This is a genomic window from Rhizobium sp. AC44/96 (genome assembly GCF_001692185.1).
GTDB lineage: Bacteria > Pseudomonadota > Alphaproteobacteria > Rhizobiales > Rhizobiaceae > Rhizobium.
The window spans coordinates 345715-402320 of record NZ_LXKO01000030.1; the positions used below are offsets into that span (position 1 = coordinate 345715).

54 protein-coding genes and 1 pseudogene (2 of these 55 only partly in view) are annotated in these 56606 nt (G+C 60.0%); 22 read left to right on the forward strand and 33 right to left on the reverse strand.

Annotation, left to right across the window (positions count from 1 at the left end; all coding sequences use genetic code 11):
* On the reverse strand, positions 1–571 hold the 5' portion of the coding sequence (locus A6U87_RS21355; protein ID WP_369327663.1) for an ABC transporter ATP-binding protein. The gene continues 1091 nt to the left of window position 1, outside the view; only the first 571 of its 1662 coding nucleotides appear in the window; it begins with the start codon at positions 569–571; its stop codon lies off the left edge, out of view.
* On the opposite strand from A6U87_RS21355, the pseudogene A6U87_RS30725 reads away from it, so the two are divergent.
* Positions 476–670, forward strand: a pseudogene (locus A6U87_RS30725) (hypothetical protein); the annotation flags it as partial. The gene A6U87_RS21355 and the pseudogene A6U87_RS30725 overlap by 96 nt on opposite strands.
* A gap of 157 nt (positions 671–827) precedes the next feature.
* Here A6U87_RS30725 and A6U87_RS29955 read toward each other — a convergent pair.
* Both A6U87_RS29955 and A6U87_RS30210 read right to left on the reverse strand, forming a co-directional pair.
* Positions 828–986, reverse strand: a complete 159-nt coding sequence (locus A6U87_RS29955; RefSeq protein ID WP_158007291.1) for a hypothetical protein — start codon at positions 984–986, stop codon at positions 828–830.
* Positions 987–1024: 38 nt separating this feature from the next.
* Complete coding sequence (locus A6U87_RS30210) at positions 1025–1198, reverse strand: hypothetical protein (protein WP_198928737.1); 174 nt, start codon at positions 1196–1198, stop codon at positions 1025–1027.
* A gap of 345 nt (positions 1199–1543) precedes the next feature.
* Between A6U87_RS30210 and A6U87_RS21370 the strand changes: the two genes are divergently transcribed.
* A complete protein-coding gene (locus A6U87_RS21370) occupies positions 1544–2761 on the forward strand; it encodes an SfnB family sulfur acquisition oxidoreductase (RefSeq protein ID WP_065693305.1) in 1218 nt (405 codons plus the stop codon).
* A gap of 76 nt (positions 2762–2837) precedes the next feature.
* Here A6U87_RS21370 and A6U87_RS21375 read toward each other — a convergent pair whose 3' ends face one another.
* Entirely contained in the window at positions 2838–4046 is a 1209-nt protein-coding gene (locus tag A6U87_RS21375) for an acyl-CoA dehydrogenase family protein (RefSeq protein WP_065693306.1), read from the reverse strand.
* A 76-nt stretch (positions 4047–4122) separates the two neighbouring features.
* Positions 4123–5169 carry a substrate-binding domain-containing protein gene (locus tag A6U87_RS21380; protein ID WP_065693307.1) on the reverse strand — a complete coding sequence of 349 codons (1047 nt, stop codon included), beginning with the start codon at positions 5167–5169 and terminating at the stop codon, positions 4123–4125.
* Positions 5170–5405: 236 nt separating this feature from the next.
* Between A6U87_RS21380 and A6U87_RS21385 the strand changes: the two genes are divergently transcribed.
* From A6U87_RS21385 to A6U87_RS21395, 3 genes are read left to right on the forward strand one after another with little or no spacing between them, the layout of a single operon-like run.
* Positions 5406–6890 carry a sugar ABC transporter ATP-binding protein gene (locus tag A6U87_RS21385; RefSeq protein WP_065693392.1) on the forward strand — a complete coding sequence of 495 codons (1485 nt, stop codon included), beginning with the start codon at positions 5406–5408 and terminating at the stop codon, positions 6888–6890.
* Positions 6887–7942, forward strand: a complete 1056-nt coding sequence (locus tag A6U87_RS21390; protein WP_065693308.1) for an ABC transporter permease — start codon at positions 6887–6889, stop codon at positions 7940–7942. The genes A6U87_RS21385 and A6U87_RS21390 overlap by 4 nt, the downstream gene beginning before the upstream one ends.
* A 17-nt stretch (positions 7943–7959) precedes the next feature.
* A complete protein-coding gene (locus A6U87_RS21395) occupies positions 7960–9351 on the forward strand; it encodes an LLM class flavin-dependent oxidoreductase (RefSeq protein ID WP_065693309.1) in 1392 nt (463 codons plus the stop codon).
* 74 nt (positions 9352–9425) lie between these two features.
* Here the strand turns inward: A6U87_RS21395 and A6U87_RS21400 are convergent, their stop codons facing one another.
* Positions 9426–9965: a Pycsar system effector family protein gene (locus A6U87_RS21400; RefSeq protein WP_065693310.1), complete on the reverse strand. Its 540-nt coding sequence runs from the start codon at positions 9963–9965 to the stop codon at positions 9426–9428.
* Positions 9966–10075: 110 nt separating this feature from the next.
* Between A6U87_RS21400 and A6U87_RS21405 the strand changes: the two genes are divergently transcribed.
* Together A6U87_RS21405 and A6U87_RS21410 are read left to right on the forward strand one after the other, a co-directional pair.
* The gene (locus A6U87_RS21405) at positions 10076–13708 is read left to right on the forward strand and encodes a FecR domain-containing protein (RefSeq protein ID WP_065693311.1); all 3633 of its coding nucleotides are present in this window, start codon (positions 10076–10078) and stop codon (positions 13706–13708) included.
* Entirely contained in the window at positions 13708–15693 is a 1986-nt protein-coding gene (locus A6U87_RS21410) for an adenylate/guanylate cyclase domain-containing protein (RefSeq protein ID WP_065693312.1), read from the forward strand. Before A6U87_RS21405 ends, A6U87_RS21410 begins: the two co-directional genes overlap by 1 nt.
* 42 nt (positions 15694–15735) lie before the next feature.
* Here the strand turns inward: A6U87_RS21410 and A6U87_RS21415 are convergent, their stop codons facing one another.
* Positions 15736–16671 carry a GlxA family transcriptional regulator gene (locus tag A6U87_RS21415; RefSeq protein WP_065693313.1) on the reverse strand — a complete coding sequence of 312 codons (936 nt, stop codon included), beginning with the start codon at positions 16669–16671 and terminating at the stop codon, positions 15736–15738.
* A gap of 94 nt (positions 16672–16765) precedes the next feature.
* Here A6U87_RS21415 and A6U87_RS21420 point away from each other — a divergent pair, with 94 nt between their 5' ends.
* The 6 genes from A6U87_RS21420 (at position 16766) to A6U87_RS21435 (ending at position 19539) form a co-directional block, all read left to right on the forward strand.
* Positions 16766–17269 (forward strand): cysteine hydrolase family protein, encoded by a 504-nt coding sequence (locus tag A6U87_RS21420; protein ID WP_065693314.1) that lies wholly within the window; start codon positions 16766–16768, stop codon positions 17267–17269.
* 200 nt (positions 17270–17469) lie between these two features.
* Positions 17470–17637, forward strand: a complete 168-nt coding sequence (locus A6U87_RS29395) for a LysR family transcriptional regulator (protein ID WP_083199626.1) — start codon at positions 17470–17472, stop codon at positions 17635–17637.
* Between the two features lie 20 nt (positions 17638–17657).
* On the forward strand, positions 17658–17891 hold the full coding sequence (locus A6U87_RS21425; protein ID WP_065693315.1) for a hypothetical protein: 234 nt from the start codon (positions 17658–17660) through the stop codon (positions 17889–17891).
* 17 nt (positions 17892–17908) lie between these two features.
* Complete coding sequence (locus A6U87_RS30730; protein WP_369327643.1) at positions 17909–18097, forward strand: zinc-binding dehydrogenase; 189 nt, start codon at positions 17909–17911, stop codon at positions 18095–18097.
* Positions 18098–18854: 757 nt separating this feature from the next.
* A complete protein-coding gene (locus A6U87_RS29795) occupies positions 18855–19133 on the forward strand; it encodes a hypothetical protein (protein ID WP_141684021.1) in 279 nt (92 codons plus the stop codon).
* Positions 19134–19320: 187 nt separating this feature from the next.
* Positions 19321–19539, forward strand: coding sequence for a hypothetical protein (locus A6U87_RS21435; RefSeq protein WP_065693317.1), 219 nt, complete (start codon positions 19321–19323; stop codon positions 19537–19539).
* 89 nt (positions 19540–19628) lie between these two features.
* Here the strand turns inward: A6U87_RS21435 and repB (A6U87_RS21440) are convergent, their stop codons facing one another.
* From repB (A6U87_RS21440) to A6U87_RS30215, 3 genes are all read right to left on the reverse strand, one after another.
* Positions 19629–20630, reverse strand: a complete 1002-nt coding sequence (gene repB / locus A6U87_RS21440; RefSeq protein ID WP_065693318.1) for a plasmid partitioning protein RepB — start codon at positions 20628–20630, stop codon at positions 19629–19631.
* Between the two features lie 208 nt (positions 20631–20838).
* Positions 20839–22068, reverse strand: coding sequence for a plasmid partitioning protein RepA (gene repA / locus A6U87_RS21445; RefSeq protein WP_065693393.1), 1230 nt, complete (start codon positions 22066–22068; stop codon positions 20839–20841).
* Positions 22069–22363: 295 nt separating this feature from the next.
* Entirely contained in the window at positions 22364–22510 is a 147-nt protein-coding gene (locus tag A6U87_RS30215) for a hypothetical protein (protein WP_198928738.1), read from the reverse strand.
* Between the two features lie 621 nt (positions 22511–23131).
* On the opposite strand from A6U87_RS30215, the gene msrB (A6U87_RS21450) reads away from it, so the two are divergent.
* Genes msrB (A6U87_RS21450) through msrA (A6U87_RS21465) form a run of 4 tightly spaced genes read left to right on the forward strand, consistent with a single transcriptional unit; the run spans position 23132 to position 25369 of the window.
* The gene (gene msrB / locus A6U87_RS21450; RefSeq protein WP_065693319.1) at positions 23132–23626 is read left to right on the forward strand and encodes a peptide-methionine (R)-S-oxide reductase MsrB; all 495 of its coding nucleotides are present in this window, start codon (positions 23132–23134) and stop codon (positions 23624–23626) included.
* Between the two features lie 46 nt (positions 23627–23672).
* Complete coding sequence (msrA, locus tag A6U87_RS21455; RefSeq protein WP_065693320.1) at positions 23673–24386, forward strand: peptide-methionine (S)-S-oxide reductase MsrA; 714 nt, start codon at positions 23673–23675, stop codon at positions 24384–24386.
* 27 nt (positions 24387–24413) lie between these two features.
* The gene (gene msrB, locus A6U87_RS21460; RefSeq protein WP_065693321.1) at positions 24414–24863 is read left to right on the forward strand and encodes a peptide-methionine (R)-S-oxide reductase MsrB; all 450 of its coding nucleotides are present in this window, start codon (positions 24414–24416) and stop codon (positions 24861–24863) included.
* Complete coding sequence (gene msrA, locus A6U87_RS21465) at positions 24860–25369, forward strand: peptide-methionine (S)-S-oxide reductase MsrA (protein WP_065693322.1); 510 nt, start codon at positions 24860–24862, stop codon at positions 25367–25369. Before msrB (A6U87_RS21460) ends, msrA (A6U87_RS21465) begins: the two co-directional genes overlap by 4 nt.
* Positions 25370–25862: 493 nt before the next feature.
* On the opposite strand, the gene A6U87_RS21470 is transcribed toward msrA (A6U87_RS21465), so the two are convergent.
* Both A6U87_RS21470 and A6U87_RS21475 read right to left on the reverse strand, forming a co-directional pair.
* Positions 25863–26075: a hypothetical protein gene (locus A6U87_RS21470; protein ID WP_065693323.1), complete on the reverse strand. Its 213-nt coding sequence runs from the start codon at positions 26073–26075 to the stop codon at positions 25863–25865.
* Positions 26076–26271: 196 nt separating this feature from the next.
* Positions 26272–27288, reverse strand: a complete 1017-nt coding sequence (locus tag A6U87_RS21475) for an AraC family transcriptional regulator (protein ID WP_065693324.1) — start codon at positions 27286–27288, stop codon at positions 26272–26274.
* Between the two features lie 122 nt (positions 27289–27410).
* On the opposite strand from A6U87_RS21475, the gene A6U87_RS21480 reads away from it, so the two are divergent.
* The 3 genes from A6U87_RS21480 to A6U87_RS21490 all read left to right on the forward strand — a co-directional run bounded on the left by A6U87_RS21480 (position 27411) and on the right by A6U87_RS21490 (position 31116).
* Positions 27411–28856 (forward strand): APC family permease, encoded by a 1446-nt coding sequence (locus tag A6U87_RS21480; protein WP_065693325.1) that lies wholly within the window; start codon positions 27411–27413, stop codon positions 28854–28856.
* Positions 28853–29035: a hypothetical protein gene (locus A6U87_RS21485; protein WP_065693326.1), complete on the forward strand. Its 183-nt coding sequence runs from the start codon at positions 28853–28855 to the stop codon at positions 29033–29035. The genes A6U87_RS21480 and A6U87_RS21485 overlap by 4 nt, the downstream gene beginning before the upstream one ends.
* Positions 29036–29106: 71 nt before the next feature.
* Entirely contained in the window at positions 29107–31116 is a 2010-nt protein-coding gene (locus A6U87_RS21490; protein ID WP_065693327.1) for a primary-amine oxidase, read from the forward strand.
* Positions 31117–31239: 123 nt separating this feature from the next.
* Here A6U87_RS21490 and repC read toward each other — a convergent pair whose 3' ends face one another.
* The 10 genes from repC to rutA all read right to left on the reverse strand — a co-directional run bounded on the left by repC (position 31240) and on the right by rutA (position 40695).
* Positions 31240–32451, reverse strand: coding sequence for a plasmid replication protein RepC (gene repC / locus A6U87_RS21495; protein ID WP_065693328.1), 1212 nt, complete (start codon positions 32449–32451; stop codon positions 31240–31242).
* Between the two features lie 203 nt (positions 32452–32654).
* Positions 32655–33671 carry a plasmid partitioning protein RepB gene (repB, locus tag A6U87_RS21500; protein ID WP_065693329.1) on the reverse strand — a complete coding sequence of 339 codons (1017 nt, stop codon included), beginning with the start codon at positions 33669–33671 and terminating at the stop codon, positions 32655–32657.
* Positions 33672–33717: 46 nt separating this feature from the next.
* Positions 33718–34926, reverse strand: a complete 1209-nt coding sequence (repA, locus tag A6U87_RS21505; RefSeq protein ID WP_244499548.1) for a plasmid partitioning protein RepA — start codon at positions 34924–34926, stop codon at positions 33718–33720.
* Between the two features lie 301 nt (positions 34927–35227).
* The gene (locus tag A6U87_RS21510; RefSeq protein ID WP_244499549.1) at positions 35228–36457 is read right to left on the reverse strand and encodes a calcium:proton antiporter; all 1230 of its coding nucleotides are present in this window, start codon (positions 36455–36457) and stop codon (positions 35228–35230) included.
* A 77-nt stretch (positions 36458–36534) separates the two neighbouring features.
* Positions 36535–37056 (reverse strand): flavin reductase, encoded by a 522-nt coding sequence (locus A6U87_RS21515; protein WP_065693330.1) that lies wholly within the window; start codon positions 37054–37056, stop codon positions 36535–36537.
* 24 nt (positions 37057–37080) lie between these two features.
* The gene (locus A6U87_RS21520) at positions 37081–37662 is read right to left on the reverse strand and encodes a malonic semialdehyde reductase (protein WP_065693331.1); all 582 of its coding nucleotides are present in this window, start codon (positions 37660–37662) and stop codon (positions 37081–37083) included.
* A 10-nt stretch (positions 37663–37672) separates the two neighbouring features.
* The gene (gene rutD / locus A6U87_RS21525) at positions 37673–38464 is read right to left on the reverse strand and encodes a pyrimidine utilization protein D (protein ID WP_065693332.1); all 792 of its coding nucleotides are present in this window, start codon (positions 38462–38464) and stop codon (positions 37673–37675) included.
* A gap of 4 nt (positions 38465–38468) precedes the next feature.
* Positions 38469–38858, reverse strand: coding sequence for a pyrimidine utilization protein C (gene rutC / locus A6U87_RS21530; protein ID WP_065693333.1), 390 nt, complete (start codon positions 38856–38858; stop codon positions 38469–38471).
* Between the two features lie 11 nt (positions 38859–38869).
* Positions 38870–39607, reverse strand: coding sequence for a pyrimidine utilization protein B (gene rutB / locus A6U87_RS21535; protein ID WP_065693334.1), 738 nt, complete (start codon positions 39605–39607; stop codon positions 38870–38872).
* Entirely contained in the window at positions 39604–40695 is a 1092-nt protein-coding gene (gene rutA, locus A6U87_RS21540) for a pyrimidine utilization protein A (RefSeq protein ID WP_065693335.1), read from the reverse strand. The genes rutB and rutA overlap by 4 nt, the downstream gene beginning before the upstream one ends.
* 460 nt (positions 40696–41155) lie before the next feature.
* Between rutA and A6U87_RS21545 the strand changes: the two genes are divergently transcribed.
* The gene (locus A6U87_RS21545) at positions 41156–42808 is read left to right on the forward strand and encodes a phosphoethanolamine transferase (protein WP_065693336.1); all 1653 of its coding nucleotides are present in this window, start codon (positions 41156–41158) and stop codon (positions 42806–42808) included.
* Between the two features lie 238 nt (positions 42809–43046).
* Entirely contained in the window at positions 43047–43793 is a 747-nt protein-coding gene (locus tag A6U87_RS21550) for a cysteine rich repeat-containing protein (protein WP_065693337.1), read from the forward strand.
* A gap of 37 nt (positions 43794–43830) precedes the next feature.
* Here A6U87_RS21550 and A6U87_RS21555 read toward each other — a convergent pair whose 3' ends face one another.
* The 11 genes from A6U87_RS21555 to A6U87_RS21605 all read right to left on the reverse strand — a co-directional run.
* On the reverse strand, positions 43831–46989 hold the full coding sequence (locus A6U87_RS21555) for an efflux RND transporter permease subunit (protein ID WP_065693338.1): 3159 nt from the start codon (positions 46987–46989) through the stop codon (positions 43831–43833).
* 39 nt (positions 46990–47028) lie between these two features.
* Positions 47029–48216 (reverse strand): efflux RND transporter periplasmic adaptor subunit, encoded by a 1188-nt coding sequence (locus A6U87_RS21560; RefSeq protein WP_065693339.1) that lies wholly within the window; start codon positions 48214–48216, stop codon positions 47029–47031.
* A 208-nt stretch (positions 48217–48424) separates the two neighbouring features.
* Positions 48425–49426 carry a dihydroxyacetone kinase subunit DhaK gene (locus A6U87_RS21565; protein ID WP_065693340.1) on the reverse strand — a complete coding sequence of 334 codons (1002 nt, stop codon included), beginning with the start codon at positions 49424–49426 and terminating at the stop codon, positions 48425–48427.
* Between the two features lie 57 nt (positions 49427–49483).
* Positions 49484–49894 (reverse strand): hypothetical protein, encoded by a 411-nt coding sequence (locus tag A6U87_RS21570; RefSeq protein ID WP_065693341.1) that lies wholly within the window; start codon positions 49892–49894, stop codon positions 49484–49486.
* 1 nt (position 49895) lies between these two features.
* Positions 49896–51479: a putative PEP-binding protein gene (locus A6U87_RS21575; RefSeq protein WP_065693342.1), complete on the reverse strand. Its 1584-nt coding sequence runs from the start codon at positions 51477–51479 to the stop codon at positions 49896–49898.
* The gene (locus A6U87_RS21580; protein ID WP_065693343.1) at positions 51463–51807 is read right to left on the reverse strand and encodes an HPr family phosphocarrier protein; all 345 of its coding nucleotides are present in this window, start codon (positions 51805–51807) and stop codon (positions 51463–51465) included. The genes A6U87_RS21575 and A6U87_RS21580 overlap by 17 nt, the downstream gene beginning before the upstream one ends.
* Positions 51807–52205, reverse strand: coding sequence for a dihydroxyacetone kinase phosphoryl donor subunit DhaM (gene dhaM / locus A6U87_RS21585; protein WP_065693344.1), 399 nt, complete (start codon positions 52203–52205; stop codon positions 51807–51809). The genes A6U87_RS21580 and dhaM overlap by 1 nt, the downstream gene beginning before the upstream one ends.
* Complete coding sequence (gene dhaL, locus A6U87_RS21590) at positions 52202–52813, reverse strand: dihydroxyacetone kinase subunit DhaL (protein WP_065693345.1); 612 nt, start codon at positions 52811–52813, stop codon at positions 52202–52204. Before dhaL ends, dhaM begins: the two co-directional genes overlap by 4 nt.
* 25 nt (positions 52814–52838) lie before the next feature.
* On the reverse strand, positions 52839–54479 hold the full coding sequence (locus tag A6U87_RS21595) for a dihydroxyacetone kinase subunit DhaK (RefSeq protein WP_065693346.1): 1641 nt from the start codon (positions 54477–54479) through the stop codon (positions 52839–52841).
* A gap of 53 nt (positions 54480–54532) precedes the next feature.
* Complete coding sequence (locus A6U87_RS21600) at positions 54533–55540, reverse strand: ABC transporter ATP-binding protein (RefSeq protein ID WP_065693347.1); 1008 nt, start codon at positions 55538–55540, stop codon at positions 54533–54535.
* A protein-coding gene (locus A6U87_RS21605) for an ABC transporter ATP-binding protein (protein ID WP_065693348.1) crosses the window boundary here: on the reverse strand, positions 55533–56606 show its 3' portion. Its footprint extends 24 nt past the window's final position; the window shows 1074 of its 1098 coding nt (coding positions 25–1098); its start codon lies off the right edge, out of view; it ends in the stop codon at positions 55533–55535. Before A6U87_RS21605 ends, A6U87_RS21600 begins: the two co-directional genes overlap by 8 nt.

Here is a 56606-nt window from a genome sequence, read left to right on the forward strand (position 1 = left end):
GGACCACGCGCACACCGCCCACGCTTTCCTCGATGCGGACATTGAAGTCACCCACGCGCCCGAACAAGGTGCGGGCGTTCCGGCTCATCCTGGCGCCGTAACGGCTGGTGAGCCAGGCCGTCAACGGAACAATCGCCGCCGTGATCAAAGCCAACTGCCAGTTGACGGTGAGCATCAGGATGAGAGCCCCGGCAAACGTCATGGCGGCAATGAAGAGGTCCTCAGGACCATGGTGGGCGACCTCTCCGATTTCCTCAAGGTCCTTGGTCAATCGCCCGACCAGATGTCCGGTCTTCTGGTTGTCGTAGTAGCTGAACGAAAGTTTCTGCAGATGGTCGAAAGCCGTGCGGCGCATATCCGTTTCGATATTGATGCCGAGCATGTGGCCCCAATAGGTCACGACCGCCATCAGACCGGTGTTGATGGCATAAACCGCTATCAGGCCGGCCGAAGCCAGGAGAATAAGCAGCCAGTCGTGGCTCAACAGCAGGCGGTCGACGAACAGCTTCACCGCCATCGGGAAGCCAAGCTCCAGCAGGCCGGAGACAATGGCGCAGCCGAAGTCGAGAATAAACAAGCCCCGGTATGGGCGATAATAAGCAAAAAAGCGGCTGAGCATTCGACCTTACTTCATTGTCGCTTGAAAAGCGTCCCGATGCGGGCTCCGAGAAATATGATGCGAGTTCTCATATTTCCCCCCGAAAGCCAACAGGGAAAGTTGGTCGATACCTCTTTGAGGCGAACACGCTGGCGTTACCGGCGCTACAGCCTTGTCTATACGCGGCTCCCTGATCGCCAGGAACGACGCGTCAATCAACGCCATCGCCTCAATACCAGGCGCCCGGTCCGGGACCCCAATGGTAGGATTCATACTCGGAAAGTGAACGTTCGGCGTCTCCACGTCGATCGCGAGACCTGGTTTCCAGCGATGGCGAGAACCAGCGCACGAAGCGGGCTTTCACGGCATGAACGAAATTGACTGTCATGCTGACCTCCGTTTTTTTAAACGCGTTGTCGCACTGCATCACCCGATCTGCGAATGTCGCCGGGCATTGGCCAGCAGCTTGTCCGGTGAGGCGAACGTGCCAAAAAGCATCAGAAGACGGTTCTCCTCCCTCTTGTCGAGGCGATATCGTCGGGCGAAATCGAAGACGCTCCAGAGTTCCTCGGATAAGGATGGATGCTCAACCTTGGCCATGCCTGCCTCCTGTGCCTGCGGGTGAAAAGAGGCCCAAGTATTCCCTACAAAAATAGCAGACTAAAGAAAGGCTCGTCTCTGTTTGCTCGGCGTTATGGAAAAACCATCCATGAGGATCGCCGCGTACGTCCTTTACGGTGCGCACATCTCAAGCCCGGCGATCGGGTTTTTCGCAGCCCCGCGCCCCCTGCGCGCGGCCATGCGCTCGCAACTCATGTGGGCGGATCCATCCAGATTGTGTTTCGAGCATATACGTCTGTCGCGGCTGGCAAGAAGGAAATTTCCTGCCTCGAATCGTCGTCTTGAACCGGGCATCGTGGGGCAAATGGAACCCGGAGAGACCCTATGAATGCGCCTTTGCACGAACTGACACCTGACAGCGTGGCCACGAATTTGCTTGAAAACGAACAGCAAGTGATCACTGCCGCACAGGAGCTCGCAGCGCGATTTGCAGCCTCGGCCTCCCGGCGCGATAGCGATAGATTGCTGCCCTTCGAAGAGCTGGATCAACTGGCTCAGTCCGGGCTTCTGGCAATCACGGTGCCTTCGCAATATGGCGGGCTCGATGTGTCGAATGCCGTCCTGGCAGAGGTGACGGCGATCCTTTCCGAGGCAGATAGCTCGATCGGGCAAATTCCGCAGAACCATTTCTATATCTTGGAAGCCCTACGCACCGATGGCAGCGAAGAACAGAAGCGTTATTTCTTCGGCAGGGCGCTGGCCGGCGATCGCTTCGGCAACGCACTCTCCGAGCGCGGCACCAAGACGGTCGGTCACTACAACACGCTGATCACGCCGGACGGACCGGGCTACCGCATCAACGGCCAGAAGTACTACTCGACCGGCGTGATCTTCGCCGACTGGATCACGATCTTCGCCGTCGATACCGAGGACCGGTTGGTCATGGCTTTTGTGCCGAAGGGAACCGAAGGCGTCGAGATCGTCGATGACTGGGACGGTTTCGGCCAACGCACGACCGGCAGCGGAACGACCGTGCTGAACAACGTCTACGTCAGGGCCGATTCCGTCGTCCTCCACCACAAGGGCTTCGAACGGCCGACCACGATCGGTTCGGTCGGGCAGATCATTCATGCCGGTGTCGATCTGGGTATCGCCCGGGCGGCTTTTGCTGAAACGCTTGACTTCGTACGCACGAAATCCCGGCCCTGGACGAACAGCGGCGTCGACCGCGCATCCGACGATCCGCTGACGATCGCCAAGGTTGGCGATATCGCCATCAAGCTTGAGGCCGCAACAGCCCTGGTCGAGCGCGCCGGTCGCAAGGTCGATGCGGCACAGATCGACACGACCGAGGCGAAGGTTGTCGAGGCCACGCTGTCCGTGGCCGCAGCCAAGGTTTTGACGACGGAAATCGCCATCGAAGCGTCGAACACACTTTTCGACCTGGCCGGTACATCCTCGGTGAAGCTCGGGCTCAATCTCGATCGGCACTGGCGAAACGCCCGTACGCATACCTTGCACGATCCGGTGCGCTGGAAACACCACGTGGTGGGCAACTACCACCTGAACGGCGTGACGCCGCCGAAAAGCGGCGCGCTCTAGGCTGTATTCGCCTAACGAAAAACCCCATTCCCGGCAGCGGGAATGGGGTTTTCTTTCTCGCGAGGAAAGGCCGACATCAGCTGTAGAGACTGACCTCGGGAATCTTGCCATTCAGCACGAACTCGCCAACTTCCTTGGCCTTGTAGAACACGGGATCGTGGAGCGTGTGAGTGCGGACATTGCGCCAGAAACGATCGAAGCGGTAGGCGTCCGCCGTCGATCGTGCACCCGTCAGTTCGAAGACGCGTGAGGTGATATCAAGCGAGACGTTGGTGGCATGCACCTTGGCGGCGTAGGCTTCCGCCGCCGCTTCCCCACGTTCGCTCGCGGTTACGGCATGTCCCTTGGCGAGAGCCGCCTGGACTGCCGCCGCGGCATTGTCGGCCAATGCGGCAGAGGCCTTGAGAGCGGCAGTAAACTCTCCGACCCGCTCCAGGATATAGGGATCATCGGCGGCGCGTGCGACGCCCGATGTGATCCACGGCCGCGTTGTCGTGCGCACGTAGTCGATGGCGGCCTGCAAGGCACCTTCGGCCGTTCCGAGATAAAAATTGACGAAGACGAGCTGGATGAAGGGCGTGTTGAATGTCGATAGCACCGGCGGTGCGACGTCAGGTGCCGCCGGCGCGCCCACAAAATCCTCCGCGTTGACTGGGAAATCGCGGAACTCGACGCTGCCGCTATCAGACAGGCGCTGCCCGAAATTATCCCAATCATCATTGGCGATGTAACCCGGCCGGTCGGTTGGGACCGCAAAGCCGACGATCTTGTCACCCAACGCCGCATTGGCATTGATGTAATCCGACACATGCGCGGCGGTCGAGAACGACTTTCGACCGTTCAGAACGTAGCCGTTGCCGCGCTTCGTCAGGACCAGGCCGGGATCGCGCGGATTGACCGCCGCGCCCCAGTAGAGGTTCTTGGCAACGGTCTCCGCTCCGAGCGCATTGGCGCGCGCGGCATCGAGCGCCCAGCAGACATACTGACTGTTGACGAAGTGGTAGCCGAGCAGCTGGCCGATCGAGCTTTCGCCGCGCGCGAGAATGCGTACCAGCCGAAGACCATCGACCCAATCGAGCCCCGCCCCGCCGATCTGCGACGCATGCAGCGCATTGAGCAGCCCGGCATTCTTGAGCTTGACGATCTCGCCCAGCGGCGGGCGCCCTTCGCGGTCAAGCGCGGCGGCGCGCTTTGAAAGATCAGTCGAAATTTCTTCCGCACGCGCGAAGATCTGCTCTCGCGTCGTGCTGCGGTTGGTCGCGAAAACGACATTGGACTGGCTCATGGATGAGACCTCCGGTTCTATCAAAAAGATCCGGCGGGAGCCGCACGACACCCGCCGGAAGATCGAGGCAGGCAGCTTAGAAAAGCTTGTCCGGAATCCAGCTCGCGGTCGCCGCATCGCTGGTGCTGAAGGCCGGTATTTTCTGCGCCAGGTCTTCGATCGTCTTGACACCGGCGGCGCGCAGGCTTTCCTGCGTGAGCAGCGTCGGCTTTACGGTGATCTGGTGGGGAATTTCCTGCCCGGCAATCTGAAGGGCTGCGGCGCGCACCGATACAGCGCCGACAACAGCGGGGTTCGTCGCGACGGTGGCGACCCACGGGCTTCCTTCCTCGGTGATTTCCTGGATATCGGCAGTCGACACATCCGCCGAGTAGATCTTGAGCTTGTTCGAAATGCCGAGATCGTTGGCTGCAAGCTTCACGCCGCGCGCGAATTCATCATAAGGCGCGAAGACGACGCTGATATCTGGGTTAGCCGTCAGCGCAGCCTTGGCCTGGTCGGCAGTCGACGTTGCTGTCGTGTCGCTGACATTGCCGAAATGAGCCTTTTCAACGACGCCCGCATTCTCCGACTTGAACTTTTCCCAGACCTCGTTGCGACGGTCGAGCGGCGCGAAGCCGGCAACGTAGACGTAGCCGGCGTTAAAGCTCTTGCCGTTTTCCTTGACGGCCTGCTCAAGCGCCAGGCGAGCCAGCTCATGATCGCTCTGTTCCACCTGCGGAACCTTGGGATTGTTCAGATTGACGTCGAAGGCAACGACCTTGATGCCCTTGTCCAGCGCCTGCTGCACCACGTCGCCAAGCGATTCCGGCAGGCCATGATCGATCACGATGCCAGAGACGCCGAGGTTGATCGCCTGGAGGATCTGCTCGCGCTGCTGGGCTGCGTCCTGTCGTCCCGGGAAGACGCGCAGGTCTATATCGAGTGCCTTTGCCTGCGCTTCGGCGCCCGCTTGGTAGGCCTGGAAGAAATCGCCCGCGGAAATATAGCTGATCAGCGCCAGCTTCACGTCTCCCTTGTCGAAAGGAGTCGGCGCGCCGGCGATGCCTGCGGCAGAGGCCGCTTGCGAGAACAGGAGAGGAATGACGGCGGTAGATAAAGCGAGCCGTACAAGGGATTTCATCGTCGCGATCCTTCTGATCAATCGGAAGCGCCGTCTGATGGGCTGAGTGGTTCCCGGCGACGCGTGAATTTATTAGATATAATCTCTATGTTTTTAGTAGATTAAATGATGCGATTTTACGATCGCGAGGAGATTCTTTGTTCCCGGCGCTGTCCATCGACGGGAAAGCCTTGCTGGAGCTTAGCGGGCTGACCGAGGCAATATTCGGGCTCCGAAGCAGACCGGAACAGCTTTTGATGCCGCTTCTCAATGTCGAAAATATAACCCGCAATTTCGGGTCCACCCGCGCACTTGCGGGTGCCAGTCTAACGATCGAACGAGGCGAGATCGTCGCGTTGATGGGCGCCAACGGCGCTGGCAAGTCGACGTTGGTCAAGATTCTCTCAGGCGTCGTTTCCGCGGATGGCGGCACAGTCCATCTGAATGGCCAGCCCTTTGCGCCACACAGCCCTTCGCAAGCGGCAAAGGCCGGCGTCGTCACCGTTCACCAATCGACCGATCTGGTCGGTGCCCCGGGCCTGACGGTCGCCGACGCCCTGCTCCTCAACCGCTTTGCCGAACGAAGCACGCCCTTCTTCCTGTCGCGCGCCAGCGTTCGCCGCGAGGCAAAAACACTACTGGACGCCGCAGGTTTCTCCTTGCCGCTCGACCGTGACTTCGGCGATCTCGCCGCCGCGGACCGGCAGTTGGTTGCGATTGCCCGCGCAGTGGCCAACAAGGCCGAGCTGTTGATCCTGGACGAGCCGACCGCGAGCCTTTCAGGCGAGGAGAGCCGTCGGCTTTTCGACATCCTCCTGCGCCTGCGCGCTCAGGGTCTCGCGATCCTCTACATTTCCCACCGCACCGCCGACCTGCAAGCCATTGCCGACCGTGCACTTGTGATGCGTGGTGGCCAGGTCGTTGGCAGCTTTGCGCGCCCGATCGACTTCGCAAGTGCGATCGAGACGATGATCGGGCGCCGACTGGAAGCGGCGCGGGCGGATACCCGCGCTACGACCGGCCCCGTCATCTTCGAGATGCGCAATGCGGAGTTGCTTGCCGCAAGCGAACCCTTCGACTTGAGCCTCCATGAGGGCGAAGTCGTCGCCATCACCGGTGTACTCGGCGCCGGCAAGAGCCGCCTTCTATCCGCTATCTTCGGTGTGACCAGGCTTGCCGGCGGGGATATGTCCCTCGATGGCAACCCCTACCGTCCGGCATCCCCGTCCGACGCAATCGCCGCCGGTGTCGCCATGGCGGCGGAGGACAGACACCGTTCCTCGCTCATGCCTGCCGGGTGGCCGGGCAATTCGCTGGCGGCCACCATCAGCCTGCCGCATCTCGCCAAATGGTATTCGAACGGTTTCCTGTTCGGCCGTCGCGAGCAGCGCGAGGCCAAAGAGGCCATTGCCCGCCTTGGCATCAAGGCGGGCGGCCCACTTGCCTCGGTCTGGACCCTCTCCGGCGGCAATCAGCAGAAGGCGGTGATCGCCCGCTGGGAGGCGGAGCCAAGCCGGCTGCTGCTGCTCGACGAACCCTTTCAGGGTGTCGACATAGGCGCCCGGCACGACATCATTCAGGCAATCCGCGCTCGCACGGATCGCGCCACCCTCATTGCGACATCCGATCCGGAGGAGGCCTACGAGGTCGCCGACCGCATTCTGGTCATCGACGGTCACACGCTGCGGCCGGTGGCCGGAGGCGCCTCTTCCCTTTCCGCCATTCAGGAACTTTCCGCATGACGACGATCGACGACGACCTCCTTGCAAAGCCAGGCGTAACGAAACCAGCCACCACTGCCGGCAGCCGCATGGTCGCGCTCGGTGGCTTCCTGCGCGCCGGCGCAGTCTTCATCCTTCTCGGCCTGATGCTGGTCGGCTTCACGCTCGCACAACCGGCCTTCATCAATATCGGTAACCTGATGAGCATCCTGCAGGCGGTATCGGTGGTCGCCATTCTCGGCGCCGGCGTTACCGTCACGCTCGCCGTCGGCGGCTTCGACCTGTCGATCGGGGCTGTTGCCGCATCGAGCGTCATGGCGGCAAGCTACGCAATGATCGTCTGGCATCTCGATGCCCTTGCCACCGTGCCGCTCGTTCTTGCATTCGGCGCCCTCATCGGTCTGGTCAACGCCTACCTTATTGTCCGCCTTCGCGTGCCGGATCTGCTCGCAACGTTGGCCATGATGTTCCTACTCTCTGGATTGCAGCTTATCCCGACAGCAGGCCGCTCGATCTCTGCCGGCCTCGTGCTTCCCGACGGCTCCAAGGCAACCGGAGCCTACGATCCGGCCTTCCTGCTGATCGGCCGATACAGCATCTTCGGCGTTCTGCCGATATCGGTCGTACTGATGGCCCTTGTTGCAATCGTCCTCTTCGTCCTAACCGAGCGCACCCGCATCGGCCGGCTGCTCTTTGCCACCGGCGGCAACGAAGTGGCGACCCGGCTTGCCGGCGCCTCGACGACGCGGTTGAAGACGCTCGCCTACGTCATATCTGGAACGCTTGCCGCATTGGGCGGAATCGTCATCGCCGCCCGCGTCGGTCGCGGCGATGTATCCTCAGGCGGCTCGCTGCTGATGGACGCCGTCGCTGCGGCGCTCATCGGCTTCGCCGTGCTCAACCTGCGCCGTCCGAACGTACTCGGCACGATCGCCGGCGCTGTCTTCGTCGGCGTGCTCCTGAATGGCCTGACCATGCTCAATGCCCCCTATTACACCCAGGACTTCGTCAAGGGCGCGGTGCTCGTCGGCGCGCTCGCCCTGACCTATGGCCTCGGCCGCAGCAATCCCTGAATACAAGGAAGAAGAACATGACCCGCGAAATCAGACTGAACGCCTTCGACATGAATTGCGTCGGACACCAGTCCCCGGGCCTCTGGCGCCATCCGCGCGACAAGTCGTGGACCTACAAGGATCTCGACTACTGGGTCCATCTGGCGAAGACGCTGGAGCGCGGCAAGTTCGATGGCATGTTTATCGCCGACGTACTCGGCGTCTACGACGTGTTGAACGGCAATGTCGATGCGGCACTGCGCCATTCGGCGCAGGTGCCCGTCAACGATCCGTTGCAGCTCATTCCGACCATGGCTTACGAAACCGAACATCTGGGCTTCGGGCTAACCGCTTCTCTTTCCTTCGAGCATCCTTACACCTTCGCCCGCCGCCTTTCGACGCTCGATCACCTAACAAAAGGGCGGGTTGGCTGGAACATCGTCACCTCCTATCTGAACAGTGGCGCACTCAACATTGGCCAGCCGGCGCAAACCAACCATGACGACCGCTACGACCTTGCCGAGGAATATCTCGAAGTTTGCTACAAGCTCTGGGAAGGCAGCTGGGAAGACGACGCCGTGGTGCGCGACCGCCAGAAAGGCATCTTCACCCGTCCGGAGAAAGTGCATCCGATCCGCCATTCGGGCAAGCACTTCACCGTGCCGGGCATCCACCTGAGCGAGCCTTCGCCGCAGAGAACACCGGTGCTCTATCAGGCGGGTGCCTCGAGCCGCGGCAAGGATTTTGCCGGCGCGCATGCCGAATGCATCTTTGTCGCTGCCCCCTCGAAACCTGTGTTGAAGCGATACGTCGCCAATGTTCGCCAGGCCGCAGAACGCCTCGGCCGCAACCCACGCGAAATTCTTGCCTTCAATTTGCAGACCGTGGTGCTCGGCGAGACCGACGCGGAGGCTCAACGCAAGTTCAACGAATACCGGCAGTATGCATCCTTCGAGGGCGCCCTCACGCTGATATCCGGCTGGACCGGCATCGATTTCGGCCAGTTCGGGCCGGACGAGGTGCTTCGCCACCGCCACACCAACGCCGTACAATCAGCCGTGGAGACCTTCACGACCATTGATCCCAACAAGGAATGGACAGTGCGCGAGATGGCAGACTGGGTCGGCGTCGGCGGCTTTGGTCCTGTCTTCGTCGGCTCGCCCGCCACCGTCGCCGACCTCATGCAGGAATGGGTTGAGGATACCGATGTCGACGGCTTCAACCTCGCCTATGCGGTGACCCCGGAGAGCTTCGAGGACGCCGTCGACCTGCTGGTGCCCGAACTGCAAAAGCGTGGCGTCTACAAGACCCAGTATCGACAGGGCACATTGCGCGAAAAGCTGGGCGGCCAAGGTCCACGGCTGAGCGCACCGCATCCCGGCGCCGGCTATCGCAATCTTCAGGCGACATACGCACAGTCCGCGGAATAGTGTCGATCTGATCTGTTGGCATGACCGAACTCAGAACGCCGGACTATTCCCGAAACGGCGCCCTGCGGCGAGGGCTAGACGCTGACGAGCAGCAGGACATAGGCGATAACAGTCACCATCAACCCGCGGAAAGCCAGGGTGACGCAGCGATATTTGCCGCGGGCGATGGCAGCGAGAATGTCGGCATTCTCCAGGTATTGGCTGAACAGATATCCTGTATCACGCCGTGCCGCCGCCTGACGGAAATGATCGCGGTGCTTCGGCCAGGCGCCCCAGAAGAGCGACGTCGAGGAATTCACGTGTCGCGGAAGCACGACCATGATCGCGCACAGGATCGAGAAAACCGAGGCAATCGCCAGCATGCCGGAAAACAGGATTCCCTGTGGCGTCCCCTGTGCATAGCGCGCCCAGGTAAACACCTCACGCCCCTCGCTGGAGGTGATGAGAAAGGCAAGCATGAACGTGAAGATATAGGCGGCCTTCTGGTCGGATATCTTGATCTGATCGTAGAATATGTCGTTGACCTTCTTGATATGGTCAAAATACTCGCTGCCGACGCTTCCGGTCGAAGGATAGCTTTCTAACGAATCCGACGAATTTTCAAAATCACTCACGTCCTGCCCCCATATCCAAGTGTTACCCTGATATTACACTTGGCTAACAAAGCAAATACAACGCTTGGTCACACGTTGACTTTCAAAACGGGCTGGCAAATGTTTGCCGCATGAGGGGTAGTTTTGCGCGATACGCGTGCGGGGGCACGGCGATCACGCTGGTTGCGTTATGCCTGACGCAGCCGGCACAGGCGGAGCCTCTTCAGCGCACGGCTCGTGCTGCAGGCTCCGTCATCGATCGCAAGATGGGCGAGGAGGTTCGCTTCGTCGATCTCTCCAACTGGCAAAACGTTGTACTTCACCAGGATCTCTTGGGCGGCGACGTGCTGCGCACCAACGCCAACGGCCAGCTCGCCATTCTGTTTGCGGATCACACGCAGGTCCGCCTCGGCCGTAACTCCGCATTGCAGGTCAAGCAGATGTCTGCCACGGGAGACACGGTGCTGAATCTCCAGTCCGGTACGATGTGGGGTCGCGCTCAGCGCGGCGGGCAAGGCCTGACGGTGGAAACGCCGGCCGCGGCAGCGGCCATTCGCGGCACCGACTGGACGTTGACAGTCAAGGGCGACCAGACCTCCCTGATCGTTCTCGAAGGCCGTGTGCAGTTGAAGAACGAACTCGGCAGCGTCGACGTTGCACAGGGCGAGGCGGCCGTCGCCACGATCGGACAGGCGCCGCGCAAGCTGATTATCGTCGCCCCCGACGATCGCGAACAGATGCTGTTCTATTTGACGCTTCGTAGCGGCTTCACCTTCATGCCGGCCTCGCCTCTGCCCCTGCAGAAGATGCGCAGCGAGCGCGGACGTATCGAGGCAAAGACGCCGGAAGCAAGGAATGCCGAGGATTGGCTATCCCTGGCTGAGATTCAGCTGTCCGTGGATGGGCGGCAGACAGCACTTCAATCGCTGGCGAGAGCACGTAGCCTCGGTCTATCCGCCCGACAGCGCGCTCGCGCCGATCTCATCGAAGCGCTGATCGCAGGCGCTGAAAAGCGCTACGACGATGCAGCAGCGCTGTTTAAGCGGGCCGAGCCGGCGCTCGATCCAGAGCGGCGCAGTATCGCGGCCTATGGCGGGTATTATTCGAGATCACTGCGCGACCCGAACCATGTAGAGATGCCGCCGGCGAACATCACCGGTCCCTACGCAGCCGTGATGAAGGCCTACACCGCCGGTTTCCTGGAAGACATTCCCGCAGCGATCGAGACCATGAAGCAGGCAGAGGCCCGCTACCCCACGGACTCGCGGTTGCCGGCACTGCGTGCGCAATTGGCTCTCCTGATCAACGATCGGGAACAGATGAGGGAGGCGATCGAGCGCTCGCTGGCGATCGATCCGAATGATCCCGACGGCCTTCAGGCTCGTGCGCGCCTGCGCGCTGATATCGAGGGTAACCTCGACGCGGCACTGGAAGATCTCAACAACGCGATCAAGGTGGCGCCGGGTTCATCCATGGCCTGGAACGATCTCGGGCTGCTGCAAGACGCCCGAGGCGCAAGCCGGGAGGCGGAAGCAGCCTTTAAGAAAGCCATCGAGCTCGATCCCGATGATCCGATCAGCCACGCCAATCTGGCGGTCTTTTATCTCGACCACTCGCGGATGAAGGAAGCCAAGCGCGAGATCGACTTGGCGCTTGCCGCCGATCCGGCTTTCGACGTCGCGCTGCTCGCACGTGGCCGCTACTATCTGCAGACAGGTGAGATGGACAAGGCGATCGACGATCTGCTCGCCGCCTCCACGGCCAATCCCGGCTATTCCCAAGCGCAGCTGATGCTGGCGGCCGGTCATTACGAAAAAGGCGATCGCGACCCATCCAATCAGGCGCTCGACAACGCCGACAGGCTGGACAAGAACGACCCCGTCATCTCGTCGTTCAGAACAGCGGTGGCGATCGATGACTATGACGCGGACGGGGCGATACGATATGCGCAGGAATTCCTGCGGCGCTCCAAGGCGCAGGGCGGACATTACAGCTCGCTCGGCGCCAACCAGGACGCCGGCTCAACCCTCAACAACGCCTTCCGGCTACAGGGATTGAATGCCTGGGGCCGCTACTACGGCGACGCGGTTTTCGACCCGTTTGCCGGCAGCGGATATGTTGACCAGTCGATCCGCGGCAATGTCAGGTCGTTCGTCAACGTGGCGAGCTTCGATGAAGAAATCGACCCATACAGGCTCAATCCGGACAGTTTTTCGGCGTTGCTACAGGGTCTCCTGCTTGATCCGCATATGCTGTCCGGCCGGTCACGTTCCGCAAACCTGTTGCGGCGGCCCTTCCTGGAAGGATCGCTTGGGACGGGCGTCATGCATTCGGGCGGCGAGAACAAGCTGATCGGCGAAGCCGAAATTCAGGGCTTTGCCAACGAGCCCTTCCCGATTAGCGGTTATGCCAATCTCAACTGGAACAATGCCCCCTTCGAGGGTGATTATCAGCCCTTTCTCGGGCAGGGCCAATTCAGCGGCGAACTTCGCGCCCTGTCAGGAAACGCCTACCTGACGGCAACGCCCGCCCCCGATGACCGGTTCGTCCTCTATGCAAACCATTCCGATAGCAAGATCGATCAGGACATAACGTTCCCGCTGGCTCCCTACAGCGAGAGCGACAAGATCGACACCCAATCGACCGCGGCTGGCATCGGTTGGAGCCACACTTTTGGCTACCGCAATGTCATGAACGCCGCGGCGCTCTATACGGGCGTCGACCAGGACCTGTCGCAATCCATCGTCTTCGGGGGACCGTTCGCCAGAAACGCCGAAGCGTCGCAGAGGAATTATGTTCTTGCCGTCAATCATCTCTATGGCGACGACGAACTTACGTGGCGTTACGGCATCGAAGGCGGCATTGTCGATGTGAAAGCGAATGATCCGCTGTCCACGCCGGTTGACGAGACCGTCAACATCGGCCGCGCCTATGTCGACCTGCTTCACGAGATCACGCCGGACCTGAAGGCGGAGTACGCTCTGTTCGGCACGCTGATCAACGGCGAGACCTCGGATGTCAGTCGGCTGGAGCCGCGTCTCGGCGTTGCCTGGGCGCCTGCGGATGGTCAGTGGCTACGCGCAGCCTTCATGCGTCAGAGCTTCGACTTCGGTTCTCCGACACTGTCTCCGATCGGCGTCCTCGGGATACAATCCATCCAGCCATTCGTCGGAATCGAGGGCTATACCGATACGATCGCTCTGCAATGGGACGCGCAGTGGACAGACAGCCTGTTCACCAGCGTCGACTACCAGCACCAGGAAATCCGCAATCTCAACCTCGCCTATCCGACAACGGCGCCGTTTCTTGTCTTTCCGTTCGGGATCAACATTGATGACGGACGCCTCGATCGCGTCAGCGCGACGGCAAACGTCGCGCTCGGCTACGGTTTCGGCATCTCCGCTACAGCCGCGTACGCCAATTCCAAAAACAACGACGCGAGCAGTCTTGGCTTTGGAGGCCCCCTCCCCTTTGTGCCCGACAAGTTTGGGCAGCTCGCCGTTACCTGGGTGAACGAGGCGAATGTCAAAGTGACGGTTGCGGCCAATTATATCGGCGAACGTCAGGGTGATGATGGAACCCTTGGTAGTGTCCGCCTCGGCGACTACTGGACCCTGGATGCCAACATGATCTGGGAGCCGCTCGACAAGCGCTTTGCGCTCGAGGCCGCGGCATTCAACCTGCTTGACGAAGACTTCGAGGTTGCTCCGGGCGTGCCCGGGTGGGGCCGCGCCGTCAAGGGCACTTTCAAAGTCCGATTCTGATGAACGCAGCCTCGGCGTTCAGTCATTCCTCACGTCCACCGGGCTGGCCATTCAGCAGCCGCGGCCTGCGCTTGTGCGTGCTGGTGCTCGTGACGCTGGTTGCCACCTTGCTTCTGTCGCGACTGCCCGCATGGCCGCTGCTCGAGCTTCGATCGTTCGACTACCTGTCGACGATCGACAGCCTGCCCCCACCGTCCGATGGACCGGTCATCGTTGCGATCGACGAGCCGTCGCTCGCTGCCATCAACGCGCAGTGGCCCTGGCCGCGCAGCCTGCATGCCGAGCTTGTGCGCCAGTTGAGAGCGGCCGGTGCCAAGGCGATCGGACTTGATATCATCATGGCCGAGCCGTCGACGCAGGCAAATGATGCCGCCATGACGGCAGCCGTCGGGCCGGATGTCGTGCTGGCCGGTGACGAGACGCTGATCCAGACGCCCCAGGCCGACCAGCTCGTGCGCGCCACCCCGTTGCCGCAGTTGACCGCCGCCGGCGCCCGCACCGGTATCGCGTCCATTGAGCTCGGCGGCGACGGTGTCTTCCGCAGCATGCCGCAATATGTCGACGGGTTTGCGGTAACGCTGCTGGAAACGACAGGCACCACCGGGCGGACGATCCCGGAAGCCGCAATGATCCAGTCTTTTGGTCCCGCCCGAAGCTACCCGACCGTGTCCTACTACCAGGCCCTGGATCCGAAGAATTTCCTGCCTCCGAATTTCTTCAAGGGTCGCGTCGTGCTGGTTGGCTTGAGCCTTCAGAACGCACCAGAGATCGACAAGGGAGGCGCTGACGCCTTTGCGACGCCCTACACGATGCACACAGGCAAACTCACCGCCGGCGTCGAGATACAGGCAACGATCTACGACAATCTCCGGCGCCAGGCGGCGATCGCACAATCGAGCGGATTGGCCTTTGTCGCTTCAGTGCTGCTCGCCGCGTTGCTCGCCGCGGCCACCGTCTGGCGGTCGACCGGCTGGCCGACCCTGGTCATGGCCTTTGCCGCCGTCTGTGTCTTTGCGGGGCTGAGCTACGCGGGCATCCGCTTCGGCCATCTGTTCGTGTCGCCGCTAGGACCAACGGTTGCCTACATATCGGTCGCCTTCGGCCAGGCCGCGCTCGACTACGCCGAAGAACGCCGGAACAAGCAGCGCATCACGCGCGCCTTTTCGCAGTATATATCGCCCGATCTCGTCAAGCGGCTGTCCGACGATCCTTCCCAGCTGAAGCTTGGGGGCGAACGGCGCACGCTATCGGTTCTCTTCTCTGATGTTCGTGGTTTCACGACAATCGCCGAGACGATGAAAGATGACCCCGAGAAGTTGACGGGCCTGATCAATCGGCTGCTCACGCCTCTCTCCGATATCGTTATGGATCAAGGCGGTACGATCGACAAATACATGGGCGATTGCATCATGGCCTTTTGGAACGCCCCGCTCGACGATCCGGACCATGCGCTCCACGCTGTCACAGCCTCCCTCGAGATGCAGGCGGCAATCGGGCGCCTGAACCAACAGCTAGAAAGGGAAGCCAGCGCGACAGGCGCGCCATTGCACGTGCTGCGCATGGGTGTCGGCATCAACACCGGCGACTGCGTCGTCGGCAACATGGGCTCGACGCGCCGTTTCGACTATTCCTGCCTCGGAGACGCGGTCAACCTCGCCTCCCGTCTGGAGAGCGCTTCGAAAAACTACGGCGTTGCGCTCCTGCTCGGCGAGGAGACGGCAAAGCAGATCGCCGGTCATTACACTGTCGTCGAATTGGATCGCATCATCGTCAAGGGACGCACCGTTCCCTCACCGATATTCACGGTTGCCGACGATGCCGACGGTCTGGGTCTCGCCTCGCACAAAGCGTTTTTGGATGCAAAGTACGACAAGACCCTGACGCCGCTGGATGTTCGGTTTGAGACCTTGCCACAGATGATCCCGTCGCTTGCTCCCTACTACGAAATCATCCGCACGCAGCTCTCAACGTCGCAGGACGACTGACTGCGACGATGCGTTGGTCGGTGAGTTAGGATCAATATCGTGTCAGTCCAGCCGTTGCCGCGCCCGCCATTGTGCCGGGGTTAGGCCGAGCTCGATCCGGAAGGCCATTCGTAGGGCGTGGGCATCGGGAAAGCCGCAGCGGGCGGCAATATCGTCAAAACCACGCGCACCCGCAGCGAGAAGCTCCTGTGCCCGTGCAATCCGTACACGCCTGAGCCACCCGCCGAAATTGTCGCCTGTCTGCGCCCTGACATGCCGGGTGAGGCTGCGGCGACTCATGCCCGCGCGCTGCGCCAATTCATCCAGCGAGGGGGTACGGGATGGGTCGGCGCGCAAGCTTTCCAGAATTTCGCTGATCCTGCGATGGATCGATCCGCCAATGGTTGGCTTGTCGATCAACTGGGGCTGATGTCCCGCACGTTGGGGTGCGACGACAAGCTGGCGGGCGATACGATTGGCTTCGGCAACGCCGGAGATGCGCGCGACAAGGTGAAGGCAGCAATCCAGGCCGGACGCAACGCCGGCAGAGGTCAGTATCCGGCCCTCATCGACGAACAGGGCCCCGGCATCGACCGTCACCCGGGGATAACGGGCAGCAAAGGTTTCGGCCTGCGTCCAGTGCGTCGTCGCCCGCCGTCCATCGAGCAACCCCGCCTCCGCCAGCCCGAAAGCGCCGAGGCAAAGGCCGACGACGACTGATCCTCGCGCTTCAGCATCGCGCAGTTCCGAGATGATCTCCGGCGGTATGGGCTCCGCCGCGTCCCGCCAGCCTGGCAGAATGACGATGTCGGCGTCGCGGGCAGCTTCCAGCGTACACGGCGCGTTGATCGTCAGTCCCCCGGTTGCGGAGAACCTCGCCTGATTGGCACAGACATCGATCCGATGCCCACCCACCAGAAATTGCTCGCCAAAGACGGCCAGAGGCGTCGACAACATGAAGGGGCTAATCCCGTCGTAGGCAAGAACAGCAAGGCGCATTGGCCCAATCTACACGTAACATGGCCATCGGGCCACTCATGGATGAGCAAGAAGAAGGCTAAATAATCTGCACACCCTTCTCAGGAGTTTTTACATGGCCCGCACTCTTCTCGTGATCGATGTTCAGAACGACTATTTTCCGGGAGGCGCGTTGCCGCTTTGGCAGGCCGAAGAAACCGAAGCAAGGATCGTCTCTGCCATCGCTCGGGCGCGCGCCGCCGGCGACAAGGTCGTGCTGGTGCAACACGTTTCGACAGCCACCCAGGGCTTGTTTGCCGCTGACGCTCCCGGCACCGCCATCCGTCCGGACATACTTGCCGCCGCTGGAAACGCAGCAGTGGTGACCAAGCGCAATGCCGATGCATTCCAGGACACCGACCTTGCAAAACACCTGGAAGGCACGGGAGATCTGCTCGTCTGCGGGATGATGACCCAGAACTGCGTTGTCTTCACAGCAATGTCGCGCGCGGCGGATGACTTCAAGGTACAGGTCATCGGCGACCTGTGCACCGCCCCGATGGAGATCGTCCATCGCATCGCTCTGAGTGCGTTGAATTCGAAGCTTCCCGTTACCACTGCGGAGCAGGTCTGGTCCTAGGACGGCGATCCTCATCTGCCCCATGAAAAGCTGGCCGAGACCGGATCAAGGCCAGCCGTTGACCCATAGCCAGCCTGCCGATATCCATCCGCTCAGCAAGGTGACTGAAGCGGATATCGGCATTTTGCCATGCACACGCTTGCTCTCGTGCGAAATGCGCATTCATAGTCAGCACCCGATCGGCAACGGAGCGCAAGGCCATGGATATTCGCAATTTCACCGGCTTCGTCCTGGCCGCCGAGCTTATGAATATCACCCTGGCTGCTCGGCGGCTGAATGTGACGCAGTCCGCCCTCTCCCGCCAGATAAAGGGACTGGAGGACTACCTAGGCGTCAAGCTATTCGAGAAGTCGGACCGAAATGTCTGACTGACGCCCAAGGTGAAGCCTTGTTTGCCCGGATCAACAGCGTTCTCATCGCCGACAAGAACCGGAGGACACTCGCCGACGATCTCTCGCAGGAGGAAACCGGGATCCCCGGAGGACGGCTTCGTCTACATATCGGCGATCGCAGACGCGAGGGCATCTTTGAAACTATGTCGATGGCCGAAAACCTGCTCTCCGGATTACTCGCCGCAGAGCACGAAAAGGCGTGGACCATCGACAGCAAGGACCACTACTAGCGCAGTTATGGAGCGCCGTGGGCGTCCGTGCGATCGGGACCGCCGGCTCAAACGACAAGGTCGCCCTCGCCCTGCGGCACGGTTACGAACATGTGGCCAATCACCGAGAGCAGGATTTTGTTTCCGTAGTCAAGGAACTCACGGCTGGCCTCGGATGTGCCGCTTCGACGACAGCGTCGGCCGGGACACGTGGCGCGGTTAGCTGAAATGTCTGCGGCGCTTCGGCATGCTTGTGAATTTCGGCCAGTCGTCGGGCCTGATCCGCGATTTCACACTATCTCACCTCGCAGCTGGCTCGCTCTCGACAAACCGGCCGGTGCTCTTCGCACTATGTCTCAAGCCGCGAAGATCTCGAGGCGCGCGCGGCGGATTGGCTTTCACGTCTGCTGAGCGGACAGATCCGCGCTGACGTGGTCTAGAAGCAACCCGGGTTGCTTCTGCTTCGCCCTCCACCCCTTGGTCACCTCTCGGGTGTTCCTCGGGGCACCCAAATACCCGCCGCGACGGGCTGCCAAGGTTCACAGAAAGTTGCCAGACCGTGGCGCGACTGTCTTAGTTCCCTATCGAGGCAGGCGTCTCCGGGCCGCGACGTATCGGGAAACGACCTCCAGGGCTTCGATTTCAACCAATTGTAACACGTTGATATAGATTCATATTCGCGGTCGGACGGAAGCTATCTCGAGCTTAACTTTCCATAGTACCCTATCAGAACATGGCTGACGCTCTACTCGCGTGCCATTTTTTCGCCCTCTGGTGGGCCCGTATGGCTTTAGTGGCAGGCTCAGTTTGGTCCGCGGGGCGACACACACCCTCAACGCGTTAACCTTTCATTAACCAACCTTACCTAGCCTTAACCCCGCTCACAGAGATGTAGCCGAAATCACGTCATCGCCCTGATGAGCGTTCGAACCGCGCCTCGCCGCATCAGGCGAGACGGTCCCAGAATACGCCAAGGAGGTCGAAATGCCCCTCGTCGCAATACCCGGAAAGATCAAACCCATCGGGGGAGATCGGATTATCGTCATGGATGCCGGAGCGAACCACCAGGCGGTGCATATAACTGAAGATGCTCTCCTGCACGATTGTCAGCCCGCTCCGGGCGTAGGCCCCACGCCTGGCGAACTCTCGCTGTTTGAGCAGGTTGCCAGCCATAAATTCGACAATGGCGAACTCGCCTTCGACGGCAATGTCTGGATCACCGCGTCCGACATTGCCGAATGGCAGCGAGAGCGCGCGCACTGAGGCGGCTAATCGGCGATATCACCTCTCGAACTGAGGTGATATCGTTGTCACGTTGCTGAACCGCCAATCGTCTCGGCGTACCTCGCCGTATTCCACATAGTCTTTCCGCCACGGCTGATCATTCCCTCTTCGAAACGGGAGCACGATCGGGTATGAAGCAGACCAATCAAAACCAGGCGAGAAACCGATGGAAACCGTAACAATCGACAATCGAAGCGACTTTGCTCTATGGGCAATCGAACGCGCCAAACAGATCGTGGCAGAGCAAGGCACAGCCCTGGCGCTGGCTGCCCGCGACATGAACGATACGGCGATCGGGGAAGCCGGCAATGCCCTGGGACAGGCGATTGCCGACGCCATGCTGGAAGTCTTTGACGGTCTGATGGATGGCCTTGACGCCGACTAACCAAATCCGGAGACTCCTCGGCGTCCCTCGCCGCGATCATCGGATCGCGGCTGTACATCGACTATGCGTCTTGGGCGCGCGCCGTAGCGTCAGTTGCGCCGCTTGGTGCTCCGCTCCGCCAGAAATTCTGCGTGAAGCTTATCCAGTCTCTCAGTCAGGAACGCAGCGAAGTCCGGCACGACGCGCTCATCGAACGTGATGCGCGTCTTCTTACCGGCACGCTCGATAAGCGCCGCATTCTGTCCCTTGGCATTTTTCCAGTGCGTACCGACGTCCCCGGCCTTTTTCACCTGCGCTACCGCGGCCAGCACCTTGGCGAAGCGTTCATCCGACGGAAGCGAGAGAAAATCGCGACGGACCAGCAGGGACTCGACGTCCTCGCCCCTTGCCCCGATGGCATCTGCTAAGCCTATCCACCGCGAGCGTCCTGCCTTGGGCGCCGGCCCGATTGCCTGTACGACGGCCTCCGGGATGGAGCGCGCGACTGAGATGTACCGGCTTAGATCCCCCTTGTCGGTGGAGAGTGCCGCGGCAATCACATCGCGCTGGTAACCGGCATCCTCCAGGCGTCGGGCGAACAGCGCCTTCTCGATATAGGAAAGATCCTGCCGGTCCAGGTTTTCTTTGCCCTGGGCGATAACCAGCTCGTCATCGGTCAGGTTCTGGACGATCGCTCTGACCTTGCCGCCAATAGCCACCGCAGCGCGCAGTCGCCGCCGCCCATATGCGATCTGATAGTGGCCGGCGTGATCCGGCTCGGGCCGAACGAGAATCGGTACCTGCTGGCCATGCTCCCGGATACTCGCAACGAGGTTGTCGAAACCGGGATCGACCTCGATAGTGATCCGATCGCTGACCGAGGAGTTTGTCACCACACTCGGGTCGAGCTCGATGATGACAGTACCTGAGGCAAGCTGCTCCTGCAGGCGCGCCGCCGCGCGGGCGCCCTCGCTCATTTCCTGTAGCGACGCCCCCATTGCCGATATGGCGCCGGTGCGAACGCGATCCGCATTCTTCTCTGCCCCGGGCGTTGCAGCTGATGCCTCAGGCTTTCTCATGAAGAGCGAATTAACGGTGTCTTTTCTGCTCATGCTGAAATCCTGCCAATGGAATTGCACATAACGGCGCTGCCACTAGAAAGAGCCAACGTTGGGAGCTCCCAACAAGTCGCCACACCACGCTCGGTGGCACGCCACGGCGCCGCGCTACCATCCCAGGAGCTTCGGGTAGGCCCCACCTCAAGCGAAACCGATAACGCGAGATATGTTGGGAGCTCCCAACTTTTGGACGCCCCTCCTCTCATCGCTTGCTGCGCCCCCACGCCGCTCTGATCATTCCCTCCACTTCCGCGTTGACCGCGTCCAGCGACTCCATCGCGCGATCATAGGTCGTGCGGGTCAAATTCTCTCGGCCAACCTCGTATAAGGTTTGTTTGGTCAACCCGGCGTCCGAGACCGCTGCGGATTTCACCATCGGGTTGGTCATGACGCTATCGTCGAACAGATTGCGCAGGAGTGCGGCAACCTTGGTCTGTGGCGCATCCTGAGGCTCAAAGCGCGTCAGCAGATAGCGGATGAAATCATAACGAAGCTCACCGCCCGCCTCTCTCACAACAGCCAGCAGGTCATGCGTCATCAGCAGGAACTGGCTCATGGATGCGATGTCGAGCATCTGCGGATGCACGGTGACGATCATGGATGTCGCGGCGCAGAGCCCGCTCAGCGTCAGGTAACCCAATTGCGGCGGGCAATCGATGACCACGACGTCGTAACGATCCGCAACGTCATCGAGCGCGCGGGCAACGCGCATGAAGAAGATCTCATCGGCCTCCTTCTTCCCGCTGGTCAGCGCCCGTGGTGTCGTATGCTCGAACTCCATGAGTTCCAGGTTACCCGGAACGAGGTCGAGGCCATTGAAGTAGGTCTGGCGAACCACATCGCTCAACGGGCGTCGCTCATCGTCATAGCGTATCGCGGCATAGAGCGTTTCGTTGGCGCCGACGTCCGTCTCCGGCAGCACTCCGAGGAGGGCGGACAGACTTGCCTGCGGATCGAGATCCACCGCAAGCACACGATACCCCTGCAAAGCCAGGTATTGCGCGAGGTGCACCGATGTCGTCGTCTTCCCGGATCCGCCCTTGAAATTCGTGACGGCAAGGACCTGCAAGTGATCATCCGGCCCACGGCGCGGCAGAAAATCGTGCGCGTCGCGCCCGCGCGCTGTGGCGGCCAGACGCTGACGCAGTTCATTGATCTGGGCGAGGGAGTAGAGCCGGCGGCCGTTGCTGGTCACCTCGGGCTGCGGCCCGTCACCCGCCAAGCTCATCTTGCGCAGCGTGGAGTCGGAGATACCCATCAGCTTTGCAGCTTCGCCCGACGTAAATCGCCGCAGCAGCTTGCTCGCCGCAGGCGAAAAGATGACCTCACTGATTGCCTGCAACTGCGAACTGAGGATCGACGCATGCTCGCCGATGGCCTCGTCCACGGTCTTTTGCGCGGCAGCCTTGGGAGATCGAAGTATCTTGTTCACGGTCAAAAACTTTCGTCACGGATAAAATGCAGTTTCGGTGTTTAAACCGTGACGATAAGGAAATGCGCGATTCGTGCAAGATTTTTCTGGTTAACAAGGCCTTAGTGCGCCGGTCGCCGGACGCGATCGTCGGGAGCGACGGGCTAGAGGCTACTTGGTAGGCAGTCGTAAGCAGCTGTTGACGCCTCAGGCGAGGGGACGACAGCAAACCGCGAGCCTTACCAAAATATCCGAGCCGCCCAGAGTTACGCAGCTCATCCGAGCTAATGCACCAACTCCTGCGCGGGCAGGGGAATCAGACGGGCCGGCCGGCGAAGTTGAAATAGAGCCAGACGACCACAAACGCCGCCACGATCCCGAGGACCGTCAGCAGCTTCCGAAGCCCAGGACGCGGCGCCTTCGGCGGCGTTGGCTTCCTGAACTGAATGACATTGTTATTCATCTGACCGACCTACTATGTTCCATTGCTCTGAGAGCCGTCTGTCTCATAGCAGCAGTCTTCAAAACGAAAAAGGCGCTCGACCCTTTCGGGGAGCGCCTTTTCTTTCCCGGACAGCGAAACGCGATCGACCTCGAGGGCCGAACCTGCAGGCTGTCAACACGGGTAGTGGCGGCTATATGGCAGCAGTCTTTCCATATTTCAAGGCCGGCCTGAAAATTGTTTCTCCGATCCTGCCTCCACGGCTCGCACTAGATCGGTAGCGTTGCAGGGGAGGGCAGGGCGAGGATCAACACAGACGCTGTCTCTGTGCGGATCCCGTCAGACTTGGCCACCATGCAACATCTGACGTCCAGAACCGCCTTACAGCACACGAGGCCGCTAAGCCGCGAAAGCAGCACCTCGACGCACCGACTGAAGTAATTACCCTATTTTCTTCCGGTAAGGCCGTTGACCGTCAGAGATTCAGCGTACTGCGATAGGCGATGTCAGCAACCTCTGGTGGTCCGAGTTGGCTCCAGCTCAATACTCTGCGTCATCTCCTGTAACAAAGCGCAGCTTTCGTACGTATATCCAGTCAGACCGGCCTGCACCGGACCCAATGCACGAATGGGAGGCTAGACAATGCTGACGAGACGCATTCTGCTCGGGAACGTCGCGCTCGTTTCAGTGGTGGCAGGACTATCGCTCAACGGCCCCGCAGCGGAAGCCAACAGCTCCTTTGCGGTGACGCATACGGATGCGGAATGGCGCAAACTGCTTACCACAGGGCAATATTCAGTCCTGCGAGAGGGTGAAACCGAACAGCCGTTCACCAGTCCGCTGCTAGACGAGCACCGCAAGGGCAAGTTCGCCTGCGCAGGCTGCAACCGAGATCTATTCGCATCCGCGACGAAGTTCGACAGCGGCACAGGCTGGCCGAGCTTCTGGGCGCCCCTCGACGGCGCGGCGGTCGGCATCACCGCCGACACGTCGTTTGGCATGGTTCGCAAAGCTGTCCATTGCTCGCGCTGCGGCGGCCACCTCGGCCATGTCTTCAATGACGGCCCGAAGCCAACGGGGTTGCGATATTGCCTGAACGGTATTGCGCTGCAATTCCATCCGGCATCAGGCACGTAACGTTTGCGCTTGTAGAAAGGAGCCCATCGTGAAGAAGGAAACCACAATGCCTCGTCGCTGCCCCGCACTCGCCATATGCGCGACAGCAATAGCGCTTGCCATCGCTGCCGGTGTCCAGGTCACAGCCTCATCAGCCGAACAGGCACACACCATTCCTGCCCCCACACAGGACGAACAGAAGAATACGCAGACAGAGACCGCCATTTTCGCCGGTGGCTGCTTCTGGGGCGTTCAGGGTGTGTTTCAGCATGTCAAAGGCGTTGTCAGCGCGAAGTCCGGCTACGCTGGCGGCAACAGGAATACGGCCCAGTATGAGACCGTGAGCAACGGCGATACCGGCCATGCCGAGTCCGTAGAGATTGTTTTCGATCCAGCAAAAGTGAGCTATGGCCACCTGCTTCAGATCTACTTTTCGGTCGCGCATGACCCGACGGAACTGAACCGCCAAGGCCCTGACACGGGAACGCAGTATCGCTCGGCGATCTTTCCAACGACGCCGGAGCAGGCGGCCGTCGCCAAGGCCTATATCAGCCAGCTCAATCATTCACATGTCTTCGATGGCCCGATCGTCACCAAGATCGAACCCAGGAAAACATTCTACCCGGCGGAGAATTATCACCAGGACTTCCTGACAAATAACCCGACCTATCCCTATATAGTGATCAACGACTTGCCGAAGATCGCAAACCTCAAGCAGTTGTTTCCGATGGATTACCGCGCCAGGCCCGTCCTGGTCTCGGCCAGGGGTTCCACTGATTGATGGCAGGTCATTGATAGGAGATCTCAAATGCAGCCTTACAGCAAAAGCGCGGCGGCCATATCAAAGCTGTCGCCGGAACAGTACCGTGTGACGCAGCAGGCCGGCACGGAACGGCCCGGAACCGGCGAATACCTCAACAACAAGGAACCGGGGATCTATGTCGATATCGTCTCCGGTGAGCCGCTCTTTGCCTCATCCGACAAATACGAATCCGGTTGCGGATGGCCAAGCTTTACCAAGCCGATCGAAGTGCAGAACGTCAGCGAACTGACCGACCGCTCGCACGGCATGTTGCGCACCGAAGTTCGCTCGGCTCATGGCGACAGCCATCTGGGCCACGTGTTCCCCGACGGACCCGTCGACAGGGGCGGCCTGCGCTATTGCATCAATTCGGCATCCCTGCGCTTCGTCCATCGTGACAAGATGGAAGCTGAAGGCTATGGGGCCTATCTCAACCAGGTGGAGGAAGTTCAATGACAACAGAACGTGCAGTGCTCGCGGGTGGTTGCTTCTGGGGCATGCAGGACCTCATCCGCCGCTATAACGGCGTCATCTCAACCCGCGTGGGGTATACCGGCGGCGAGGTTCCGAATGCGACCTATCGCAACCACGGCAATCACGCCGAAGCGATCGAAATCATCTTCGACCCTGCGAAGATCAGCTACCGTGATCTCCTCGAGTTCTTCTTCCAGATTCATGACCCGTCGACGCTGAACCGACAGGGGAACGATCTGGGCGCAAGCTATCGTTCCGCAATCTTCTACACGAGCGACGAACAGAAGCGCGTTGCCGAAGAGACGATCGCCGACGTCGATGCCTCCGGTCTTTGGCCGGGAAAAGTCGTGACCGAAGTGACGCCGGCGAGCGATTTCTGGCAGGCCGAACCTGAGCACCAGGATTATCTGGAGCGCATACCCAACGGATATACGTGCCATTTCGCCAGGCCCGGTTGGAAGCTTCCAAGCCGCCACGCCGCGGCCTAGCCCTGCGGGACAAATGAACAGCCATCCCAGCGGGTAAACGATCATTTGGGGATTATAGCGGAGGCGCCTGGCGATCGGGCGCCTCTTTCGTTCACGACCGAGGTCAATGATATTGCGCCCATGCTCCGCTGATGCGCCCTAAGCATCCCGCCCAGCGCATAACGCATGGCTGACCTGCAGATTTCTGCCTACCTTTTGAGCTCAGATCCTGTATATTCATCGAAGCGATGCACCTCCTCCCGCAATGCTTCGAATTGCAGGCGACCTTCTCCTCCTCCCAAGGGCGCCTGTGGAACAACAGCACTCCTCCTCCCAGCTGTTGTTCGGTTATTTCAAGAAAGCCTGCCGCACCTCCTCCCGCGGCAGGCTTTTTTGTATTCAGCGGTCTGCAAAGAGTTTGTCGATAACAGGATCGCCTCGTCGAGCGTATCGAGAGAACCGTCAATGCCGCAGCAGTGACCTCATAGCCGTCACGGAGTTATGGCGTGCATCTTCAATTTGGGTCGAGATTAATTTCCGTTATCGTCCGACGCCGATACTTCGCTTCGACGATCTGCCTGAGAAGCGCAAATCGAAGTTCCAAAGCCGTCGTCTCGACTGACGAAGGCAGCTTGCTGAGCTCCTCCGCGAAAACATCAAATTCCTTGACCAGAAATGGCAGGTCAACACCGTCATTTTTCATTTTGCCGCCTTGCGATTCATGCAAGCGATTCTTGCACTTGCCGGTTTACACGCTGCAACGCGAAGTCTCTCAGGCCCTCTTCTTTATCGTTAATATTCAATAATATCTATGTATGCGCTGTCACGAATTGAGACGGATCCACTGCCGGACGAGGAAAAGGGCCTCCAGATTGTTGTCTGCAGACAACAGTTCCTCGACCACTATTGTCCCCGACATCCAGCTACTCTTCGCCCGCACGGCTCCACGCCCGCTGGGCGCGCCACAGGACCGTGCTGTCGGCGTATCCCAAGGCGTCTGCAATCTGCGCCTTCTTCACATCACTACTGAGATGAAGCCGCGTTATCGCTTGTCGATGTTCGCGAACCAAGGCTCGCAACGACGCTCCTTCTTCAGTCAACCGCCGCTGGAGTGTGCGGGACGACAAGCCAAGCTCCCTTGAAATCACGTCAAGCGTAATCGGCTTGTGGCCGAGATAAATAGCAATGAGCGCCCGCACCTTCTGCCGGAGATCCGGCTCAAAGTCCGCCTCCTCGATCAGGTCGGCGATATGACGCTCGAGGATTGCAGTCAGATTGCGATCCTCGTGTCGGTAGATCCTGTCGGCATCCTTCTTGGCAATCACGAGCCTGTTTCCGGATTGGCCAAAAAGCACCGGTGCTCGGAAAATTTTATGGAGCGGGGAAGCGTCCCGAGGTGCCTGATGCTCGAAATGAACCTCCAACGGCTTCCAACTGCTCGTGAAGCAAGATCTCACCAACTCGCAGGAGGCGGCCAGCGAGTACTCGCTGTCCTGCCGACGCGGCCACATGGCAGGATCGATCAGACCATAGTTCCAGACGAGCTCGCCGTTCTCCTCGAATAGACCGGAACTCGTGGCACCCTGAACTGATGTGACGTACTTCGACATGCGTTCGAAAGCGCGCCTGATCGTCGGCGACAGAGAAAACAGCATGCCGATGGGGCCGATATCGGCCGGCTTGAAGAGCATTCCCATCCGAGCGCCAAACGCCGGCTCGCCGATGAGCACAGCAGCCTCTTCGAACAGCGCGACATAACGCGCCATCGGTACGACGGCATAGGGATCGTTGAGCTGAGACCGCAACATCCCGTGGCTGGCGAGCAAAATGTCCGCCTTGCCTGTCCTTTTGTCGAGTTGCTGAACCAAGACGCCGAGCACCGAGGCCCGAATTGAAGCAATCGCAGGCATCCTGCTGATGAAATGCGGGGCAGTTGCCATTTTGGGTGCCTCCGCGACCAGCCGTGGCGCAATTTATCGATTCTCTGGCATAACCTGCAATTCTTGGGCCAATGCGCGACAGCTACCTTCTTTGCAATCGTCAAGAAAAAAGAGGGGTTCCCATGTCTTATGAAGCAAGCATGCCGGCCGCGGCGCCCGAGCGCCTGGCCAAGAATTCCGTCGGGCTGGCCCATATTGTCTTCTTTGTAGTTGCGGCCGCCGCGCCCCTGACGGCAGTGGTCGGCGCATCGCCGGCGGCCTTCGCCTTTGGAAACGGCGCCGGCGTTCCCGGGGCATTTGTGCTCGCGGGCCTCCTCTATCTCATTTTTTCTGTCGGATTCACCGCCATGAGCCGTCATGTCGGCGGGGCAGGGGCGTTCTACACCTACATTGCACAAGGTATCGGCAAACCGGCCGGCGTCGGCGGCGCCCTGATGGCGCTTCTCACGTACAACGCGGTCCAGATCGCAATCTACGCCCTGTTCGGTGTCTTCATGTCTGGGGCGATCGCGCCGCTCGGGCTCGATCTGCCGTGGTGGACGTGGTCATTTCTCGCGTTGATTGTCGTATTGACATCTGGTCAACGCAACGTTGCATTCAGCGGAACAATCCTCGGCGCTTGCATGATCGCGGAGATCGCCATCCTGCTACTACTGGATCTCGGAATCCTGTTTACAGGTGGTGGTCCGGAAGGTCTTGGGATCACCTCGTTTGCCCCAACCTCGATCTTCACCCCGGGCCTCGGCGTCGCGCTGGTCTTTGTGATAGGCTCCTTCATCGGTTTCGAGGCGACCGCGATTTTCGCCGAGGAAGCTGAGAACCCCGAGAAGACAATCCCGCGCGCTACTTACGTCGCCGTACTTCTGATCACGCTGTTTTATGCCTTCTCGACCTGGGCGATCGTGCAATTCTATGGTCCCTCGGTCGTCCAGAAGACGGCAGAAGGCAGCTTGGAGACGTTCTATTTCAACGCCGCCGGATCAGTGCTCGGTGCCTGGTCCGTGCAGGTCATGAATGTGCTCCTGATCACCAGCCTCTTTGCCTGCGTCTTGTCCTTCCATAACACCATCAACCGCTACTTCTTCGCACTCGGGCGTGAAGGCCTCGCGGTTCGCGCCCTTGGCAAGGTCCATGCAAAGCATGGCTCGCCACATATCGCCGGGCTTGTTCAAAGTGCAATCGCAGCCGTGATCCTGCTTGGTTTCGTGCTGGGAGGTGCCGATCCCTATGCCGTTGTTTTCTCCTGGATGTCGGCGCTGGCTGTCATTGGCATCCTGGCCGTGCAGGCGCTCGTATCGGTCGCGGTCATCCTGTTCTTTCGCAGGAATACCTCGTCCCACGGAATCTGGACGACCACCATTGCGCCGGCGATCGGCCTCGTTGGCCTACTTGGATCGCTGTGGCTGGTAATCTCCAATCTGCAATTGCTCTCGGGAAGTGACAGCATCATCGTCGCCTCGTTCCCCTACGCCATTGTCCTGGTCGGCCTGTTCGGCGCAGCCTTCGCAAAGCAGCTCAGCCGGACACGTCCCGAACTTTATGCCTCGCTGGGGAAGGTGTTCGAATGACAACCGCGATCTCCCTCAAGGGCCCCGACCGCTTGCTTGCCGGCGCGTTCGCGACGCTGTTGATCGCGACCGCCTTTCTCGCCGCAAGCAACGCGCATCTGCTTTGCGCCGTCTTCTGCATTCACAGCGGAAGCGAGATGGCGCCGACTGAAATCTGCTCGCGGGTCGATCTTCGCTGATCATCGCAACCCGACGGCCTCGCGATGCGCATTTGCGCGCATCGCCCAAGGAATATGAAGAGGACTTTCCCATGGACGCTCAAGTCGTGTTAACACACCCGCTCGATCCCCTCAGCCTTTCCGAAATTGCCCATGCGGTTGCCTTGCTCAAGGACCAGCAAGCGCTTTCGGAGACCGTACGCTTCCCCATCATCCGGCTCGAAGAGCCGACCAAGGTGGATCTCGCCGCCTTCCGGAATGGCGCCAACCTGCCAAGGCTTGCCTTCCTCCTTGCAATGGATGTGACAACCGGCGAGACCAATGAAGCGATCGTCGACTTGCGTTCCGGAAAAGTCGCAAGTTTCGTTCGTCTTCCACTCGACCACGCCCCCTACGGTCAGCCGCCGGTCATGCTCGAAGAATTCATGCGCATCGAAGACGCGGTCAAATCGGACCCGCGCTGGGTTGCGGCCGTCAAGAAGCGCGGGATTACCGACGACGACATTCCACTGATCCAGATAGATCCCTTCTCGTCGGGCTATTTTGGCCGAGAGTTCGAGAAGGGGAGGCGTATCGTGCGGGCGGTCAGTTACTGGCGCGAAGATCCTCGCGACAACGGATACGCACATCCGATCGAAGGCGTGGTCGCGGTTGTCGACCTGATTTCCAATACGGTGGTCGACCTAGTGGACGACGAGAAAATCATCCCGGTTCCAAGGAAGAAACGCAACTACGGTCGCGAAGCGTTTCCCGAAACGCGCAACGATGTCAAACCGCTGCACATCGTTCAGCCGGACGGGCCGAGTTTCCATGTCGATGGCTGGAAGGTCGAGTGGCAGAATTGGAGTTTCCGCGTCGGCTTCACTCCGCGTGAAGGCCTGGTGCTGCACGAGCTCGGCATTGCTGACGAGGGCAGGGTGCGGCCTATCATTTTTCGGGCGAGCGTCACGGAGATGGTCGTGCCTTACGCCGATCCGACCGCCAATCACTATTGGAAAAGTGCCTTCGATGCCGGCGAATACGGCCTCGGCCGGCTCGCCAACTCCCTGGAGCTCGGCTGTGATTGCCTCGGTCAGATCCACTATTTCGATGTGCCCTCCGCAGACGACCTTGGCCAACCGGTGGTGATGAAGAACGCAATCTGCATGCACGAAGAGGATTACGGAATCCTCTGGAAGCACTATGAGTTCCGCAACGATATCTTCGAAGTCCGTCGCTCTCGTCGCTTGGTCATCTCGTTCTTCGCAACGGTCGGCAATTACGACTACGGCTTCTATTGGTATCTCTATCAGGACGGCACCATACAGCTCGAAGCGAAACTGACCGGTATCATCCAGACTGCGGCGGTCGCACCAGGCGAGACATACCAGTGGGGAGGCATGGTCGACGACAATCTCGGCGGACCGACCCACCAGCATTTCTTCAATGCCCGTCTGCACATGGACGTCGACGGCGGAGGCAACACCGTAACCGAGCATGAATTCGTCCCTCGTCCGTGGGGCGACGACAATCCGTATGGCAATGTTTTTGACACAACCACACGCCCGCTGAAGCGCGAGCTGGACAGTCCTGCCGTCGCCAATGGCGAAACTGGTCGCTATTGGAAGATCTCTAATCCGAATGTTACCAACAGCGTCGGCAAGGCGCCGGGCTACAAGCTCTCCGTCATGCCATCTCCTTTGATGTTGGCGCAGCCTGGTTCGACGGTCGCCCAGCGCGGCGGCTTCGCCAGAAAGCACATCTGGGTGACCGCCTTTGACGCCGCCGAAAAATACGCCAGCGGCGACTATCCCAACGTCCATGCCGGCGGCGACGGCCTGCCCAAATATGTGCAACAGAACCGGCCTATCGCAAATGCAGATCTGGTCCTCTGGCACTCCTTCGGCCACACGCATGTTTGCAAGCCGGAAGATTTTCCGATCATGCCGGTGGAATATGCTGGCTTCACCTTAAAGCCAAACGGCTTCTTCTCTGCCAACATCGCCATGAACCTGCCGGCCGAGAAGAATGCACACAGCAGGGACAACCGTGATCCCGCGGGGGAGGGGTATCCGAACCATTCCTGCTGCCATTCAGCCGTAGCATCATCCAACTTCAGTTAGCCGAGCACGACTCCGCCATCCAATAGCGATCTGAAACCAGAGGCGAGCGACTTTCGCAATCCGTCTCTGGTTTCATCGTGCGATCACCACGTTGTCTGCGGACAACTGCCGACCGAAACAGCCTCACGCGACTTGAGCAGATGATCCGTGTCCACGCATCAGTGCCATGATCATCGGTCCAAGCGAGAACTCACCTCTGCGCGCCCGACCGGTCAAATCGCGAAGATAGCCGCCCGGCGAATTGATGTGGCCTGACTTCTCGAAGATGCACGCCATGACGGACGCGGCCGTCGCCTGTCCCATGACCTCGCAAGCCTCTTCATACGCCGACGGGCTGACCCCAAGCATCGATCGAACGGTAACCGCCGCCATCATCAGATCGCGCCAATTCTTGATGTCCCCCTCCGGCCCGTAGTCGCGGATGTCCCGGCATGCCCTCAAGACCATCTCCAACGGAAATGCCTGAACCTTCATCTTGGGTCTGTCATCCAGATTGAGCGATCTCGCCTCCTGCTCTTTTTCAGAGCTAGGTTCAAGTTCATTGCTGGATTCGGTATTTGAATTCTGTTTGTGGCGATCAAAATGACCATCATTGGCAGTCATATCTTGTGAAATTACCTGCTTTTCCAGCATATTGACGACTTCGTCGTGAAGCAGCGTCAGTTCTTCAGCGATCTCCGTGAGGTCGGTGACCGTCGGCGAGCGCGGAATACGGCCCACTATCGCAATGTAGTAATCTTCCACGCGAGCCCAGTCACCGGCAGCCCCCTCCTCTATCGCAGCAGAGATCAGCTTGCGAATATCTCGGCGGCAGAGAGAGACGCGTTCCTTGGCAGCCTTGAACCGCCGCTGCTCCGCGACAACTTCCTGCGCCAACATCGCCAGTTCTTCCGAGCGCGCCAGAAGCGGTGCGAGACTGAACCCGTAAGCCTCCTGGATCTCGCCCTGGTTTCCCTTTCTGGCGTAGCGCTTTCCGTTTGGGCTATCTTTTCGTGAAATCAACCCCGCGTCGACGAGTGCCGCAAGGCTACGCCTCAGCGTGCTGCCGGATATGCCATTCGAGCGGCTGGTCAGCTGCGCGTTCGAAGGGAACACCACCATCGGGCTGTCGCCGGACAGTTCCGCGTTTGGATAAAACGACAACAGAGCGTTCAGGACCGCCAATGCACGATCCTGCAGCCCCAGCCGCGATCGTGCGTCGCATGCGTCGCGATGGATCTTCCATTTGTCCACAGATTTACCAAAGGCAATGTCTGAGGCTTCGATCTGTCGTTTTACAAGCGCAAGCGACATCGAACGCCGCCCAAACGGCGTCGTAACGCTTAATCTCTCCATTTTCTTCTCTACCTTTTTCTAGGCAAAGAAATAGGGATCACCGGAAAGGCGTCGAATCTCACGCGAGACTCTTGACTGTGATTCTTGGAAGTGCGAATCTCGAAATCGCCAAAGATCGAGAAAGGGCCTTCTGAGACGCTGTTTCGGGGGGCCTTTTTTCTTTTGCCGGTATATCTCCGTTCAAGGTGTTGGAATAACCGAACTTACTGTTCGGCGCCGTCTCTACCTGCCTGCTCAGCTTCCCTGTACGCGTCGTAAAGCGCGGGAAGTTTTGCCGCCAGGTATCCTGCAAAGCCGTCGTTCTTCGCGCGATTGACGGATAGTCGCCACTGCGCGCTCGTCATTGAAACCTTACCGATCTCCTCGCCCGACAAGGAAACGACCGACATGCTCGACGCCGGGACCTTGTCTTCCTCGACCGCATTGGCCGCGGACAAAACCGCGATGAACCTGTCGTCAGTTGCCTTCGTCCCCAGCTTCGCCGAGGCCATCGCTGCCGCGACGCGCACCGACGCGCCAGGCGTCTTGAGAGCATCCGCCAAAGCCTGCCATCGGCCGCGGCCAATCTTGGGGGCACGACCGATCGCATCAACGATCTCGCGCGACAAGGCCCTGGAAACGGCAATCAGTTTCGATACTTCTGCTCGGTCGACCGAAAGTGCCGTCTGGATCAGAGCCCTCTGAAAACCCGCATCCTCCAACCGCGCCGCAAAGACCGCCCGCTCGATGAAACTGAGGTCTTCACGTGCCGAGTTCTCCAGCCCTTGTGCGACGACAAGGTCTTCGTCGGAGAGCGGCCGGAGATAGGCCTTGACCGGCAGTCCTAGTTCTCTTGCCGCACGTACACGCCGATGACCGTAAGCGCTCTGGAAGCGTCCAGCTATCGTCGGGTGCTGGCGTACGAGCACAGGAATTTCCTGGCCACGTTCGCTGATGGATGTTTTCAGGGCGTCAAAGGTAGCAGCGTCCTGTTCCACGAACCGGTCCGCAAGAGGCGAGGGGTCAATCAGTGCCGGATCGATCTCGATCGCGACCTGCCCGGTAGCAAGCTGCGCCCGAAGCGCCTCGTACTCCCGTTCGACGTCGGAAAATGTGTCCTTCAACGAACGTACTGCGCCTGACGTAACCCGCGATAGCGTCGGTCGCTTCTGCTCGCCGGCGTCAGCGCCGTCGGACTGCCCGGCAAACATCGATCGGATTGATTGTGTCCGCTTGTTCACACCGTTATCCCTTCAGCCTGGCCTATCGAAGAAAGTGCAGAAGAGATCATCGACCCCATACCTCCGATATCATCGCCACCACTTCAGCGTTGACCGCATTAATGGACTCCATGGCGCGGTCATAGACCGAGCGTCCAACGGAACCCTTCGAAAGCTCATAGAGCGACTGCTTGGTCAGTCCGGCATTTGCAATTGCCGTCGATTTCCATGCTGTCGCTCGCAAAACATCCGGTCCGAACAAGTCGCGAAGCAACCCGACGATCTCCTGCTCCGGCACGTCGCGTGGATCATGTCGCGTGACGACAAACTTCAGGAAGTCGTAGTTGAGATGGCCGCCGGCCTCTTCCAGGACAGACACGAGGTCCGCCGTCATCAGCAGGAACTGGCTCATCGAGGCCACGTCAACCATCTGCGGGTGGATGGTGACCAACATTCCGGTCGCCGCATTCAGCGCACCCATCGTCAGAAAGCCGAGCTGTGGCGGGCAATCGATCACGACAACATCGTAGTCCGCTTCGATCTGGTCGATGGCGACGGCGACGCGCCGGAAGAACAAATCCTCCGGCCCCGTCCGCTTGCTGAGTGCCCTAGGCGTCTCGTGCTCGAACTCCATGAGCTCCAGGTTGCCAGGCACCAGATCGATCCCCGCAAAATAGGTCTTGCGAATAACCGACCGCATATCAACGCGGTCTTCGTCGTAACGGATCGCACCATAGAGCGTTGTGTTCGGCGCAACGTCGAACTCCGGCTGATATCCGAACATCGCCGACAGCGATGCCTGCGGGTCGAGATCGATCGCCAGAACCCGATATCCCTGAAGTGCCAGTCCCTGTGCTAGGTAGAGCGAGGTCGTCGTCTTCGCCGACCCGCCCTTGAAGTTGGCAACCGTGATCACCTGCAGTTTCTCGCCGGCGCGGCGGCGCGGCCAGAACTTCAGCGCTTCCTTCGGCCGTGCCTTAGCAAGGTACTCGCGAAGTTCGTTGATCTGCTCGAGCGTATAGGAACGCCGTCCCGCCGTACCAAGTTCGGGCATCGGGCCGAGGCCATCAAGCGACAACTGTCTGAGATACCCATCGGAGACGCCGACAATCTGCGCGACCTCGCCAGAGGTAAACGATCGCAGCGATTTCTCCGCCAACGGTGGGAAGGCGAGTTCGCCGACGGCGCGCAAGCGGTCGGAAAGAGCCGACGCTTGACGCGTGATCCTTTGCGACGTTGTCTCGTTTTCCAGTCGGGGCATCACAACTTTTAGCATTCGCAAGCTCTTCAAAACGGTTTCTGCGCGTCTGACGCATCCTTGCCGTCTGTGATTAGAGACACGATTCGATGAGTTCCGACAAGATCTTTAAGGTTAACAAGGCATTAACCCCTTTCGCGGACTTGAAATGGCGGCAGGGTGCAATTCCGCTTTTCGTTATTTGTAACAGTGGTTTAACACCACCGCCACCATCCACTTGCTTGTCGTCGCATCTCGCCCCTGCCAGACACCCATCTGCAGGCCGCACTCGCCCTGTTTCGATGGCGAGCGCGAAGGTAGCGCTCTCTCGAATCGATTCCTACTTGGCGAAAATCAGCAGAAAATACGCCAGGAACAGGACCAGATGAACCGCACCCTGCATCAGATGCGTGCGTCCACTCGCGAAAGTCAGCATGCTCAGCGCAAGCGTCAGGATCAGCAGGACGGGATCGCTGTGCTCCAGACCAAGTACGATAGGGCGGTCGGTGACATGACTGATCACCAGCATGGCGGGTACCGTCAAGCCGATCGTGGACAGCACCGAACCGAGAAAAATGTTCACCGACCGCTGCAGGTGATTGGCTACCGAGGCACGCACGGCGCTGATCGCTTCCGGCGTCGCAACCAGCACCGCCATCATAACGCCGCCAAGCGCAATGGGCGCGTGCAGTGTCTCGATAAAGTAGTCTATCGGAGGCGCGAGCTTCTCGACCAGGAACACGACCAGCGCCATGTAAGCGAATAGGAAAGCGACCGGAAACCAGAGCGACCCCTCGTGAGCAGTCTTGTGCTGGACGTTCACACCTTCCTCGCCATCATCAATGAAAAATCCCCGGTGCCGACCTGTCTGGAGCATCAGGAACACAGCGTAGAGACCGACTGAGATCACCGCCAAAATCGACTGCTGCGGAATGGAGTAGCCTGGCCCGTCACTTTGTCGGGTGAAATTCGGCATGATCATGCTCAGCGTCGCCAATGGTACGATGACACCGAGATAGGCGTTGGCGCCTTGGAGATTGTGGTGCTGATCAGGTCTCCGCCACCCTCCCACAAGCAAGGAGAGGCCAACCATGCCGTTCAAGATGATCATCACGACGGCAAACAGCGTATGGGTGACGAGCGTTGGATTGTTGTCGCCGTGCAGCATCACGGCCGTAATGGCCATCACCTCGATCGACGTGATGGTCAATGTCAGGATCAGTGTGCCGTAGGGCTCACCCAACCGCTCGGCAAGATGATCGGCATGGCGAACGACGCAGAGCGCGGAGCCGAGGACGACGGAAAACAACCAGACAAAGATGATCGTCAGCCACACAGGATTGGCAAACTGGCTGGTAAAGGTATCGCCATAGATGAGGAACAGGATGCTCGTCACCGCGCTGACGGCAAGAAACCACTCCCGATGGGCCAACTCACCAAACCCAGCACGTCGCGACGTACCGCTCTCCGCAGTCACACCGGTGCCCTCCACAGCCGTTCGCGACGCCATCACGGCGTCCGCACCCAAGCGCGCGACGCGCCAGCGGTCGCGTGCACCTGAACATGACATTTGCCCGGTTTCCCGGCTATATCAACTGGCGATCACGAAGCACCGACCTTTGACGTACGTTGATCGCGATCAGCCGGTTACAGCGTGTGATATTGCCGATTGAAATAGATCAGCGCCTGGCCGCCATCGTTTTCGCGGATCGCCACAACCTCGCAGATCAGGATGTCGTGCGTGCCGCCGTCCGAGACAGTCTTCACCCTGCAGTCGAGAGATACCAACGCGTCATCAAGCACCGGTGCGCCCGTCTCCAGCAACGACCAATTGGCACCGTCGAAACGCTCCTTTGCCGGGGTCTTGCCGCCAAACCGCCGACTGAGATCGGCATGGCCTCCCTCTAGCGTATTGACGCAAAGCACCTGATTGGCCTTGACGGCAGGGTAGGCGGACGACGCCCTGTTGAGGCATACCAATAGAGTTGGGGGACTGTCACTGACGCTGCACACTGCCGTTGCCGCAAAGCCGGCAAGGCCACCGGGACCATCCGTCGTCACGATGTTGACCGCAGCCCCAAGCCGCGCCATCGCGTTGCGATACTCATCCTTTCTCTCGTCGAGAGATGGAATGATCGATGGAGGCGGACTCAAAGGAGTGGCGTGCATGTCAGGTTCCTTGCGCAAGTGACATCAGGCGATAACGCATGCATCCTCGAAGCTGAGCCGCGGCAAGCGACCAAAGAGCTTCGAGGGATCCCCGTGGCCGAGGTTGATCAAGAGATTTGATTTCCAGCTTGTCCCCGCAAAGAAGGCTTCGTCGACTCTCGCCTTGTCGAACCCGGACATAGGACCTGTATCAAGCCCGAGCGCACGTGCTGCGAGGATCAGATATCCCGCCTGAAGGGTCGCATTCCGGAATGCCGTTTCCTCGCTGAGGGTCGGGCTGGATGTAAACCACGACCGAGCGTCAGCGTGCGGAAACAACTCCGGCAGGCGCTCGTAAAAGGCCGCGTCGTAGGCAGCGATGACGGTGAGGGGAGCCGTCATGGTCTTCTCCCGGTTGCCCGATGAAATGGACGGCTCCAGCTTCGCCTTGGCTTCAGCGCTTTCCACGAACACGAAGCGTGCCGGCGAGCAGTTGGCCGAGGTCGGCCCCATCCGCACAAGTTCGTAGAGTTTGTGGATCGTCTCAGGCGCGATCGGTCGATCGTCCCAGCCATTGTGGGTGCGCGCATCCGTGAAAAGGGCCGCAAGGGCGGCATCATCAAGCATCGTCAATTTCTTATCCTTGGGGAGCGTGGGCGTCTTGTTCCAGAAAACTCATAAGTGTTCTGTTGAACCGTTCCGGTTCAACGACGTTCACTGCATGGGCGCCGAAATCCGAAAGAGCGAGTTGGGCATTCGGCAAACCATCCGCCAGGCGAACTGATCGCGAATAGGGCACGAGCAGATCATCGCGCGTGGCGACCACCAGCGTGGGAGTGTCGATCTCGCCGAGGCGGTCGTCGACATCAAAGGCGCGCAGGGCCGCGATGCGTCGCAAGATATTCGCCTTACCCTGGAAATGAGCGACGCCATGGTCGTCCTCGGCGCCCATTCGCTCCGCGTTTTCGGACATCCAGATGGCCGGGTAGAGAAAGAGAGGCTGGGCTTTGACAAATGCCTCGACACCAGAGCGTTCGAGCAGTTCAACGCGAACGTCGAAGCATCGGCCGGAATGTGGATCAGCCTTGCTCCATGCGTTGACGAGAACAAGCCGATCGATCAACCCGGGCCGCCGCAGCGCAATATCCAGACCGATCAACCCGCCAAGCGCATGGCCGACGAAGTCGAAGCGATCGAGCTGAAGCTCGCTCGCGATCGCCAGCACATCATCCGCCATGGCGCCAACTCCACCCTCCGGCACGTCACCACCGGTTCGGCCCGTACCACGGTGGTCGTAGGTGACAATGCGAAACCGGGTGGAAAGCGCCTCGATCTGAGGCGCCCAGTAGCGACCGGATCCACCAAGGCCGGAGGAGAGGATCACTGTCCCGGCCTCCGGATGATCAATCCCATGAACCTCGAAATGCATGCTCTTACTTCTTGCCAATATGAGCGACGGTGGCGATTTCGACCAATGCATCCGGTTTTACGAGGCCGCACTGGACGCAGTAGCGCGCTGGCTTGTCGCCCGGAAAATATTCGGCATAGACAGCGTTGACGGCCTGATAGTTGGACCAGTCCGTGACGAAGATGTGGTTCATCGTCACGTCCTCCATCGTGCCGCCAGCCGTCTCGATCACCGATTTGATCGTTTCGAGCACGTGCCGTGTCTGTCCGCCTGCGTCGCCTACGTGGACGACATCGTTGTTCTTGTCGAAGGGCAGGGTGCCCGAGACGTAGACGACGCCATCGGCGAGAGTGCCCGGCGAATAGGGTGCGATCGGCTTCTGTGTTCCGACCGGAACGACGATAGACTTTGGCATTGAAACTCTCCTTAAGGGGTGGCCGGGGCTGCTTGAGAAATGACGCCGCAGAAGTCGTTGACCGTCGCAACCCAGCCAAAGAACTTTTCGACGTTGTAGACGGTCGCTTGCTGAATGAAGTCCGGGCCGAGGTGGTGGGTGGCGTCCTCGAGCATCACCCCGAAATATTCGAGATGAAACGCGTCCCGCAGCGAGCTCTCCACGCAGACATTCGTCGCGATACCGACAAAGACGAGATTGCGAATCCCCCGTGCGCGCAGCACGCTGTCCATGTTTGTGTTGAAGAAGCCGCTGTAACGGGTCTTCGGAACCAGGATATCGCCGGGCAGGGGCTGCAACTCGTCGACGATCGCGTAGTCCCAGGTGCCTTTGGCGAGAAGCTTGCCGTGCAGTTCCGGCCGCTGACGCATCGTCTTCAGCGCATTGGATTTGTGGTAGTTCGGCGAGCCCGGTCCTCCGGCCTCCACGTAGTCCTTGTCCCAGCCGTTCTGGAAGTAGATGACCTGCACGCCCGCCGCGCGCGCCGCGTCGAGCGTCCTCTTTATGTTGGCAATCGTGCCCTTGGCGCCGGCTATGTCGAAGCCAGCGAGATCGACATAACCACCCTCCGTCGAGTAGGCGTTTTGCATGTCGACAACGACGACAGCGGTCTCGCTCGGTTTCAGGGTGATCGGCTCAGGACGGGCGGGTAGGGTGACGCTCTGCGCATGCTCTTGAGGTGCGACATATCCAGCTGCAGCGGTGCTCATTCTGCAGCCTCCAGCATCGGCTTGATATGCTGCCGGCACTTCATCAGGGGCTGGATCTTCGTTCCGAAATCCTCGACGCCCTTCACGAAATCATCGAAGGTCAGAAGCACACCGCCGGTTCCCGGTACCGTCGGCACCTCATCGAGCAGCGCGGCGACTGTTTCGTATGAACCGACCAGCGTTCCCATGTTGATGTTGACCGCCGATACCGGATCGGCCATCTGCCGAACGTTGGTGTCCGCGCCGGATTTCGTGTCGGCTGCGCCCTGCAAGCCAAGCCAGGCAATGGCCTCCTGGTCGGCGCCATCCTTGTAGCTCTCCCACTTGGCGCGGGCCGCCTCGTCGGTCTCGTCGGCGATCACCATGAAAAGCACGAAGGAGGAGACATCGCGGCCGGTCTTCGCTGTTGCCGCCTGCAAGCGCTCGGCGGCTGGCGCGAACGCCTTCGGCGTGTTCACTCCAACGCCGAAGCAGAAGTTATAATCGGCATATTGTGCCGAAAACTCCATACCTGCATTCGAGGAGCCCGCGCAGATGACCTTCATGTGGGTCTGCGGCTGGGGCGAGAGACGGCAATCGTCCATCTGGAAGAACTCGCCTTTCAGATCGCTCTTGCCGGTTTCCCAGAGGTCCCTCAGAACCGTTGCGTACTCACCCAGATAATCGTAGCGCTTGGTGAAATACTCATCGCCGGGCCACATCCCCATCTGCGAATATTCCGGCCGCTGCCAGCCGGTCACAAGATTGAGGCCAAACCGGCCATTGGAGATGGAATCGATTGTCGACGCCATGCGGGCGACGATGGCGGGTGGCATCACAAGCGTCGCTGCCGTCGCGAACAGCTTGATTCGCGTCGTGACCGCAGCCAGCCCAGACATCAACGTGAAGGATTCGAGATTGTGATCCCAGAACTCGGTCTTGCCGCCGAAACCACGGAGCTTGATCATCGACAGCACGAAGTCGAGACCGTACTTCTCCGCCTTCAGCGTAATTTCCTTGTTCAGCTCGAAGGTCGGCTTGTACTGCGGTGCGTTCTCAGACAGCAACCAACCATTATTTCCAATCGGAATGAAAACACCGACTTCCATATTCTGCTCTCCTCTTGAGGCGACGGGCGGCCGAGGCCTTGGGTTCGCAGTATTGAATGCAGGTTGCGTGCCACTCTGAAAACATCAATAAAATCAACGCCACGCTTGTTGATGCTCTCTGTTTATTTATCGTTTGGTCAATTTTTTATCGGATGATAAATTTTCTGCCGAAATGACGGTCATTGCCGCCTACATTTTCACCAGTGCAAGATTTTGCCCACAAAATACCCACCAGATCGCCGCGGAAGGCGTCCGAGAAGTGTGCTCCGACCATGGGGCGATTGGTCCGCGAAACCTGTTTACGACACAGTCCTCCGGCCCTCCGAACCGCAAGCCTTCAGGTTCTTGTCAGAAAAGATCGTCATCCAGAGTCGGCGCGGACCGTCGATCTCCTGTGGCTCTCCCCCGAGATGTCCCGCGCCAGTAATCTTCTGGAGACAATCGCTTGAGCGACAATAAAATGAAGGCCGGAGCGAATGCCTTCCGGCCAGCAATCGGCGCAGTAACGCTCTGCCTGATAACGACCGCCTACATCCTGCTCGTGACCAACCGCACATTCTGGACCAAGGCGTTCGGATATTTCGAGGCCGATCACCTCTCGTTTGCGCTTTTCCTCACCGGCATCGCGGTGGCGAGCATGGCGTTCATCACTGCCTTTTCGGCAAAGTATATTACCAAGCCATTCCTGATCTTCTTCATTCTCGTCTCATCCGCGGCATCCTGGTTCACGGACCAGTTCGGCGTGATCGTCGACAGGGAGATGATCCGCAACGCCGCCGTTTCGACCGGTGCCGAGGCCGGCCATCTCATCACCACGCGGTTTGCGATCCACCTGCTGCTGACCGGCATCCTGCCGTCTCTGCTCATCCTGTGGGTTCGGATCCAGCACCGTCCCCTACTGCAAAAGCTTGCGCACAATACCGCGGTCGTCGTGGGGTGCCTCGCGGTTTTTGCGGCCGTGGGCCTCGGCAACTACCGGACATTTGCCGGCGTCGGGCGCGCTCACAACGACATCCTCGACACGCTCAATCCATTTGCCCCGATCACCAGCGCGGTGAAATTCGCCATTTCTCTCCAGCGTGACGCACGCGTCGTTGCCCAGCCGTTGGGAACCGACGCTCACCGCGTCGGTTCTATAAATCCGGCCAAGCCACGCGTAACCATCCTCGTTGTCGGAGAAACGGCACGCGCGGAGGATTTCTCGCTTGGCGGATACAAGCGCGAGACGAATCCTGAGCTGAAGAAGCAGAATGTCGTGTACTTCCAGAACACGAGCAGCTGCGGCACGGCGACAGCCGTTTCGCTGCCGTGCCTGTTTTCGGTCTACACAAGAAATACCTATACGCACCGCAAGGGTCTGGAAACACAGAACCTCCTGGACGTCCTTGCCAACGCGAAGGTGACGAGCACCTGGCTCGACAACGACACCGGCAGCTATCACGTCACCGATCGCGTTTCCTACACCTACCTGCCTCCGTCGGCCGATCCGCGCTTCTGCAAGGACGGCGAATGCCTCGACGACATCCTTTTGGACAAGGTGGACGCATGGCTCGACAAGGTGAACGGCGACAGCGTCCTTGTCCTTCATCAGCTCGGCAGTCATGGCCCCGCATACTTTGCGCGCTACCCCGAGGAATTCCGGCGCTTCAAACCGGATTGCCGCGCCAATGATTTCGGAAGCTGCTCGCCTGAGGAAATCAGGAACGCTTACGACAATACCATCCTCTATACTGACCACCTCGTGGCGTCGGTCATCGAGAAGGTAAAGCGGCGTTCGGAGAACCTGACGGGAGCTGTCGTCTATCTATCGGATCACGGCGAGTCACTGGGCGAGAACGGTATATATCTCCATGGCACGCCGTATTTCATTGCTCCGTCGCAGCAGACGCACGTGCCATTCCTTGCCTGGCTGTCGGATGATCTCCAGAAGACCGCCGGCTTCGATACTGTGTGTCTGGCAAACCGGGCAGGCGAGACCTACTCGCACGACAACTTCTTCCATAGCATCCTGGGCCTCATCGATGTCTCGACGAAGGTCTATGATCCGAAGCTTGACGTCTTTGCCGGGTGCAGGCGGCAGCCAGCCAACGTTGCATCGCTAACGACCAACTGACCCGAGTGCCGGCTTGCGCCATTTAGGCCCTGCCGGCACTTCCATCCCGTCGCCGAAATGCAGGCTAGGCGGGCTTCTACTGCTTCAGCTCAAGCAGGATGAGATTAGCTTCAATAGAGCCGGGAGGGAGCGCAGAACCTGTACAGCATCTCGGAGCTATCGAGACACTGAAAACAATGCTACCCTAATATACAGATGGTGAAATGTAATATTGTCGATCTCGCAGGTGGAGAGAACAATGCAGGATTACTCACCTTATCTTCAGCGACGCGCGCGCACGCTCGTAGCGTCTCACGCATTTCTTGCCTTCGTAATCTCTTTCGGTTCCGCGTTGGCGCAACAGCCCACGCCCGAACAGCGGAGTGCAGTCAGGGCAGCCTGCCGCGCGGACTTCATAGCGCAGTGCTCAGGCGTAACGCCTGGCGGCATCGAGGCATTGACCTGCCTGCAGAAGCATAGCGCGACTCTCTCCGAGAGCTGCCAAAAGGCAGTGTCCGCCATAACCGCACCCAGGAAGGCGACGGCATTCTCGCCAACCGAAGCACCGGCCGCACCGGTTATCCTCGTGGCGTCGTCGCCCACCACGGCTCAGCGTAATGCGATCAAGTCGGCTTGCAGCTCCGATTTCATGAAGCTGTGCTCGGGCGTCACGCCCGGCGGCGCCGAAGCGCTTTCATGCCTGCAGAAAAACAACAGCGCCCTATCTGGCTCGTGCCAGCAGGCGGTCGGCGCACTGTCAACCGGCTCGGCTCCCGCGGCGAGCCCTCCGGCCGCCGGCGGAACGACCACAGCAACCCCACCTGCAGCCATGCCGTCGTTCACTCCGAGACAAGAGGTCAGGATTGTGCGCGAGACCTGCGGAGGGGATTTCCGCCGCCTTTGCAGCACCGTGCCGCTTGGCGGCGGTCGCGGCATCGCATGCCTTCGAGAAAATCTCTCTCATCTCTCGGCGGGCTGCCAGAAAGTCCTGACCAAGGGTCTCTGAGAGACCAAAGGCGTTTCTCCTCGCAGCAAACAGGCCCCTATGCCTGCGACACTGGAGCTGTCTCCTTATTGCGCCTTGTCTTTCTGTATTCCTCGAAGCGCTGCAGTACGACGTAGAACGACGGAACGAACAACACCGCCAGGCAGGTCGATGCAATCATACCGCTGAAGACCGAGATCCCGATCGACTTGCGCGCGGAAGCGCCCGCACCGGACGCAAGCACCAGCGGCAGAACGCCAAGGATGAAGGAAAAGGACGTCATCAGGATCGGCCGGAAACGCAGCCGTGCCGCTTCGATGGCAGCATCGCCGATCGCCATTCCCTCCGCGCGCTTGTCACGTGCATATTCCACGATCAGAATTGCGTTCTTGGAGGCAAGTGCGATCAGAAGGATGAGACCAATCTGCGTGTAGAGATTGTTGGCAACACCGGTAGCGGTCAATGCGCCGACCGTCCCAATCAGCGCAAGCGGCACCGCAAGAAGCACCGCCAGCGGCAAGATCCAGCTCTCATACTGGCCGGCCAGCACGAAATAGACCAGCAGCAAGGCCAGCGCGAATACGACATAGATCTGCGAGCCGACGGCCTTTTCCTGATAAGAAAGTGCGCTCCATTCGAACCGGGTGCCCGGCGAAAGCGTCTGGTCGGCAAGTTGCTCCATGAGCTGCAGCGCCTGGCCGGAGCTGAAGCCGGGGGCTGACCCGCCCACGATTGTGGCTGTCGGGTAGAGGTTAAAGAGACTGATCAGCGAAGGCCCCTGGCTCTCCGTAATATCGATGACGGTGTCGAGCGGGATCATCGTTCCGTCCCCCGCCTTCACCTTAAGATTGGCGATGTCGGCGGCACTCACGCGCGCTTCGGGGGAAGCCTGCACATAGACCTGGAATGTTCGGCCGAACGTGTTGAACTGGGTGACGTAACTGGACCCCACGTAGCCGGAAAGCGCCGAGAACACTTGTCCCGTCGTGACGCCGAGCGTTTCAGCCTTGATGCGATCCACCGAGATCGCCAGCTGCGGCACCTCGGAGCGGAATGTCGAGTTCAGCCTCTGCAATGAGGATTGTGCATTGCCGTTCCTGACGATCGTTTCCGCCAATGTCTGCAGAAGCGGATAGTCGAAGTTACCGCTGGTCAGCTCAACCTGCATGGTAAAGCCGTTTGCGTTGCCGATACCCTGGATCGGAGGGGGTACGACGACGAGCGTCCGCGCCTCCAGAACCTTCTCGAGATCGACATTCAGGCGGTCGTAGATGGAACGCAGGTCCTGGCCCTTCTGCTTTCCACGCTCGCCCCAGTCCTTCAATACGACATAGGCGACACCGGCATTTTGAAGGCTCGCATTGTTGTCGAGGATCGAGATGCCGCTGATCGTCAGCACCTGGTCCACCCCCGGCGTCGCCTGTGCGATCGCGCCGACCTGCGCCATGACGGCATCCGTGCGCTCCTTTGAAGCTCCGTCCGGCAGTTGAGCGCTGATCAGGACATAGCCTTGATCTTCGACCGGCAGAAACGCGGTCGGCTGGCGGGTCAAACCCCATATGGCGACAGAGATCAGGACCAGCGCAACGATGACCGATACCGCGCTATGGCGAACGAGACCGCCGATGAGCCTGACATACCCCCTCTCGCCAGCCGCATAGATCCTGTTGAAGCCGCGGTAGATGAAGTTGCGCTGCTCCGGCGGCACCGGTGGACGCAGCCACAACGCGCATTGCGTCGGCTTCAACGTCATCGCGTTGATGGCACTGATCAGTGCCGTCGCGGCGATAACAAGCGCGAACTGTCTGTAGAGCTGGCCGGTCAGGCCGGGCAGGAAGGCGGCTGGAATGAAGACCGCCATCAGGACAAGGGTGATCCCGATCACCGGCCCGAACAGCTCGTCCATCGCCGCCTCGGCCGCTTCTCTGCCCGACATGCCTTCTTCTATCTTCCGCGCAACGCCTTCCACGATGACGATCGCGTCATCGACGACGATGCCGATCGCAAGGACGATGGCAAACAGGGTCGACAGGTTGACGGTGAAATTCAATGCCGCCATCGCGGCAAATGACCCAATGATCGTCACCGGCACCGTTGTCGCCGGCACCAGCATGGCGCGCCAGTCCTGAAGGAAGATGAGGATGACGACAAGGACGAGAACGCCGGCTTCAATCAACGTCATGTAGACCTCGCTGATGGAGGCCTTGACAAATTTCGTCGTGTCGAAGGGAATTTGGTAGGCAAGGCCCTGCGGGAAGCTCTTGGAGAGCTCGGCCATGCGCGCGGAAACCTCCTCGGCGACGGTAATGGCATTGGCCTCGGGCAGCTGGGAAATGCCGATGCCGGTCGCAGGCTGACCGTTTTGCATGAAGGACTGGCTGTAACTCTGGGCGCCGAGCTCGACGCGGCCGATATCGCGAATACGGGTGATGCGCCCACCGTCCTTCGCATCGACCTTGACGATGATGTTCTCGAAATCGGGCGCGTCATTCAGACGCCCGTCGATGTTCAACGTGTACTGGAAGTCCTGCCCCTTCGGAACAGGCGGCATCCCGACCTGTCCCGCGGCAACCTCCTGGCTCTGCTGCTGCACGACGTTGATGATATCCTGCGGTGTCAGCCCGCGTGCCTGCAGAAGATCGGGATTCATCCAGATGCGCATGGCGTATTGCCCGGCACCGAATACGGTCACGTTGCCGACGCCGGGGAGGCGGGAGAGCTCATTCTGCAGGTTGATGACGGCATAGTTTGACAGAAACAGGCTGTCATAGCGCCCATCGGGCGACGTCAGTGTGACGAAGCCGAGGATCGCGGTGGACTTCTTCTGTGTCGTGACGCCCTGCGCCTGCACTGCATCCGGCAGCGACGACATCGCTGTCGCAACGCGATTTTGGACCAGCACCTGCGCCTGGTCAGGGTCGGTGCCGATGGCAAAGGTCACCGTCAACGAGTAGGTGCCGTCGCTGGCGCTCGTCGATTGCATATAGAGCATGTCTTGGACGCCGTTGACCTGTTGCTCGATCGGCAGCGCAACGGTGTCGATCAGCATCTTCGCGCTCGCCCCGGGGAAGCGCGTGGTGACCTGCACGGTTGGAGGCACGACGTTCGGGTACTGCGCTACCGGCAGCTGGAAAATCGCCACGACGCCCAGCAACACGAAGACCATGGCGAGGACGTTGGCAAGCACTGGCCGCTCGATGAAGAAGCGCGAGATCATGCTGTTGTCCTCAACTGGTCGGCTAAGACGATCGCAAACTCATGGAGTAGTGGCAGTTCCTGCCGCGCTCGTTGCGGCAGCCTTCATGTCGATTTTCTCAGGTGAGACCTTGTTTCCCGGAACAGCCTGCTGGATCCCCCCGATGACCACCCAATCGGCCGCGTCGAGTCCGGATTCGATAACGCGCAATTCGCCTTCGCGCTGGCCAGTCTTCACCGGCCTCTGCTCGACGGTGTCGTCTTTCCCGAGAACCAGCACATAGCTGCCCTGCTGGTTTGTCCCGATGGCGTCGTTCCGTACCAGCAGCGCCTTGTCATCGTGGCCGACGGGGACGCGAACCCGCACGAAAAGCCCCGGAATCAGCGCCCGTTCCTTGTTGTCGAAGAGACCTCGTACCTGCAGCGTGCCTGTCGAGGTATCGAGTTGCGGAGACACATAGTCGAGATGCCCCTTGTGCGGGTAGCCTTCCTCGTTCTGCAGGCCGATCTCAACGGGGATGTTGGGAAGGTCCGTCTGTTTCAGCGTGCGGCCCTGTTTCGCGAGCATTTGCTTGATCGACAGAACCTGTGTCTCGCTCACGTTGAAGTAGGCATAAAGCGGGTCGGTCTGGACAATTGTCGCAAGCGTCGTCGGGCCGGACACGCCCACGAGTTCGCCGATGTCGACGAGATGGTTGGTCACGGTTCCGTCGAAGGGCGCCAGCACTTGGGTGTAACCGAGATTGATCGTGGCAAGCTCAAGGCTCGCCTGCGCATTGAGTATTGTTGCGTTGGCTTCATCGTAGGTCGCCTTCGCACTATCCACGGCGGTCTGGGTCGTGACCTCCTGCTTCATCAGATTGAGTTGGCGATCATATTCCTGCTTCGCCCCGACCTGCGATGCCTGGGCGGACGCAAGCGTCGCCTTTGCCTGATCGACCTGCGCTTGATAGGTCTCCCGTTCGATGCCGAAGAGCTGTGTACCCTTGGTAACCTGGGTTCCGTCGCGGTAGTCGATCGATTGGATATAGCCGACGACACGGGCTTCGATATCGACCGAGTTGAGCGCCCCCGTATTGCCGGTCAGCTCGAAGTATTGAGTCACCGATTCCTGCACGGGGAGCGCTATATGCACGACAGGCGGGGGAGGCGGTGCGTAGCTGTTGTTGGGCCGGTCGCACGAGGCTATGAACGTCACGCATGAAAGCGTCACCAAGACCTGCAGAGCCTGACTGAACCCTTTACGCATTGTCGCTGCCCCAGACGATCTTCGGCGTTTCCAGTCGTCATGCGCGCCCTGTCACTGCCAGCCGTCCCGCAGGTCCAAGGCATAAGACAATATGAGGCGGCTATAGCGTAAATTGCAATAGCATTTACGAATATACCACTATCGGCTAAACGTTCGACTCCACCTGCCAATCAGCCACAACTGGCAATGGAACAAACTCAAAAACGCCCTAGCGATCGCCTTCCCATTGAAGCGCTGCGGTGGCGACCGGAAAGTCCCAGAGACCGATCTCTTCATCGGTCAGAAGCGCAAGCGTCACGGACAGTCCCCGCATGTCGAGCGAGGTGACATAGGTTCCGACCAGGGACCGCGCGATGTGAATATGCCGCTCTTCCATCCAATTGCGAGCCGCATTGTATGCAACGTACAATTCCGCGGGTGGCGTGCTTCCTAGCCCGTTCACGAAGAGCAGCGCTCTCGCGTCCGCCGGCGGCGAAAGATCATTCAAGATCGTCGTGCATAGCCGGCTGACAATCTGGTCGGACGCACAGAAGGCTTCGCGTGAATAACCAGGCTCGCCGTGGATGCCGACACCCAATTCCATCTCGTCAGGCCCAAGCGCGAAGGTCGGCCGGTCCGTTTGAGGCACCGTGACACCGCCAAGCGCCACCCCCATCGACCGCACCCTGTCATTCAACCGCTCACCGAAACGCTTCAATTCGGCAAGCGGCATGCCTTGCTCCGCCGCTGCCCCAAGCAGTTTCTCAAAGATCAGTGTACCGGCGACGCCCCGGCGCCCGCGTCCGTCACCAGCCCGGGCTGTTTCGATGTCATCGCGGACGATCACCATTTCGATCTGATGACGGCCCGCTACCATCTCCATCGCCATCTCGAAGTTCATCACATCGCCGTCATAATTCTTCACGATGAGAAGGCAGCCTGCACCGGTATCGGCCTCCTCGATCGCCCTGATGATCTGGGTAGGGGTTGGGGAGGTGAAGGTGTGTCCGATGCAGGCGGCATCCAGCATGCCGCGACCGATGAAGCCGATATGCATGGGCTCATGGCCGGCGCCGCCGCCCGAGACAACAGCAACCTTGCCGGGCGTCAGATGCTTGCGCCGCACGCATTTACGCTCCTTGTCGAACACCAGAAACGTCTCATAGGCACGCACGAAGCCTTCAACGCTTTCGGCGACCATCGTTTCCGCTGTGTTCATGAACCTCTTCATCGAGCCCCTCCCAAGGCGGCGATTACGATAGCAAATTCATCGGTCTTCCATCATCGATCAATCCGCCCCTCCGGAGATCGCGACAATCTTCTGCACAAGATCCGAAATGGCCTCTTCCAGCAGGCGATTGCGCCGCTCGTCACCAAAATCCGGCACCATCAATGAAAGGTGGCGCAACTTTTCCGAACTACCGAGTTCCGGCAGTTTTCCCGGATGAGCATCCTGATATGCGCCAAGAAAGCGCTCCTGCTCAGCGGCGCTGAAATGGCAGACCCGAAAGATGGTTGCCAAGTGGCGTGCTGGCAAAGGTGTCGCATAGCTCGGATTGGTGATCTGCGTGACAAAACTGCGATGCTTTCCGAGCTCCGTCGCCAGACGTTGGCGCGTTCCGGAAGGTCGGTTGTCGATGATCTGAGCCAGAATAGACTTGTAGGCGATAATGGCGTCTTCGGTTTCTTCGCGCGCCATTTTATTCTCCGGCTGCCGTGGTCCCATCGGCGTTCAAACCGATGAGTGCCGACCTTATCGTGGGAAGTCGTGCGGGTGCCATGGAAAAATGACGTATGCCGGCGGCAAGAAGCGCCGACAGGTATTGCGGATCGCCGGCCATGTCCCCACAGATGCTCATCGGCTTTGTCGAAGCGAGCCGAGCTGCGTTTGCCAGGATCCGGAGCACGGCAGGTGAGGTCTTCCGGCTGTCCGCCGTCACGGCGCGACGTGTCGACGCCGCAAGGTACTGCGCCAGGTCATTCGTGCCGAACGAAAAGAAATCAGCGGTCGCAAACGTATCCAGCATCACGGCTGCAGCAGGCACCTCGACCATCATGCCGATGGGCGGCATGCAATAGGGCAGGCCGCGCCGATCAAGCTGAGCTGCCTCCTCTTGGAATAGTCGCCGCATCGCCTCCACTTCACCCGGAAAGGTCACCATTGGCAGCAAGACGGCCAGTTTGCCGAACACCGCCGCGCGAAGCAGCGCACGCGCCTGAACACGCGCGATCTCGGGTCTTTCGAGCAGCAACCGGATGCCCCGCAGCTCGGCATGTACATCCTCGAGCCCCGAGAGCGGTTTGTCACCCCCGACGTCCAGCATCCGGATCGCAACCGACTTCCCGTCGGCCCACTCGAGCACCCGCCGATAGATCGAGAGCTGCTTCTCCTCGTTGGCAGCATCGGCGATAGACGATATCGCGAACTCCGTGCGCATCAGGCCAACGCCTGCAATCGCTCTGATGCTCACCGCATCGACCTCGGACGGATCGTTCAGGTTGACCGACAATAGAACCGGCTTGCCATCCGCCGTGTTCAGCATTCCGTTGTCGGACGGCTCTGTGTGGTCGTGCCGCCGGGCTGCCGGTCGCGGCACCATTCGCATCACCGTGTTGCCTGTCGGCAGGAAAACCATACCAGCATCGCCCTCCACGGTAATCGGCGCACCCTCGGCAACCGTGAAATCGCCGGCTCCGACCACCATCGGCACGGATCTCGACCGCGCAAGCAGCGCGACATGGCCGACGGCACTGCCTTTATGCAGCACTATGCCTCCGCCCGCGGACCAATCATGGGCAAGAAAACGGCTGGGCTCCATGTCACTGCCGACGAACACCGAACCGGCTGGAAAATCCTTGATCGGCTTGCCTGTCAGTGCGCCGAGCACGCGGTTCTTGATATCCTGGATATCGACGGCGCGGGCCCGCATCTGCTCCTCGTCCGCGCCCTCCAGCTCGGTAATGTATCCATCAAGGGTGCCTACCCATGCGAAGACGACATTCTCTCCGGCTTTCACCCGGGCAGTCGTTGTGGCCGCGATTGTGGGATCACGCAGAACCTCGATCTGGAAATCGATGATGTCATGGCTTTCAGGATCGGCGCCTTCCGCAAGCCGCTGCAACTCGCCGATCGCCGTTTGTACGGCCCCGGCCAAAACCTCATGCCCGGATGTCGCCTGCTGGCCAGCAGCGAACTCCGCGGTCGGCTGCGCTGCAAGATAGGCCGGCCCTACCGCGATGCCGGGCGAAGCGCTGATCGCTCTTTGCCTAAACCGTTCGGCCATGCTTCATTTCCTCATCGAAGTTGCGTTCGATGAGCTCCTTCAATGCCCTGATCGCCTCCTCGGCGAGAATCCCGTCGGCCCTTATCCGCAGGACGGATCCCTTGCGGATCTTCGCGCCCATGATCTTGATAATGCTCTTGCCGTTCAGCCAGATGTCGCTGCCGTTGACCGCGACTTCGATCGAACAGGGAAAGGATTTTGCAAGCCGCGTGAAGGTCACGGACGGGCGCGCATGCAGCCCCACGCCGTGCTTGACTTCAACCTCGGTCTGGCAACTCGAATGCACTGTATCATCCTTTCGCTTGTCGATACGCAACCTGTCGGTCATCAGGGGGAGAGCTCCTCCGCCGTAGCGACGACCCTCGCCAAGGTGGCACCGCCGGAAGCCTCTGCAGCCGCCATCACTGCACCTTCCACCAACGGCGCGTTGCAGATGGAAACCAGCCCCGACCGAGGCGCTCCCAGCATCTCGATCGCCATCTCGCTGTTTGTCTCGGCACCGCCGAGATCGACGAAGACGGCGACGCCGGCATCCGACCACGCCGTCTCTATGGCACGAAGGATGCCCGCCGCGTCCGTGCCCAGCTCACCGCGAACATTGCCGCCCGACCATGCAAGCGGCACGCAATCACCCACCATCTGCCGCACCATGTCGGCAATTCCCTGAGCGACGAGGGGTGAATGCGAAACGATCACGATCCCCACATTGGTGGTCTTTCCGCTCATTGCAGATGCTGCTCCTCGAGATACCGGCATATCGCCGTGGTCAACAGGGCACAGCTCGATGCCCCTGGATCAATATGGCCGATCGAGCGGTCGCCAAGGTAGGAGGCGCGGCCGCGCATTGCTTTCATGGTCGCCGTCCCGGTAGCGGAATATTCGGCCCGAAGGGCGATCTCCCGAAGCGAAGACCGGCTCACAAGCGCGGCGTGGACGGGATAAAGCACATCGAGAAGCGTCTTGTCTCCCTCATTCGCGCGACCACGTTTCGCCACCGCATCGATCGCCTGCTTCAGCACCAGCGGAAATTCGGCGCCATCGCGCATCCGAAGCTCGCGCCCGATTTCCATGAGCAGCGTCCCGTAGAGCGGGCCCGCCGCACCGCCGATGTTCATGACGAGTGTCAGACCGATCTTCTCGACAGCGTCGGGGAAGGGGAGGTTCGACAGCTGCGCACCTTCGGCACTCACCGCCTCGCAGCCTCGCTTCATGTTCGTTCCGTGATCCCCATCGCCGATTGCCCGATCCAGCGCGCAAAGATGATCGCTGTTGGCGACGATCGCTGCGCAACAGACCTCGATCAATTCCGCCAAATGGATTGGCTCCGGCTGCAATTCGAATCCTCCCAACGAATGCCTTCTATACGAGTCGCGCAGCAACCTCGAATGCGCGAGCGACCGCGACTGCTCCGGGATCGGCTACTCCAACCAGATCCCTTTCGCCGACATAGGATGCTCGCCCCGCCCTTGCTTTCGTCATCGTCTTCGTCGCCTCCGCGCCTGCCGCCGCCGCCGCTGCGGCCGCAACGGCACCATCGGTGGCGAGAGCCTTCAGCGCAGGCGCAAGCGCGTCGACCATCGTCCGGTCACCTATGCCAGCCCCCCCATAGAACGTCATGCGATCGAGCCCGGCAAGCAGGGCCGCGGCGATATCCTGCTTCTCCGCCATCGCCTTGGCGGCAGCGGTGAAGAAGATCGACATCAGCACCCCGCTCGACCCGCCCATGCTGGTGCCGAGGGTGTCTCCGATCGCAGCGAGTGTCGAGGCGGGCTGGTTCAGCGGCAGCCGGTCCATACGAGCGAGAATGCTGCGTGCGCCCGTGGCGACCGTGGAGCCGGTATCCCCGTCCCCGACGCGACCGTCGAGCCGGTTAAGCTCGTCCTCCAGCGAAATCAGGTTGTCGCATAACGCCGAGATGAGCCGGCGCGTCTGTTCATGGTTGCTGGCGGCAGCGCCGCCATCTGGCGTGGCGGCCGTCCGTGGTGCGGCAACGACCGTAATGGCGTGCCGTTCTACCGCGGGGACCCAGGCATGCGGCGCCACTGGCGCGGCCAGTGCCTTCTCGCGGCTTTCATTCAGCCGGATCAAGGACAGAGAAAAGCCGTTCATGTTCAATGCCGTCATCATCGGGGCCGGACCGACGATCAATCGAACATGATCTCCCAGGGTAGACGTAAGCACGGCGTTTGCGATCACCGCCATTTCGAGCGGCGGTACGGCCCCAAGATTGTTGATCAGCAACGCATGCTTGCCCCCGTCGCGAAGCTTTGCGGACAGTCGAGTGGTCATCGTGGCGACGATGTCGGCCACCGGCTGCAATGCAATGCGCTCAACGCCCGGCTCGCCATGGATCCCGAGCCCGAGCTCGCCTTCGTCCGCGCCCAGCCGGCTTTCGTGAGCCTGTCCTGGCACGCTGCAAGTGGAGAGCGACATACCCAGCGATACGATGTCGGCAGCTGCGGAGGCGGCATGAGCCGCGACTGTCTTCAGGTCCGCCCCAGCCTCTGCATGATAGCCCGCGATCTTGTGTACGAAGAGCGTCCCGGCGACGCCGCGCGGCTGGTTGATATCCGGAATGGCGATATCGTCGGCTACAATCACCATTTCAACGTCGAACCCTTCGGCCCGTGCCTTTTCAGCGGCGAGGCCGAAATTCAGGCGATCACCCGTGTAGTTCTTGACGATCAGCAGTACACCCATCGGGCCAGCGACGGCGCGGATGGCCGTCAGAACAGCATCCACACTCGGCGACGCGAATATTTCACCCGAGACGGCGGCGGTCAGCATACCTCTTCCAACGAATCCGGCATGCGAGGGCTCGTGTCCGGCGCCTCCACCGGAGACGATCGCCACTTTCGATCTGTCCCAATCGGCGCGCAGGATCACCTTGATATCGGGGAAGGTATCCAGGCGGGCGAGGCGGCCCTCGCCAGTCGTAAGGAGCAGCCCGTCCAGAGCTTCGGTGACGATGTTTTCCCTGCGGTTGAAGAAGTGCTTCATTGATTGATACCCGTCAGTTCTGCTGGGCTGCTGATGATTGTTCGAACTCGGTCTTACGACAGGCGCTGCCCGCTCGCGTCGAAATAGAGCGGATCGCGCAGTGTCAAGTTGATCCTGTCGCCGCGTTTGATGGCGAGATATGGGTCCGCGAGTGTGACGAGCTTGTGATCGCGGACACGGATATGCAGATGGTTCTGATCTCCGAGATGCTCGATCCAGTCAATCTCCGCATTGGCATCCTTGCCCACGACGATATCCAGGTGTTCGGTCCGGGCGCCGACTGTCCTCGTACCTGCCGGCGGATGCCCGCCTGGCAGCAGGTCGGCAGGCAACAGGTTGATGTGCGGCTGTCCGAGGCGTGCTGCGACATGCAGATTGGCCGGGTTGCCGTAGATCTCACGCGGCGTGCCGACCTGCATCAGCCGGCCCTCGGCAAGAATGCCGATTCTGTCGGCCATAGTCATGGCCTCGACCTGGTCATGGGTGACGTAAAGCAACGTCGACCCCAACTCCTTCTGAATGCGTTTGAGTTCCAGGCGAAGTTCGGCGCGCAGCTTGGCGTCCAGCGAAGACAGCGGCTCGTCCATGAGGTAGATCGAGGGCTGACGGACCAAGGCACGCCCGATCGCCACGCGCTGCATCTCACCACCCGAGAGCCTGGTCGACCGGTTCTCCAGCTTGTGATCGATCCGGACCATCCGGGCAACATCCCTGACGCGGCGATCAATCTCGCTGGCAGCCAGCCTGCGCACCGGTGCGCGCAGCGGGAAGGCGAGATTTTCGTAGACCGTCATGTGCGGATACAGCGAATACTGCTGAAAGACGAAAGCCACATCCCGCTCCGCCGGCGCTTCGCCACCGACATTGCGGCCGCCGATTTCGATGCGACCGCTTTCGGGCCGCTCCAGGCCGGCGATGAGGCGCAGCGTGGTTGTCTTCCCGGCGCCGGTGGGCCCCAGCAGCACGACAAACTCGCCGTCGCGGATTGCCAGGTCGAGATTGGAAAGGGCACGCGTGTCGCCAAAACTCTTGTTGAGGCCCTTGAGAACGACATCAGCCATTTTGAGCCTCCTGGTAAAGCGCCGACGCGAGCGCGCGGCCCGACTTGCAGTCGAAAAGCGCAAGGTTCGCGTTGTTGAATTCCAAGCCGACCGGCTCGCCGATCTGAAAATTCCGGTTCGCGGGAACCCGCGCCTTGATCAGGCCGCTCGATGTTTCCACCGCAACGACCTGGTTCGTGCCGAGGTATTCGCTGCCGTAGACCGCGCCGCGCAGCGGCGATGCGTCGTTGAACCGAATGTGTTCCGGGCGCACTCCGAGCGCAAGCTCGCCAACAGCCACATCCTGCCGAACTTCCGGGACCGAGACATCGACACCGCCGAGCGAAACCGTGCGCGTCCCTCGTTGCAGGCCGGCATTGAACCGCATGAAGTTCATCGGCGGCGAACCGATGAAATCCGCGACGTACATGGTCGCAGGCTTGCTGTAGATTTCCTGCGGCGTTCCAAATTGCTCGATGACGCCGTGGTTCATCACCGCGATCTTGTCGGCCATTGCCATCGCCTCGTGCTGATCGTGCGTTACGTAGACGGTCGTGGCATGGATGCGGTTGTGCAGCTCGCGCAGTTCATGGACCATCACTTCGCGAAACTCCGCATCGAGCGTGCCGAGCGGTTCATCCATGAGAAAGCATTTCGGCCGGCGAACGATGGCGCGGCCGAGCGCCACGCGCTGCCGGTCACCACCAGCAAGTCCCGACACCGAGCGGTCAAGGATGTGGTCGATCTGGAGCAGACGTGCGGTCTCCTCGACACGCTTGCGGATATCTGCCTTCGGCATGCCTTGCGACAACAGCGGAAATCCAATGTTCTTGCGCACGTTCATATGCGGGTAAAGCGCAAACAGCTGAAAAACGAACGCAATGTCACGAGCACTGGCACGGTTGAACGTCACATCTTCACCGTCAAGATAGATCCTTCCGCTGGTCGGAAGCTCCAACCCGGCGATCATGCGCAGCGTCGTCGTCTTGCCGCACCCGGATGGACCAAGCAGCGCCAGGAACTCCCCGTCATGGATGACGAAGTTCGAATCCTGGACCGCAACGAAGTTGCCGAACTGCTTGCGGAG

What these genes read in the sequence shown, in the direction of transcription:
- A6U87_RS29955 (WP_158007291.1), bottom strand. Translation starts at nt 986, where the DNA reads ATGACAGTCAATTTCGTTCATGCCGTGAAAGCCCGCTTCGTGCGCTGG.
- A6U87_RS30210 (WP_198928737.1), bottom strand. Translation starts at nt 1,198, where the DNA reads ATGGCCAAGGTTGAGCATCCATCCTTATCCGAGGAACTCTGGAGCGTC.
- A6U87_RS21370 (WP_065693305.1), top strand. Translation starts at nt 1,544, where the DNA reads ATGAATGCGCCTTTGCACGAACTGACACCTGACAGCGTGGCCACGAAT.
- A6U87_RS21375 (WP_065693306.1), bottom strand. Translation starts at nt 4,046, where the DNA reads ATGAGCCAGTCCAATGTCGTTTTCGCGACCAACCGCAGCACGACGCGA.
- A6U87_RS21380 (WP_065693307.1), bottom strand. Translation starts at nt 5,169, where the DNA reads ATGAAATCCCTTGTACGGCTCGCTTTATCTACCGCCGTCATTCCTCTC.
- A6U87_RS21385 (WP_065693392.1), top strand. Translation starts at nt 5,406, where the DNA reads ATGCCGCTTCTCAATGTCGAAAATATAACCCGCAATTTCGGGTCCACC.
- A6U87_RS21390 (WP_065693308.1), top strand. Translation starts at nt 6,887, where the DNA reads ATGACGACGATCGACGACGACCTCCTTGCAAAGCCAGGCGTAACGAAA.
- A6U87_RS21395 (WP_065693309.1), top strand. Translation starts at nt 7,960, where the DNA reads ATGACCCGCGAAATCAGACTGAACGCCTTCGACATGAATTGCGTCGGA.
- A6U87_RS21405 (WP_065693311.1), top strand. Translation starts at nt 10,076, where the DNA reads ATGAGGGGTAGTTTTGCGCGATACGCGTGCGGGGGCACGGCGATCACG.
- A6U87_RS21410 (WP_065693312.1), top strand. Translation starts at nt 13,708, where the DNA reads ATGAACGCAGCCTCGGCGTTCAGTCATTCCTCACGTCCACCGGGCTGG.
- A6U87_RS21415 (WP_065693313.1), bottom strand. Translation starts at nt 16,671, where the DNA reads ATGCGCCTTGCTGTTCTTGCCTACGACGGGATTAGCCCCTTCATGTTG.
- A6U87_RS21420 (WP_065693314.1), top strand. Translation starts at nt 16,766, where the DNA reads ATGGCCCGCACTCTTCTCGTGATCGATGTTCAGAACGACTATTTTCCG.
- A6U87_RS29395 (WP_083199626.1), top strand. Translation starts at nt 17,470, where the DNA reads ATGGATATTCGCAATTTCACCGGCTTCGTCCTGGCCGCCGAGCTTATG.
- A6U87_RS29795 (WP_141684021.1), top strand. Translation starts at nt 18,855, where the DNA reads ATGCCCCTCGTCGCAATACCCGGAAAGATCAAACCCATCGGGGGAGAT.
- A6U87_RS21435 (WP_065693317.1), top strand. Translation starts at nt 19,321, where the DNA reads ATGGAAACCGTAACAATCGACAATCGAAGCGACTTTGCTCTATGGGCA.
- repB (WP_065693318.1), bottom strand. Translation starts at nt 20,630, where the DNA reads ATGAGCAGAAAAGACACCGTTAATTCGCTCTTCATGAGAAAGCCTGAG.
- A6U87_RS30215 (WP_198928738.1), bottom strand. Translation starts at nt 22,510, where the DNA reads ATGAATAACAATGTCATTCAGTTCAGGAAGCCAACGCCGCCGAAGGCG.
- msrB (WP_065693319.1), top strand. Translation starts at nt 23,132, where the DNA reads ATGCTGACGAGACGCATTCTGCTCGGGAACGTCGCGCTCGTTTCAGTG.
- msrA (WP_065693320.1), top strand. Translation starts at nt 23,673, where the DNA reads ATGCCTCGTCGCTGCCCCGCACTCGCCATATGCGCGACAGCAATAGCG.
- msrB (WP_065693321.1), top strand. Translation starts at nt 24,414, where the DNA reads ATGCAGCCTTACAGCAAAAGCGCGGCGGCCATATCAAAGCTGTCGCCG.
- msrA (WP_065693322.1), top strand. Translation starts at nt 24,860, where the DNA reads ATGACAACAGAACGTGCAGTGCTCGCGGGTGGTTGCTTCTGGGGCATG.
- A6U87_RS21475 (WP_065693324.1), bottom strand. Translation starts at nt 27,288, where the DNA reads ATGGCAACTGCCCCGCATTTCATCAGCAGGATGCCTGCGATTGCTTCA.
- A6U87_RS21480 (WP_065693325.1), top strand. Translation starts at nt 27,411, where the DNA reads ATGTCTTATGAAGCAAGCATGCCGGCCGCGGCGCCCGAGCGCCTGGCC.
- A6U87_RS21485 (WP_065693326.1), top strand. Translation starts at nt 28,853, where the DNA reads ATGACAACCGCGATCTCCCTCAAGGGCCCCGACCGCTTGCTTGCCGGC.
- A6U87_RS21490 (WP_065693327.1), top strand. Translation starts at nt 29,107, where the DNA reads ATGGACGCTCAAGTCGTGTTAACACACCCGCTCGATCCCCTCAGCCTT.
- repC (WP_065693328.1), bottom strand. Translation starts at nt 32,451, where the DNA reads ATGGAGAGATTAAGCGTTACGACGCCGTTTGGGCGGCGTTCGATGTCG.
- repA (WP_244499548.1), bottom strand. Translation starts at nt 34,926, where the DNA reads ATGCTAAAAGTTGTGATGCCCCGACTGGAAAACGAGACAACGTCGCAA.
- A6U87_RS21510 (WP_244499549.1), bottom strand. Translation starts at nt 36,457, where the DNA reads ATGTCATGTTCAGGTGCACGCGACCGCTGGCGCGTCGCGCGCTTGGGT.
- A6U87_RS21515 (WP_065693330.1), bottom strand. Translation starts at nt 37,056, where the DNA reads ATGCACGCCACTCCTTTGAGTCCGCCTCCATCGATCATTCCATCTCTC.
- A6U87_RS21520 (WP_065693331.1), bottom strand. Translation starts at nt 37,662, where the DNA reads ATGCTTGATGATGCCGCCCTTGCGGCCCTTTTCACGGATGCGCGCACC.
- rutD (WP_065693332.1), bottom strand. Translation starts at nt 38,464, where the DNA reads ATGCATTTCGAGGTTCATGGGATTGATCATCCGGAGGCCGGGACAGTG.
- rutC (WP_065693333.1), bottom strand. Translation starts at nt 38,858, where the DNA reads ATGCCAAAGTCTATCGTCGTTCCGGTCGGAACACAGAAGCCGATCGCA.
- rutB (WP_065693334.1), bottom strand. Translation starts at nt 39,607, where the DNA reads ATGAGCACCGCTGCAGCTGGATATGTCGCACCTCAAGAGCATGCGCAG.
- rutA (WP_065693335.1), bottom strand. Translation starts at nt 40,695, where the DNA reads ATGGAAGTCGGTGTTTTCATTCCGATTGGAAATAATGGTTGGTTGCTG.
- A6U87_RS21545 (WP_065693336.1), top strand. Translation starts at nt 41,156, where the DNA reads ATGAAGGCCGGAGCGAATGCCTTCCGGCCAGCAATCGGCGCAGTAACG.
- A6U87_RS21550 (WP_065693337.1), top strand. Translation starts at nt 43,047, where the DNA reads ATGCAGGATTACTCACCTTATCTTCAGCGACGCGCGCGCACGCTCGTA.
- A6U87_RS21555 (WP_065693338.1), bottom strand. Translation starts at nt 46,989, where the DNA reads ATGATCTCGCGCTTCTTCATCGAGCGGCCAGTGCTTGCCAACGTCCTC.
- A6U87_RS21560 (WP_065693339.1), bottom strand. Translation starts at nt 48,216, where the DNA reads ATGCGTAAAGGGTTCAGTCAGGCTCTGCAGGTCTTGGTGACGCTTTCA.
- A6U87_RS21565 (WP_065693340.1), bottom strand. Translation starts at nt 49,426, where the DNA reads ATGAAGAGGTTCATGAACACAGCGGAAACGATGGTCGCCGAAAGCGTT.
- A6U87_RS21570 (WP_065693341.1), bottom strand. Translation starts at nt 49,894, where the DNA reads ATGGCGCGCGAAGAAACCGAAGACGCCATTATCGCCTACAAGTCTATT.
- A6U87_RS21575 (WP_065693342.1), bottom strand. Translation starts at nt 51,479, where the DNA reads ATGGCCGAACGGTTTAGGCAAAGAGCGATCAGCGCTTCGCCCGGCATC.
- A6U87_RS21580 (WP_065693343.1), bottom strand. Translation starts at nt 51,807, where the DNA reads ATGACCGACAGGTTGCGTATCGACAAGCGAAAGGATGATACAGTGCAT.
- dhaM (WP_065693344.1), bottom strand. Translation starts at nt 52,205, where the DNA reads ATGAGCGGAAAGACCACCAATGTGGGGATCGTGATCGTTTCGCATTCA.
- A6U87_RS21595 (WP_065693346.1), bottom strand. Translation starts at nt 54,479, where the DNA reads ATGAAGCACTTCTTCAACCGCAGGGAAAACATCGTCACCGAAGCTCTG.
- A6U87_RS21600 (WP_065693347.1), bottom strand. Translation starts at nt 55,540, where the DNA reads ATGGCTGATGTCGTTCTCAAGGGCCTCAACAAGAGTTTTGGCGACACG.